This is a genomic window from Microbacterium sp. S1037, assembly GCF_048381605.1.
Taxonomy (GTDB): domain Bacteria; phylum Actinomycetota; class Actinomycetes; order Actinomycetales; family Microbacteriaceae; genus Microbacterium; species Microbacterium testaceum_B.
Window position 1 is genome coordinate 134,845 of the sequence record NZ_JBLWIG010000001.1, and the last position, 57,671, is coordinate 192,515.

The following is a 57,671-nucleotide window of genomic DNA, read 5'->3' on the forward strand; positions in this document are numbered from 1 at the left end:
CGCCCAGCGCACGGCCGCCGCGGTCGCGCTGCGCGACGACGACGTGATCCGCGTTCGGTCGACGTTCGCCGACGACGCGGTCGAGGTCCCGCTCGCCGAGCTCGACGCCCGCATCGCCGCCGGCGGCCTCGACTGGGCGGGGTACCCGCTGGGCGTGGCGTGGGCGTTGCTTCGGGAGGCCCCGGATGCCGCGCCTCGCGGCGTCGACATCGCCCTGGCGTCGGAGGTGCCGGTGGGGGCGGGCCTGTCGTCGTCCGCCGCGATCGAGGGGGCCGTGGCATCCGCCCTCAACGACGTGTGGAACGCCGGTCTCGACAAGGTCGCCCTCGCCCGCGTGGGACGCATCGCCGAGAACGACGCGGTCGGCGCCCCGACCGGGATCATGGACCAAATGGCGTCGATGCTGGGCGTCGCCGACGCGGCGACGTTCCTCGACTGCCGCACGCTCGAGACCCGCGCGGTGCCCCTCGGGTTCGCCGACGCCGGGCTGTCGATCCTCGTCACCGACACGCTCGTCGAGCACGCGCACTCCTCGGGCGGATACCGCGAACGCCGCGAGGCGTGCGAGCGCGGGGCGGCCGCCTTCGGCGTCGCCGCCCTCCGCGACCTCACCGTCGACGACCTGCCCCGCGCCCAGGAGATCCTGGACGACGTCACCTTCCGCCGCGTGCGCCACATCGTCACCGAGAACCAGCGCGTGCTCGACACCGTGGCCGCGCTCGACGCCGAGGGCCCGACGGCGATCGGCGACCTGCTGACGGCATCGCACGCGTCGATGCGCGACGACTTCGAGATCTCGGTGCCCGAGCTCGACCTCGCCGTCGAGACGACTCTCGCCGCGGGCGCCCTCGGTGCCCGCATGACCGGCGGCGGCTTCGGCGGGGCGGCGATCGCGTTGATCCCCACCGGCCTCATCCCGGCGGCGACCGAGGCGGTTCTCGCCGCGTTCGCGGCATCCGGTTTCCGCGCCCCGAACGTGTTCACCGTGACGCCGTCCGAGGGCGCGCGCCGCGACGCGTGACGGGCCGGGGCGCGGGTCGGCGTCGGCTCCCCCGGCCGGCGGCGGCGCCGCGGCGGGGGCCCGGGGCGGGGCGCGGGGGCGCGGGACGGCGCGCATAAACGCCATCCGCTCACATAAACGCGCTCTCCACGTGTTTCCGTGCGCGAACAGCGTTTATGCGTGACGCGGCAGCCGCCGCCCACGGCAACCACGCCGCCGCGAGCGCCGCGGCCCACCCGGCCCCCACGCGCCACGGACCGGTCGAGCAGGCGCACCGCCACGGCCCCGGCCCCCTCGCCATAAACGCTCTCCGCTCACATAAACGCGCTCTCCACGTGTTTTCGTGCGCGAACAGCGTTTATGCGTGACACGGCCGCCCCCCCCACCCCGGGCATCCGCCCCGCCCGACCCCAGCCACCGCACCCCGCCCGGCCCCGCGCACTCAGCCCACCCAAAACCTGTACGCACCGCGGCTACGGGCGTAACCTGCCCGGATGACCGACGACGACGTCCTCGCCTGGCTGGCCGACAGCGACCCGGCGCTGCGCTGGAAGGTCGAACGCGACCTGCTCGGCGCGCCCGAGGAGCAGTGGCGAGCGACGCGGGCAAGGGTGCCGCACGAGGGTTTCGGGGCGCGACTCCTCGCCGCTCAGGGCGAGGACGGGCTCTGGGCCGGCGGCGCGCACTTCCCCGCCGGCTTCGAGTGGGGTGATCCGCAGCCGTGGACCGCGACCTCGTGGTCGCTGATGAGCCTGCGCGAATGGGGAGTGGATGCCGAGGCCCTCCGCCCCGACACCGTCGGGCTCATCGACCGCAACGTCCGCTGGGAGTACGACGACCTGCCCTTCTGGGGCGGAGAGGTCGACGCGTGCATCAATGCCTTCACCCTCGCGAGCGGAGCGTGGTTGGGGGCGGATGTCAGCGGCATCCGGAACTGGTTCGTCGAGCATCAGCTCGGTGACGGCGGCTGGAACTGCGAGTGGGTGGACGGGTCGACGAAGTCGTCGTTCCACTCCACCCTGAACTCCGTGATCGCGATCCTCGACGACGAGTGGCGCACCGGCGGCACCCCCGAACTGCACGCGGCCCGGAAAGGCGGGGAGGAGTACCTGCTCGAGCGGAGGCTGCTGTACCGGCTGTCGACCGGAGAGCGGCACGCGTGGGCGCATCACCTGGGCTATCCGTTCCGTTTTCGCTACAGCGCGCTCCGCGCCCTCGACCACTTCCGCGCCGCGTCCGAACGCGACGGCACCGAGCCCGACCCGCGCTTGGCAGAGGCGATCGACCGGGTGCGCGCCTCGCGCGACACCGACGGCACGTGGCGTCAGGCCTCCCCGCTCGAGGGGGCGGAGTGGTTCGCCGTCGACGTCCCGGCCGGCGAGCCCTCCCGCTGGCTGACGTTCTTCGCGCTGCGGGTCCTGCGCTGGTGGGACACCGCTCGCGCGTGAGCCCGACCGGGCAGGATGGGGGAATGGATGCCACCGTGCTCGCCGTCACCTCGAAGGGAACCGTGCGAGGGTTCCGACGGGGCGGGACGGCGGTGTTCCTCGGCATCCCGTTCGCGCAGGCGCCCGTGGGGGCCCTGCGCTTCGGCGCGCCGACGCCCGTCGCCCCCTGGGACGGGGAGCGCGACGCGACCGCGTACGGGCCGACGGCACAGCGGGGTGACGCCGGCATCACCCTCATCCCCGAGCCGAGCGTGCCCGGCGACGCCACGCTGAACGTCAACGTCTTCGCCCCCGCCGATCGGGATCCGGATGCCACCCTCCCGGTGCTCGTGTGGATCCACGGCGGGGGCTACACCTCGGGGTCGCCCGCGAGCCGGTGGTACGACGGCGACGCGTTCGCACGCGACGGCGTCGTCGTGGTCGTGATCTCGTACCGGATCGGCTTCGACGGGTTCGGGCTCATCGACGGCGCACCCTCGAACCGCGGGCTTCGGGATCAGGTCGCCGCCCTCGAGTGGGTGCGCGACGAGATCGGCGCCTTCGGCGGCGACCCGGCGCGCGTCACCGTCGCAGGACAGTCGGCGGGCGGCGGGTCGGTGCTCGCGCTGATGGCGAGCCCGGCGGCATCCGGTCTCTTCCACGGCGCGATGGCGATCTCGCCCGCGATCGGGGCGGTGCCCGCCGACACCGCTCGACGCTTCGCCGCGCGCGTGGCGGAACTCGCGGGGGTGTCGGCCGACCGTGACGGGTTCGCCGGCGTGACGGAGGAACGACTGGTCGAGCTGCAGAAAGCCGCGGGGAAGCCTCCGCGCGGACGCGCGATCGCCTCGGTGACGGCGCTCCTCGACAACGGGTTGCCGCTCGGACCGGTGATCGACGGAGACGTGTTGCCGCGGCATCCGCTCGACGTGCTCGCCGAGGAGACGGGCGTGCCGCTCGTGATCGGCTCGACCGACGACGAGTTCACGATGCTCACCGCTCGCTACCGCGGCCTGCTGCGGTTCGTGCCGGTGTCGCTCGCATTGGCGGTGCTGGGTCTCGGGCGTTCGCGTCGCCGTGCGTACCTCGCGCGCACGCGGCGACAGGGAACGGCGGCGATCCTCGGTGGGTACGCGACCGACCGGGTGATCCGCGCGACGGTGTCGCGCGTCGCGCGGGCGCGGGGTGTCGCGCCCACCTGGGTCTACCGCTTCGCGTGGGCTTCACCGAGGTTCGGCGGGGCGTGTCACTGCCTCGACGTGCCGTTCTGGTTCGACCACCTCGACGCGGACGGGGTCAGCGCGATCGCCGGGGATGCGCCTCCGCGAAGCCTCGCCGCGCAGCTGCACGGGGCGGCCGTTGCATTCGCGCGCGACGGCGATCCTGGCTGGCCCGCGTGGGATGCCACGGCACGACGGGCGCGGGTGTTCGACGGCGCGGCATCCGTCCCGTTCGTCGAGACCGACGCGTACGCCGACGTGGCACCGCTCGTGTGATTACCGTCGCGTGAGGGAGCAGCTTTCGTTGCCCGGGAGCAACGGAGGCCGACCCCTCACGCGCCGGGGTCAGAGCGCCGGAATCACCTCGCGCTCGAACAGCGAGATGCCGGAGGTGTCGTAGGCCGCCTCGGGGAAGTAGTGGATCGCGTAGCCGAGGCCGTGGGCGGCACGCTCGCGCAGCCGCTCGACGATTCGCTCGGGCGTGCCGAAGCCGTCGGAGGCGCGGTAGTCGGCTTCGATGGCATCCGCCCGCTCGTCACCGACGTGGGGGCGGAGACGGGCCACGACCGCGGCGAGACGATCCTCGGCCTCGGACTCGGTCTCGGCCACGATCGTGTTGAAGTTGGTGGACTGCGTGATGTCGCTCACGTCGCGACCGAGCGCTTCGCAGTGACCGCGCAGCACCGCGGTCTTGTGCTCGAACTCCTCGATCGAGCCACCGAAGTTCGTGTACGAGGCGTACTTTGCCGCGATCTTCAGGGTCACCTTCTCGCCGCCGCCCGCGATCCACAGCGGGATGCCGCCCTCTTGGAGCGGCTTCGGCTGCACGATCGCGCCGTCGACCTCGTAATACTTCCCCGACAGGGTCGCTTCGCCCGTCGTCCAGGCCTGGTGCATGATCTCGACCCCCTCGCGCAGGCGCCCGAGGCGCTCGCCGATGGGCGGGAAGCCGTAGCCGTAGGCCTTCCACTCATGCTCGTACCAGCCGCCGCCGATGCCCATCTCGGCGCGACCGCCCGAGATGGCGTCGACCGTCGCCGCGACCTTGGCGAGGTACGCGGGGTTGCGGTACCCCATGCACGTGCACATCTGGCCCAGGCGGATGCGGTCGGTGGCGGCGGCGAAAGCGGCCATGAGGGTCCATGCCTCGTGAGTCGCCTCGGCGCTGGGGACGGGCGTCGTGTGGAAGTGGTCGTAGACCCACAGCGATTTCCACGGGCCGTCGTCGGCGCTCTGAGCGAGCGCGTTCATGACGCGCCAGTGCTCACTCGGATCGATGCCGACGAGGTCGAAGCGCCAGCCCTGGGGGACGAAGATGCCGAATTCCATGGCCTCACCCTAGGCGCGGCCGCCGACATCAGGGGCCGCACGGTCGGTTTCGGTCTGTCCGGGTCGAGGTCCGCGCGCGGGGCGGGGCGGGTCGCGGTACCGTCACGCGGAGTTCTCCGGCGACACGCCGTGCGGGGCGTGCCGTCATCGGCGTGTCGGCCCCCGACTCCGCGTGACGGTACATCCCACCGCGAAACGACACCGACCCGCGCCCGGCCGTACCGTCACGCGGAGTTTCTCGACGACACGCCGCTCCCGTCGCGCCCTGAGCGGCGTGTCCTCCCCCGACTCCGCATAACGGCACACCCCCGCCGGGCACATCCCCGACCCGTCACGCGGAGTCACCGGGCGACACGCCGCCACGGCGGCACCTCCCACGGCGTGTCTACCCCGAACTCCGTGCGACGGCACACCCCGCCCTCAGGGCAGATCCGCCCTTCGCTGCCACGGGAACGCCCGCATCATGCTGAGCACCGCGACGATCGCCAGCCCGAGCGCGGCGGCGGAGCCGAGGAGGGGCCCCACCAGAGGCGAGAGGCCACGTCGCGACTCGGGGACCAGCCCGGCCGCCTGCGGCTGTGTCGTCAGCGGCGCCGCGACCGGGAGGAACTGCTGCAGCGGCGCGGCGGCGGCGATCGTCCCCGGCGCGCGCCGCAGCGGGTTGTTCGGTGCGTCCGCAGGAGTACCTCCCGTCCCGGCCGACGGCGGCACGGCGACCGGCGCTGCCGACGAGTAGCTCACCGTGAGGGGCGACGCCGGCTTCGCGGCATCCCGGACCCCGCCCGTCGTGAGCCAGTACCCCTGCTGTCCCGTCAGGCGGTGGAAGTCGACGAAGGACTGCGGGAAGGACCCCCAGTACGCCTCGTTCGTCCCTGAGCGTGCGACCTGCCCCGCCCCCACGCTCAAGACTCCGAGGTACTGCGGGGTGACCGTGAAGCCCCCGGTGCTCGAGAGATCGGCCGCGCGGATGTCGGCCAGCACGATGGTCTGCGCAGCGATCGGGCTCCATTTCGTCATGTCGTCCATCGAGGTGCCGTAGCCACTCGCGCTCGCCGTGAGCTGGCCGTTGCCCGCCGCGTCGAGGGTGAGTCGTGGGTCCGTCACGCTCCAGTAGGTCATGCCTCCGTAGAACACGATCGTGAACGAGCCCGACCACCGGATGTCGAGCGTGCCGTCGCGGCGCGTGCCCGTGCCGCCGTCGATGACGACCTGGTTTCCGCTGGTGCTCGCGGTCGAGGCGACCGACACCGCCGCGCCCGTCGGATCCTGGCATTTGGTGGCCCACGACGCGGTCGCCCACTGGCCCCCCGCCGTCGGCTTCTCGATGCGCACCCGGCCATCCTCGGCGCGGTAGAGGCCGTCGTTCTCGCCCCAGACCCGGGCGCCCCCCGCGTCGCCGGCGACACCGGCGCTGAGGAAGTTGCATCCCCCCGCGAAGGCTCCGCCCCCAGATTCGGCGTTGAGACCCCACCGCAGTTGCGCGTCGACGATGGTGCCGTCTCCGCCCCCGGGGTCGCCCCCGGGCCCGGGCACTGTCACGATGACGTCGTCGGGACCCGCCGCAGCCGCCGGGGCCGCGCCGAACCCCAGCAGCAGGGCGGCCACGAGAGCGACCCGCAGCGCCGTGCGCGCCCTCATCGCAGCGTTCCCGTGGGCAGCAGCTCGGTCGGCGCGTCCGGAGAAGCGACGGGCTCGCCCACCGGCCCCGTGTCGTTCGCGGCAGCGGACGGCGCGGCGACGGCTGAGGCGGTGCCGACTGACGCGGCGGCGGGATGAGCGGCAACGTCCGGTGCCGGCGCGGCGGGAGGTGGTTTGGCACCGGAAGACGCGCCGCCCGGCGTGGCCGGGGTGCCCGCCGCCGCGGCATCCGTCCGCACCGTCGCGGCAGCCGCGCGCTTCCGCTTCGCACGACGCCGTGTCCGCGCGCGCACGATCGCGGTGACGATGCTCGTGATGATCAACGCGACCGACAGCGCGATGCACGCCAGGAGCAGCACGAGCACCCACGTCGGCGCGGTCGGCGCGTCGGAGACCGCTGCCACCGCGGTCCCGCCGCTGACGGCGACCTCGGTCTCGGCCACCGCGCCCGATCCTGCCCCGCGCAGGGTGACGAGGTGCGTGCCGTCGCGGATCTCGCGCGGCACCGGCAGAGCCGCGGCGACCTCGCCCTGCGCCCCGGCGGTGAGTGGACCCACGGCCGTGAGCCCGCCGTCGAGCGAGGCGACGACCTGTTCGCCCGGGGTGAAGCCCTGGCCGGTGAAGACGATCGACGTTCCCGCCGTGACCGCGGCCGACTCGACGCCGACGCGCACGGCACCCGCGGCGGCCGGCGCGCTCGCGGCGGCAGGGGCCTCGGTCGCGGAGGCCGCTGCGAACCAAACCGGCGTGAACGTCTCGTTGTTCGCGTTCTTCACCCCGTGCGCGCCGATGGTGATGATGCCGCAGGTGACGCGTCGGCAATCGACCTCGGTCACGTTGCCCTCGCGGTCCTGGCTCTCGAACACCGCCCCGGGAATCACCATCGACACCGACCACGATCCGTCGGCGCCCAACGTGCCGTTCGCGGAGCTCTCGGTCTGGCTGCCCGGGAACGCCAGGAAGCGCTGGTACCCGTTGTTGTCGGCCGATTCCGCGTCGGGCACGTACCGGTAGTCCGCCCCGACCACTCCCCCGGCGCTCGGGCGCCACGACCCGCCGCTCGGGTCGTCGACCCACCCGAACAGCACGTAGATGCCGCCGAAACCGTTCGGGATCGACTGGAAACCCGAGCCCGAGACGGTCACGTCGGTGGCGTAATCGGGGCTCGCGGATGCCGCGCCCTCGGGGCCGGCGACCGTCACGGTCCCGGCGGCCCACACGGGGGCTCCGGCGACGACGACGCCCGCAACGGTCAGGGTCAGAGCGGTCGAGAGAGCAGCGAGACGACGAGTCAGAGGGTTCATACGTGTTCTCCGGGGATGGGGGATGCCAGGGGCGAAGCGTCGGCGACGACGAGCAGTGTTCCGCGGGGCCCGTCGACGACGTCGATCGGATGCCGATACACCCGCGTGAGCAGCTCGGCATCGAGCACGTCGCGCGGCGGCCCGATCGCGACCACCCGCCCGTTCTCGAGCAGGACGACGCGGTCGGCGTACGCGGCGGCGAGCCCCAGATCGTGCAGGACGACGATGGCCGCGCCCCCGGCGTTCACACGATCGCGCGTGCGGGCGAGCACGCGGTGCTGGTGGCGAATGTCGAGGCTCGCGGTGGGTTCGTCGAGCAGCGCGATCGCGCACTCCTGCGCGTACGAGCGGGCGAACGCCGCTCGGGCGCGTTCCCCGCCCGAGAGCCCCGTGACGGCCCGGTCGGCGAACGCCTCCACCTCACCGGCGACCAACGCCTCGGCCACCGCGTCGTCGTCGCGCGCGGCGGCAGGGTGCCGGCGCCACGGCGCCCGCCCCATCCGCACGACGTCGCGGACGACGAAGGGGAACGACACCTCATTGCTCTGGGTCAGGACCGACCGGCGGCGCGCACGCTCGGCGACGGGCCACGAGTCCAGGACCGCCCCGTCGAGCTCGACGGATCCCGTCGCGGGGGTGCGGTCTCCCGCGAGCACCGACAGCAGCGTCGACTTGCCCGCGCCGTTCGGACCGACGAGCACGACCATCTCTCCCGCGGCGAGGTCGAGGTCGACGTCGTCGAGCACACGTCGACCGCCGACGTCGGCTGAGATCCCGCGCGCACGCAGCACCGGCGTCATCCCCATCCCCCCGACCGGCGGCGCGTTCGGCGCAAGAGCCAGAAGAAGAACGGCCCGCCGATGAGGGCGGTGAGCATGCCGATCGGCAGCTCCGACCCGGGTACCGCGGTGCGCGCGACGAGGTCGGCGGCGAGCAGCAGCACCGCGCCGCCGAGGGCACTCGCGGGCAGGAGCAGGCGGTGACCGGGCCCGAGCACCATGCGCATGAGGTGGGGCACGACGAGACCGACGAAGCCGATGATCCCGCAGAAGGCGACCGCGGCGCACGTGAGCAGGGCGATCACGACGATCGCGATCACGCGCAGCCGCTCCACGCGCACGCCGAGGTGCTCGGCCTGCCGCTCGCCGAGCGCGAGGAGGTCGAGGCTCCCGGCGAAGAACAGGCACGCGACGATGCCGACGATGGCGAGCGGGGCGACGACGGCAAGGTCGTCCCACCGGGTGCCGTTGAGCGAGCCGAGCTGCCAGAACACGATCTGCTCGCGCTGCTGCGTCGACCCGAGGTAGGTGAACAGCGCGATCGCGGCACCACCGATCGCGTTGACCGCGATACCGGTGAGCACGAGCGTGACGACCTCGGTGCGTCCGTCGGCACGCGCCGAGGCGTAGACGATCACGGTCGCGGCCAGCCCTCCGGCGAACGCGAGGGCGGGCAGGGTGAGCGGGCCGAGGAACGTGAGCCCGAAGACGATGGATGCCGAGGCCCCGACCGCCGCACCCGACGAGATGCCGATGACCCCGGGCTCGGCCAGCGGGTTGCGGAACACGCCCTGCATGACGACACCGGCGGTGGCGAGCGTCGCCCCCACCAGCACCGCCATGAGCAGACGCGGCATCCGGATCAGCCACAGCGTGGCCTCGCCGTTGACGTGCTCCATGACCGCGCCCGGCCCGACCGACAGCACGCCGAGTCCGATCCCGCGCACCGCCTCGTTCCAGGCGCGCGCGAAGGCGCCGACGACCTGATCGGGCGGGATCGAGAGCTGCCCGCTTCCGGCCGACACGACGACGAGCACCACGAGGGCCACGGAGAGCGAGCCGAAGACCGCCGGGACACGCGCGCCGATCCGTGCTCTCGGTGCGGCGACGGGTGCGGCCGCGACCGCCGTCATCCCGTCGCCTCAGGCGCGTAGACGGCGACGGCGAGCGCGTCGAGCACGTCGGCGGCGGCGGGCCCGAAGCTCAGCACCGTGGTGTCGGACATGTCGACGATGCGTCGGTGGCGACCGGCATCCGTCTGGGCGACCGCGGGGAGGTGCTCGGTGAGACCGTCGACGCCGCCCACCGATTCGAGGCCCTTCGTCATCATGATCAGCAGGTCGGGGTTCGCATCGACGAGGGCCTCGTCGGTGATCGGGCGCATGCCCTTCCAGCCGATCTCACCGGCGACGTCGATGCCCCCGAGGGCCTCGATCAGGCTGTCCGCTCCGGACTCCTCGCCGAACAGGTAGTAGACGCCCGACTGCCCCCGGACGTAGAGGAACATCATGCGGAGCTTCTGAGCGGGGTCACTCGGCGCGACGGCGGCGATCTGCGCGATCTTGGCGTCGACCGCGGCGGTGCTGCGCGCGGCGAGCGCCGCCGCCCGCTCGGGTACGCCGAGAGCCGCTCCGACCTGCTCGATGAGCGATCCGACCGATTCGAGCGACCGGTGCGAGTCGACCACGACGACCGGGATGCCGGCATCCCTCATCTGCAGGATGGTGTCCCACGGGCCGAGGCTCGTGTCGGTGAGGATCACCGTGGGGGCCGCGTCGAGGATCGCCTCGGCGTTGAGGTCGTGACCGTTCTCGGTGACCACGGGCAGGTGCGCCGCCTCGGGGAATCCCGTCGAGATGTCGCGCGCGACGACCTGGTCGCCGAGGCCCAGCTCGAAGACGATCCGCGAGAGCGATCCGTAGATGTCGAGGGTGAGGATGCGCGAGGTGTCGGTCACGGTGACTCCGGTGCCCTGCGAGTCGGTGACCGTCGCGGGCAGCACCTGCGCACCGTCGGTGACCGGCACGATCGGCGCGGCGGCCGCGACCGCGGTCGACGGCCCCTCCCACGACAGCGGGTCGGCGAGCGGCGTCACCTCGGCCAGTGGGGGCGTCGAGCCGGCGACGTCGCCGTGCGCGGTTCCTGCGGTGTCGCATGCGCTGAGTCCTGTGGCCATGGTCAGGGCGAGCGCGAGCGCGACGATGCCACGAGTCGTTCGACGGATCATGAACGTACCTCCAAGTAAGGTGAGCCTACCCTTAACATTGCCTGGAAGCGGACTTCATGCTTAGGTAAGCCTAACCTGCCTTCCAGCACCCCACCGGGGTGCACCCGCGCATGCCGTCGGGACCCGTCGGAAGGTGGAGAAGGGAACGAACGTGGATTCCTCCACGCACAGACGCCGGTTCGTCCGCGTGACCACCGCGAGCCTCGCTGCCGCGGCGATCGCCCTCGGCGGGGCTCTCGTCGCCGCCCCCGCGCACGCCGCCGACACCACCGTCGACGGCGCCGTCTTCCGCTGGGGCATCAACGCCGAATCCAACGCGGCCGCCTTCGCCCCCGGCACGGTCAACCTGCTGTCGGCCGGAATCGTCACGGCGACCTCGTCGGCCGACCGCGTCACCACCTCGAACTGGAAGCAGAGCGACGGCAACACGCAGATCCTGAAGAAGCAGTCCGATGGCAGCTACGCCGCAGCGACGTTCGCGGGCCTGCGCACCGACGCGAACGGCACCACCATCACCTCCGGGAACGGACTGAACTCGGGACACATCGCCGAGATCACCGGCGGCACCGGCACGGTCGACGTGGATGCCAACACCGCGACGATCCAGTGGACCGGGTCGTTCACCTCGGCGTACTACTCGGGCATGACCCGCTCATGGATCACCGACCCGAAGCTCACCGTCGCGAGCGACGGCACCGGCACGGTCACCGCGACCCTCGGCGGCTACGGCACCTCGATGGACGATCCCGACAAGTTCGAGACCCTCACCCCGGAGCCGAATGTGGTGATCGCCACGCTGACCGGCGTCGACGTGACCCCCACCGGATTCACCGTGACCCCCGACTACCTCGGTCGCACGATCACCGTCCCCGAGGGCTCGGTCGCCCAGGTCACCTCCGGTGCGAACGCCGGGGCCTTCCCGCAGTCGTTCGTCGACTTCCAGGTGAAGACCGGTCAGGGCTCGTACTGGTACTCCTCGGGCGGTTCGGCCGACGCGCGCAAGCCCGCGAGCCCGCTCTCGGTCGCCTACACGGCCGCGCCCGTGGCATCCGCTCCCACCGTCACCGTCTCGAAGAGCAGCGGTCTCACCCAGGGTGAGACGGTCACCGTCACGGGCAGCGGCTTCCTGCCGTCGGGCACCGCCACCAACGGCACGCGACCGCCCCTGGCCGGAACCTTCAGCGGAACGTACGTCGTGTTCGGCAAGTTCGCCGACGTCTGGAAGCCCTCGGCCGGCGCGGCCTCGTCGGCACGCTCGGTGATCGCGCAGAAGTGGGCGGTCCCGGCCGCCAGCATGGCGACCGTCGGCGGCGCGAACAGCGGCGCGATCGAGCTGAAGGAGGACGGCACGTTCTCGGTCGACCTCGCCCTGAGCACCACCGAGGCGCAGAACCTCGCCGCCGGGAACTTCGGCATCTACACGTACGCCGGCAGCGGCACCGTGTACGCCCCCTTCGAGACGTTCACCCCGATCGCCTTCGCCTCGTCGACCGACGTGATCGTCGAGGTCCCGGACTGGGTCGACAACCCCACCGGCTCGTTCGGGTGGGCGTTCGAGGGCACCTCGCCGGCCAGCCTCGGCACCGCCGTGCAGGACGGCGCGAACTTCACGGCATCCGGATCGCTCACGAACATCGTCGTGACCGACACGCGCGCCGGAGGCACCGCGCCGTACACGTGGAGCATCTCGGGCCAGGTCGGGAACTTCGCGTCGAGCACGGGCGGGTCGTTCTCGAGCGACCTGCTCGGTTGGAAGCCCAAGCTCGTCACGGCCGGGCAGACCGTCACCGCCGGCGCGGAGGTCGCGTCGACCCGCCTCGGCGGCACCGGGCTCGGGGCGTCGCGCGTGCTCGCGTCGTCGACCGCGGCCGCGAACGCCACCGTGGGAGCCGACCTGTCGCTCGTGATCCCCGGCACGACCCCGGCCGGCGACTACACCGCGAAACTCACCATCACCGCCCTGCAGTAATCCACCCGACGGGGACTCCGACGCGCGTCGGGGTCCCCGTCGCCCGTCCCGCAGAAAGCCCGCCCGTGTTCCGACGCCCTCTCACGTTCGCCCTCCTCGGCTCCCTTCTCCTCGCGATCGTCGCTCCGGCACCCGCGACGGCCGCCGACGGCGGTGTCGCCTGGAGCGTGCAGACCGCCGACAACGCGCAGGGCGCGGGTCGCGCGAACTTCACGTACGACGTGGTCGAACCCGGGAGCGTGATCTCCGACGCGATGACCGTGGTCAACACCGGCACCGAGCCCCTCCCCCTCGCCGTCTATGCCGCCGACGCCTTCACGGCATCCACCGGCGAGATCGACGTCCTCGTCGACGGGCAGCCGTCGCAGGGCGCCGGGACGTGGGTGTCGGTCGCCACGACATCGCTGTCGCTGGCGCCGGGCGAGTCCGCCGAAGTGCCCTTCACCGTCACGGTGCCCGCCGACGCGCGCCCAGGCGACCATGCCGCGGGCATCGTGACCTCCCTCACGAGCACCGACGCTTCGTCGACGCTGTCCGTCGACCGCCGCCTGGGCACCCGCATCAACCTCCGGGTCGCGGGCGAGCTGGTGCCGGCAGTCGCGTTGTCCGCGGTCTCGACCCGGTACGAGGCATCCTGGAACCCGTTCGACTCCGGGCGCCTCGTCGTCGAGTACGCGCTCGCCAATACCGGCAACACACGACTGACGGGGGCTGAGACGGTCGCCACCGCGGGCCTCTTCGGCACCCGCACCCCGCCGGCGCAGCTGACCGAGGTGCTCCCGGGGTCGACCGTGGAGATCGCGCGCGAGGTGCCGGCGTTCTCGCTCGGGTGGGTGTCCGGCTCCGTCGACATCGCGCCGGAATCCGTCGGCCTGGGTGCCGCACCCCTCGCGCCGGTGACGGCCGAGTTCTCGGTCGCGGCCGTGCCGTGGAGTCTGTACGCGCTCCTGGCGGTGATCCTCGCGACCGTGCTCGTCGCGGTGTTGCTCGTACGGCGTCGCCTGCGCGCGACGGCGCCGGACACGGCAGTGCCGGGTGGCGAGGCGGCGGCGTCTTAGGTCGCGCCGGAGCCCGTGGCATCCGGTCACTGCGTCCGCGACGCCGGGAGAGACTCAGGCCGACTGAGCCGCCTTCGCGCGCGCGAGGTCGACGAACAGCTCGGTGTTGAACCGGTAGGCCACCAGCACCTCCTCGATGACGCGCTCCTTCTCGTCGTCGTCCCAGGGAGCGGCATCCAACTGCTCGCGGTACACGTTCTTGAACGCGTCGGGGTCGGCGATGTCGCCGAACAGGTAGAAGCCGATGCCGTTCGTGTCGAAGCCGAAATGCCGCTGCATCAGTCGGCCGATGAACTGCCCGCCCGACAGGTCGCCGAGGTAACGGGTGTAGTGGTGGGCGACGAAGCCACCCGGCCAGGTCGCCGCGACGCGGCGGATCCGCGAGACGTACGCCTGCGTCGTCGGCAGCGGGGTGATGCGCTCGCGCCAGTCGGCTCCGATGAGGAACTCCAGGTCGGCCTCGAGAGCGGGAAGGCGCGTGAGCTTGTCACTGAGGAATACGGATGCCACGGGGTCGACGCGCATGCGCTCGGTGGCCTCTTCGAGCGCCTCGTAAATGAACCAGTGCTGCACGACGAGTGCGACGTAGTCGTCGCGCGTGCCCGACCCCTTCATGAGGTTCGTCATGAAGTCGGCGCCCTCGCTCGAGGAATGGGCAGTGCGCGAGCGCTCGCGCAGGGCGACGGAGAACGGGATGACAGCACTCATGGCGCCATCATACCGAGAAGGTTAGGCGAGCCTAACCTTCTTTCTCAGTGTGGTCGCGGCTCGACCCCGAGCCGCCGGCACGCCTCGTCGTAGAGTGCGACGATCTCGCGGCGCACCTCCCGGCGCTCGGCGATCGACCCGCCCGGCCACGGCACGCGCACCTCGGTGACGGCGCCGCCCTCATCGGTGACGACCCATTCACCCCCGTCGCCGTCGAACCCGGTCATGCGCGCCGACCCGACGGGCGTCACCGGACCGAACGCGCGGGCGATGAGCACGTTGTCGTCGCGGTGGTCGTCGTTCATGTGGGCGAGCACGGCTCGCTGGATCTCGGGGTCGAACACGTACGTCATTAGGTAAGCCTAACTTCGCGGACCGCCCGCCCGTCCGCCGTTCACTTCCGGTCCGGCATCCGATCGACGTTCCGCGCCGGGACCGAGCAACCGCGACCCGTCACGCGGAGTCGCCGGGCGACACGCCGCTCGAGCCGCGCCCTGAGCGGCGCGTCCTCCCCCGACTCCGCATAACGGCACGACCCCGCCGGGCGTAACCCCGACCCGTCGTGCGGAGTTCCCCGGCGACACGCCGCCACAGCGGCACCGCCCACGGCGTGTCCACCCCCGACTCCGCATAACGGCACACCCCACCGCGCGGCGCCGACTCCGCACGACGGCACGCCCCGCGGCGCAGCGCCGGCCCCGCACGACGACCCGCACCGGTGGCGACCGGCCCGCCCACTCAGTCCGCGAACGGCTCCAGACGCTTGTGCATCACGGCCACGGCGTCGGCGTTGTCATCGATCAGCACGGAGTGCCGGCCGAGCGGCGCGGCGACGGCGCCCAGCGTGCCGCTGCCGGCGAACATGTCGAGCACCCGGTCACCGGGGCGGCTCGAGGCCTGCACCATGCGGCGCAGCACGCCCTCGGGCTTCTGCGTCGGGTAGCCGGTCTTCTCACGTCCCGTGGTCGGGACGATCGTGTGCCACCACACGTCGGTGGGCATCTTGCCGCGCGCGGCCTTCTCGGCCGTCACGAGGCCCGGGGCCATGTACGGCTCGCGGTCCACGGCATCCGAATCGAAGAAGTACTTCGCCGGATCCTTCACGTACACGAGGATCGTCTCGTGCTTCGTGGGCCAGCGGCGCTTGGTCTTCGCGCCGTAGTCGTACGCCCAGATCAGCTCGTTGATGAAGTGGTCGCGCCCGAACAGCGCGTCGCACATGACCTTGGCGTAGTGCACCTCGCGGTAATCGAGGTGCAGGTAGAGCGTGCCGTCGTCGGCGAGCAGGCGCCACGCCTCGATGAGCCGCGGTTCAAGGAAGCCCCAGTAATCGTCGAAGCGGTCGTCGTAGGTGCGCAGGTCTCCGCGCAGGCGCGCGTACTCCCGCCCGTGGAAGCCGCGCTGCACGACGGGGGCGGGAGGCGGCTCCTCCTCGGGGAACGTCAGCATGTTCGGATCGTCGACGGATGCCGTGTCCTCGGGCTGCTCGGCATCCGGGGTCGAGGCGCCCTCCGACTCATCGGCAGCGGGCGTCCACGTCGCCGACTCGACGGCCTTCGAGCGGGTCCGCCCCGTGTTGAACGGCGGATCGAGGTAGACGAGCGCGAACGAACCGTCGGCGTAGGCCGGGGTGACGGTGAGGTTGTCGGCGTGGTGGATCTCGACGCGGCCGGGTTCGGGGGCGTCGGGGAGGACCTCGGTGCTCACGGGACGCGCTGCAGCCACGCGTCGGTGGCGAACTTCGTCTCGACCAGCGCCTCGGCCTCGGCGTACTCCTCGTCGGTGATGTGCCCCTCGGTCGCGCCGTACAGCGTCGTGAACGTCTGGATGAAGCGGTCGATGACCTGGTCGCGCGGGAGGCCGGTCTGGCTGCGCAGCGGGTCGACGCGCTTGGCGGCCGAGACGGTGCCCTTGTCGCTGAGCTTCTCGCGGCCGATGCGCAGCACCTCGGTGAGCACCTGTCCGTCCATGTCGTAGCTGAGCGTCGCGTGGTGCAGCACGCCGCCGTTGGCGAGGCGCTTCTGCGCGGCCCCGCCGATCTTGCCGTGGGGCCCGGCGATGTCGTTGAGCGGCTGGTACACCGCGTCGATGCCGAGAGAGCGCAACGCCTGGAGCACCCAGTCGTCGAGGAAGGCGTACGAGTCGGCGAAGGTCATGCCGGCGACGAGGGATGCCGGGACGTACAGCGAGTACGTCACGATCGAGTTCGCGGCCATGAGCATCGCCCCACCGCCCGAGATGCGGCGCACCACGTCGAAGCCGTGCTTCTCGGCGCCCTCGGGATCGACCTCGTTGCGCAGCGACTGGAAGGAGCCGATGACGACGGCGTTCTCGTTCCACTCCCACAGGCGCAGCGTGGGCTTGCGCAGCCCCGCACCGACGCGGCTGGTGAGCACCTCGTCGAGGGCGAGGTTCATGCGCGGGGAGACGGGACCGTCGTGCACGACCTCCCACTCGAAATCGGCCCAACCGGGAGCGGTCACCAGCGCGCGGCGGATCGCGGTCGCGACCGACTCGGGCGTGAACCCGAGCAGCTGTGCTCCCTCGGGCAGCGCCGCGCGGATCGCCGCGGCGATCGTGGGGACGTCGGACTCGATCGGCAGACCGTTGACGGCGGCGTCGATGTCGTCGAGGGCGTCGTCGGGCTCGAGGAAGAAGTCGCCCGCGAGGTGGAAGCCGTGGATGCGACCCTCGCGCTCTTCGAGGTCGACGACGACCAGCTTTCCCCCGGGGACCTTGTACTCGCCGTGCATACGTCCAGCCTACGGCGGGGGCGCGGCGGCCGCGGCGGGTCTGGAGGCGCCTGGGTTGCCGCCGTCCGCCGCCGAGACTGCGTCGAGCTGACATCTCCCCTGCAGCGTGCAGTGGAGATGTCAGCTGCGTGCAGTCTCGGCGACCCTCTCGACCGGAGCGGGAGCGGTCGCGGCGCGGTGCCGCCGCTCGATCGCCTGACCGGCGTACGACGCCGCGATGATGAGCGCTCCGCCGGCGAAACCGGGCAGACCGAGGGCCTCGCCGCCGATCACCACCCCCACGGCGAGCGCCCACACGGGCTCGGTGCCCATGAGGATGCTGGCGCGGGTCGCCGACGTCCGACGCACGGCCCACAGCTGCACGACGAACGCGAAGACCGAGCACATGAGGCCGAGGAACAGCACGTCGAACCATCCGGATGCCGTGAGCCGACCGACCGCGAGGGGAAGGTCGACGCCGGCCACCGCCGACGACGTCAGCGCGCACACGACGAGCTGTACGAAGACCACCGCGAGGGTGCTGTCGTCGCGGCCCCGCGTGAGCCGCGCGCTCGCCGTGACGTGGACCGCACGCACCACCGCGGCCGCGATCACGAGGGCGTCGCCCGCCGTCGGGAGACGGAATCCCGCGCCCGACACCAACAGCGCGACCCCCACGACGGCGGCGATCGCGGCGACGAAGTACGACCGCGGCAGCCACGAACGCGCGGCCACGCTCTCCAGAAGCGGGGTGAAGATCAGCGCGAGGCTGATGAGCAGCCCCGCGTTGGTGGCCGAGGTGAGGTGCACGCCCCACGTCTCGAGGCCGATCACCGCGGCTTGCGAGCACCCGAGGAGCGCCGCGATCGCGAGGCCGCGGCCGCGTGGCATCCGTTCCCTCCGTGCGAGGCAGATGACCCCGAGCGCGGTCGCGGCGACGAGGAAGCGTAGCGCGACGGCAGGGGCGACGCCCACCTCGTCGGTGAGCTCTTTGGCGGCGAGGAAGCTCGCGCCCCACACCGCGGCGACGGCGATGAGGAGGACGTCGACGAGGATCTCGGGAGGGCGGCGGGTCACGCATCCACCGTCGCCTCCAAAACCCGGAAGAACAATGGGCACTTGCTTCATCGTCCCGTAAGTTCGGACTTATGGATGCCACCCACCTCCGCCTGCTCCGAGAGCTCGGCGACCGCGGCAGCGTGGCAGCCGTCGCCGCGGCCCTGCACATCTCGGCGTCGGCGGTGTCGCAGCAGCTCGCGCACCTGCAGGCGCGCGTTCCCGTCCCGCTGACCGTCCGGCGCGGGCGCGTGCTGACGCTGACGGCGGCGGGCGAGGCTCTCGCGGCGGCGGGGACGCGCGTCGACGAGGCGTTGACCGCGGCGCGAGAAGCGGTCGGGGCGTTCCTCGACAGCGACGACCGGCCCGTGCGGGTGTCGGCCTTCCACAGTGCGGGACTCGCGCTGTTCGGTGCGCTGTTGCGCGAGCTCGACGGCATCCCTCCCCTGCACCTGTCCGACGCCGATGTCGCGCACAGCGACTTCCCCGGGCTCACCGCCGACAACGACCTCGTGATCGCGCACCGGCTCTCGCACGACGCGCCCTGGCCCGCCGATCGCGTGGTCTCGACACCGCTGCTGACGGAGCCGCTCGACATCGCCCTGCCCGCGGCGCACACGCTCGCCGCGCGGGACCGGATCACGGCGCGCGACCTCGCCGACGAACGGTGGGTGTCGGTGCATCCGGGGTTCCCGCTCGCCGGGGTGCTCGATCACCTCGCGGCGCACCTCGGTCGCCCGCTCGACATCGCCCACCGCATCAACGAGTTCTCGGTCACCGCCGAGGTCGTGCGTGCGGGCGCGGCGATCGCGGTGCTGCCGCGCACGACCGGGCTGCCGCCGGCCGTGGACGGACTCGTGCTGCGTCCGCTCGCGGACGTGGCGCTGGTGCGGCACGTCGACGCGCTCGCGCGGCCCGATGCCCTGGCGTACGCGTCGGTGCGGAGCGTCCTCCGCGCGCTGCGGACGGTCGCGGGGCGCGCGACGGAGGCCGCCGGCTGACGCGGGCGCGGGCTGACGCGAGCTCGGGCCGCGCGCGAAGGGGTCTCCGCCGCGCGCGAGGCGGCCCGAGCCCGGGCCACGCTCACAGTGACTTGCGGCATATGCACGCGGGGCGCGTGCTCGGGCGAGCATTCGGCGCACGTCACGGGATACGGCGCTGCCACCGGTCCCTTCGACAAGCCGGGCGGGAACTACGCCAGGCGGCGCGAGAGCTCCCGGAGGGCGATGAGCTGGTGGTGCGGTCCGCCGCCCTCGTGGCCGTTGTAGGGGTACACGCGGATGCTCTTCTCCCCCGCGTAGTGGTTGTACGCGGCGAAGACCGTGGACGGCGGGCACACGGCATCCCGAAGTCCGACCGAGAAGAGCGCGGGAACGCTCGAACGGGCGGCGAAGTTCACCCCGTCGATGTACGACAGCACGCGGAAGACCGCGTCCTCGTCGCCGCGTCGCGTCTGCAGGTAGGTGACGAGCTCGCTGTACGGAGCCGCGTCGGTGAGGGCGACCGCGCGACGGATCGCGCTGAGGAACGGGAAATCGATCGCGGCGGCGACGAGCCCCTCGGCGAGCGCCGCCGCGGCGAGCGCGATGCCGCCGCCCTGGCTGCCACCCCACACCGCGATGCGGTCAGGGTCGATCGCGGGATGCTCGCGCACGGCGTCGACGGCGCGGACCGCGTCGCAGAACACGCGGCGGTAGTACGAGTGCGCGGGGTCGTCGAGGCCGTCCGTCAGCCGACCGGAGGGGTGCGGGGCGCTCCCGACCGGGTCGGGGGTCGCGCCGGGGAGGGCGCCGCTGGTCTGTCCGCGCGTGTCCATCACGAGGACGGCGAGACCCGCGCTCGGCAGCAGCGTGTGCTGGTGCGCGAGGCCGCGACCGGAGTTGTACCCGATGTACTGCACGACGCAGGGAAGCGGACCGCTCGCCCCGCGGGGCCGGAGCAGCCACGCGCGCACGGGGTGGCCGCCGAAGCCCGCGAACTCCACGTCGTCGACCTCGACGCCGCCGACCCCGCTCTCCGCGGCCGGAACAGAGCGGAACCGCGGCTCCCAGCCTTGCCCGCGCGCCTCGGCCAGGGTGTCGGCCCAGAAGCGGTCGAAGTCGGCGGGCTCGTCGCGCGGCGGACGGAAGGTCTCGAGCTGGTCGAGCGGGAGATCGAACTGCGGCATGGGGCTCCTCAGCGGTCGAGAGAACGGGAGATGTGGTCACGGGTCGCGGCGAACGCGGCGGCGCGCACCTCGGCGAGGCCGTCGTACTCGCGGTGCCCGTACGGGAGGACGGCGAGCTCGAGCTCCGCTCCGGAGGCCGCGGCGATCGCGTTCGCGACGGCGAACTGCCCGGGCGGGGGGACGTGCCGGTCGCGCAGCGCCGCCTCGACCCGCACCGGCACGCGCGCGAAACCCGCAGCGGTCGACGCGTCGAAGAAGCGGAGCACCTCGCGCGCGGACGGGTGCTTCGCGACGTATCGCCGCACCCGCTCGCCGCTGCCGTCGCACGGCATCCGCAGCCGGAGGTCGTACTGCCCGAAGCTCGGCACGATCAGCGTCGCCCCGACGAGCCGCTCATCCCAGGGCAGCGCAAGCGCACCGATCCCTCCCCCGAAGCTCTCGCCGACGAGGTACAGGGGCAGGTCGCCGGCGAGCGCGCGCAGCGCGGAGCCCGCGTGCCACAGGTCGACCGCGCACCGGCCGAGCACGTAGTCGTCGATCGAACGGATGCCGTGCAGCACATGCCCCTCGGCGGGGGTGGGCGCGCCGATTCCGGCGTTCAGGCGCCCCTGCCCCCGTGCGAGGGCGAAGAAGACCGCCGCGTCGTCGGGGACACGGTCGAACTCCGGCTCCTCGCGCCCGCCGTAGCCGTGGCTGTGCACGATCCCGACGCGGGTGGGATGCCCGTCCACCGCGGTGGCGAACCAGCCGCCGAGACGCAGGCCGCCCGACACGACGTGCTCCACCGCGAAGAGTTCGCGTCCCTCGCGGCGTCCGAGCGGGCGCACGCGAGGGTCGGGGTCGATTGCGAGCGCCTCGTCGTGCCACGAGCGCCACCGCTCGGCGAAGCCGGGCGGTGGCGGCACCGGCGGCACGGCCCGCAGAGCCGCGAGGTCGAAGCCGTAGTCGCCGTCGCCCGGTTCGATCGTCGCGCCCGTCACGAGCGGACTGCCGTGGAAGACTGGAGGCCCGACCGAGAGGAGCGATCGTGCTCGCCGCCGAACGCCGATCCCGCCTGCTGGCGGAGGTGCGCCGTCATGGAGCCGCGGCCGTGCCGGACCTCGCCGCCGCTCTCGGCGTGAGCGAGATGACGATCCGCCGCGACCTCGACGTGCTCGCGGCCGACGGTCATGTCGACAAGGTGCGCGGTGGCGCGCGTCACCCGCGCCCCGGCGACGCTCCGGCACGAGACCTGACCGCGCAGTCGCGCCGCAACGGCGCAGAGAAGGCCGCGATCGCCCGCCACGCGGCATCGCTGGTCGAACCGGGCATGGCCGTGGGGCTCAGTGGCGGATCGACGACGTGGGCGCTCGCCCGCGAGCTGCGGGGCATCGCCGATCTCACGATCGTCACCAACTCGCTGCCCGTCGCCGACGTCTTCGCGCGTCCGGACCGTGCCGACGAACCGTACACGCAGACGGTCGTGCTGACCGGCGGCGTCCGCACGCCCGCCGACGCTCTCGTCGGCCCGGTCGCCGTGGCATCCCTCGAGCACCTGCACTGCGATGTCGTCTTCCTCGGTGTCCGCGGAATGGAGCCGACGGCGGGTCTGACCACCTCGAACCTCCTCGAGGCCGAGACGAACCGCGCGCTCGTCGCGGCCGGAGGTCGCGCTGTCGTGCTCGCCGATCACTCGAAGTGGGGCGCGGTGGGGCTCACGACCATCGTCGACCTGAACGAGGTCGACCTCGTGGTCACCGACGCGGGCATCGCGGACGACGACGCGGAGGTGCTCCGCTCGCACGTCGCCGAACTGTGGGTCGCGCCGCTCGCGTTCGCCGACGAGTAAGGAGCGCCGCCCCGCGCGATGGGGGACGGCGCCGGGTCGACACCTCACCGGGCCGTGCTCGCGCGGGCGATCACCGTGGCATCCACCACGATGTGCCGCACGGGGACGTCCGCGCCCGGAGGGGCGGCCATCTGCCGCTCGAGCTCGGTGAAAGCCGCCTCGACGATGCCCTGGTCGTCTGGCGCGACCGAGGTGAGCGCCGGTACCGAGTAGCTCGCGGCGTGCACGTTGTCGATGCCGATCACCGCGACGTCCGCCGGGACGGTGAGTCCCACCGCGTGCAGCTCGGCGAGCACGCCGAAGGCGACGGAGTCGTTGGAGCACACGATTCCGTCGAACGGGGTCCCGCTCGCGTGCAGCCTGCGGAGCGCCGCCGCGCCCTCCTCGGCAGTGAACGCGTCGACGGCGACGATCAGCGCCGCGTCCTCGGCGATACCCAGGCGGGCGACGGCGTCGCGGTACCCGGTGAAGCGCTGGTCGGCGGCATCCGAGGGTCGGGAGAGGCGCGGACCGATGAAGGCGACCCGACGGCATCCGACGGATGCCAGGTGCGAGGTCGCGAGGTCGGCCGTGCGCCGGTTGTCGATCGAGATGTGCGTGAACGGGCTCACGGCGATGTGCTCGCCGAGGAGCACAAGCGGCCCCGGCGAGGTGCGGCGCGTGAGGTCTCCGACGGTGAGCGAACGCGGGATGTGGATGAGACCGTCGGTCGCGGGAAGGCCGACACCGTTGGCGATGTCGATCTCGCGCTGGTGGTCGCCCTCGGTCTGCTGGATGAGGATCGACAGCCCCCGCGCTTCCGCTCCGCGCGCCAGGAGCGTCGTCAGCTCGGCGAAGTAGGGCTCTTCGAGGTTGGGCACCGCGAGTGCCACGATCCCGGTGCGCTCGCGTCGGCTGAGAGGGGACACCCGCCGCACCGTCGAGGGGGAATCGGTCATCGGTGAACTCCTCGCGCGCCTGGTCGGCCGATCGACTCTGGGGGATACGGTATCGCGGGGCATCTCACTCCTGGACGCGGAAGGCGACGACGCGCGCCTCGGGGGATCCATTGGTCGCCGTGACCGTCACGCGCGCCGCGGTCACCGCGCCGATCTCGGGAGCGACGGGGTGCGCCCGTCGGCGCCGGCGGTTGTCGGCGACCTCGGCCACCGTGCGCCAGTCGCCCTCGACGGACTGCACCTCGACGCGGTAGTCGCGCGCGAGCGAGGGCATCACGAGGTGCGGGTCGCGGTGGTGGTGCAGCGTGTTCAGCTCGACATCGGGATCGTCGTCGAGGACGAGCACGATCTCCCGCGGGCGCACGGGCTCATCCCAGTCGAGCCGGATCCACGCCGGCCCTTCCGACAACGGCCGCGACGCCCAGAGGTTCGGACCGCCGAAGGGGCGCTGATACCCGCCCACCGCGCGCTCGGGGGCGAGCGCCTCGGACGGAGCCGTCGAACGGAACACGATCGAGCGACCGCGCAGGGGCTTCGTCGGCCATTGCACCAGCAGTTCGTCGAGGCTGACGTGCACGTTCTGGTCGTCGGCATCCGAGGTGTGGACCAGGGTCAGGATGCCGGGGGGCAGATCATCCGTCGTGAACAGCGTCACGCCGGGCTGCGCGCGAACCACGATCACGGCGTTCGCGGGAACCTCGGGCTGCCAGCTCACGGGGGCGGTCACCCAGCGGGCCTCCCCCGCGGAGACGGGGACCGAGACACGGTGCTCGACGTGCTCGGGGACGACGTTCTGCGCGAGACCGGTCGAGAACACCTCGACCTCGAGCTCGGTGTCGGTCTCGCTCGCGACCAGGAGGTCGATGCCGTCGAGGTGCGGGTGCACCGGCACGACGATCCCAATGTCGTGCGTGAGGGGATACGGCTCGCGCGGCGCCGACTCTTGCGGGCCGAGGCCCTCGCGCACACCGGACGCCGAGACCCGCGCGGCGAGCGCGAGGTCGGACGGGTCGGCGTCGGCCACGCCGATGAGCGGAGCGTCCTGCCGGAGAAGCAGCTGACGCAGCTCGGCGCGATGGCTCTCGTACACCCCGCGCGGCGAGGTGCCGTGGGCTAGCGCGAGCGCGGCCGCGGTGCCGGCCGCCTCCCCCATCGCGGCGCACGTCGCCATCACGCGAGCCGCTCCGAAGGCGATGTGAGTGGCCGAGACGTCGCGGCCGGCCATGAGCAGGTTGTCGACATCGGCGGAGTAGAGGGAGCGGTACGGGATCTCGAAGACGCCGTTCGAGAAACGCTGCACCGCGCCGGCCCCGGTGGAGTACATCCCCTCGGTCGGGTGCAGGTCGATCGACCAGCCGCCGAAGGCGACGCCGTCGTCGAAGCGCGTCTGCTCGAGCACATCGCGCTGGTGCAGCGTGTAGTCGCCGACGAGGCGGCGGTACTCGCGCTTACCGGGCACGTTGCCGATCCACTCGAGATCGAGGGTCTCGGCGTCGAACTCGCCCGAATTCTTGATGTGGTCCCAGATTCCGAGGATCACCGAGCGCAGCTCGTCGCGGATGCGCTCGTTGTCGTGGACGATGTCGAGCTCGCCACCCCACTCGATCCACCAGTAGTGCGCCCCGCTGTCGCCGCTGCGGATGATGCGCGACGACGGGATCGGGGTGTCGAGGATCGACTTGGCGGAGTCGGGCGCGACGAAGCGGACGGGGTGGCCGACGTCCTTCGTGTAGAAGAGGAGCGTCGAACCGAGGAACGTGCGCTCCGCCTCCTCGGGCGCCCAGTCCTCGTCGAACTCGTCGCGCGCCTCCTTGCCGAGGCGGGCGCGCGCGCCGGCGAGGTGTCCGATCAGTCCGTCGCCGGTGCCGTCGAGGAACAGCGGCGCCCGGAACACCGTCTCGGTCTCGGCCCCCATCGTCCAGCCGGTCACCGACTCGATGTGACGGGAGCCCTCGGGACCGCCTGCGACGACGTCGCGCACGTCGGTGTTCAGCAGCAGCGTGATGTTCGGCTCGGCCCGCACGGCGTCGAGCACGACGTCGTCCCAGTGCACGGGGTTGCCGTCGGGGTTGCGGTACTGGTTCTCGAGGTAGAGCTCGCCGATGATGCCGTTCTCGCGGGCCCAGCGCTGGTTGCCGTGGGCGGTCGCGCCGCACACCCAGACGCGCACCTCCGAAGACGAGTTGCCGCCGAGCACCGGGCGGTTGTTGATGAGGGCGACGCGGCGACCGAGGCGCGCGGCGGCGATGGCGGCGGAGACTCCGGAGAGTCCCCCGCCGACGACGACGAGGTCGAAGTCGGCTGTGTGTGTACGCATGTCGCGTGAGTCCTTCCTGCGGACGTCCGGGGGTCCGTCCCGATGTGCGGGGGCGAGCGGGGCGCGGTCGGCTCAGGGGCGAGCCGACCGCGCTCCCCTCAACCGACCAGCTTCTGTGCGGCCTCGCCGGCCTTCTTCATGGCATCCTTCGGCGAGGCGGACCCGACCAGGACGGCCTGCACCTGATCGGCGATCGCCGACTCGATCTGCGAGTAGGCGGTGAACTTCCACAGGGGGTTCGAGCTCGCGGTCGCGGTGATGCGCTCGCTGAACGCCGCACCGAACGTGTCGGACGAGACCTCGCTCGACGCGAGCGCCTCGGTCGTTGCCGGCGGGAGCCCCCGCAGCTTGTAATCGGCGAGGATCGCGTCGAGGTCGCTCGTGGCGTACTGCGCGAAGTCCCCCGCCGTCGGCGCGCCCGCCCCGTTGACGACGGCGATCGCGCCGCCCCACACGAGGGCGCGCGGGGTGTCGCCGGCCTTCAGGACCGGTCGCGAGACCGGAGCGAGCTTCGCCGCGAGGTTCGCGTCGGGCGACTCCTTGGTCACCGCGCCGCGGCCCACGGGGGCGTCGTCGTACATCGCGGCGCGGCCCTGCGCGAACAGGCTGCGGGCGTCGAAGCGGTCGACATCGGCGGCGATGAGGCCCTGGTCGTAGAGGCCCTTGTACCAGGTCACGGCCTCGACGCTCGCGTCGTCGCCGATCGTGATCGTGTCGCCGTCGACGAGCGGGCTGCCGAAGGTCTGCATCCAGATGAGGATGTCCTTGAGCTGCGCGGCCTTGGTCGAGGCGGCGTAGGGGATGAGCCCGCCGCCGAGACCCTTGAGGGAGACCAGAGCTTTCTCGAACTCGTCGACCGTGGTCGGGAACGCGTCGGCCGACAGGCCCGCCTTGCCGAGCGTCTCGGAGTTGGCGATGAGGCCGATCGCGCCGATCGTCCACGGCAGGGCATACTGCGTGCCGTCGAAGGTCGCGGCCTGCAACGCCGACGAGGTGTACCCGCGACCGGATGCCAGCGACGAAAGGTCCTGGAGCTTGCCGGTGGCCGCGAGGCTCCCGAGCCACGCGACGTCGACGTGCGCGGCGCCCGTGAACTGCCCGCCGGTCACCTGCAGCATGAGCTGGTTGATGTACTCGTTGTACGGGAAGGCGGTGCGCTTGATGGCGACGCCCTTCGCCTTCTCGTAGCTCGTCAACGTCCCCTCGAGGGCCGGCTTGGCGGACTCCTCGGTGAGCGACCACGACGCGAACGAGAAGTCGGTCGGATCACCTCCGTCGAGACCCGCGGCACCGGCCGCGGGGCCGGCGGTGCCGCTGGGTACGCAGCCCGCGAGGACCGCGGCTCCGGCGCCGATGCCGAAGAGCTGCAGCGCGCGACGGCGGCTGATGAGGGGATTGGGCAGGGATGAAGCTGACATGGGTGTCCTCCTTGACGGTGCGAGCTTGACGGTGCGAGCGCGACGGTGTGAGCGAAGAGTGAGTGGGAGCCGGTCAGCCCTTGACCGCGCCCGCGGTCATGCCGCTGACGAGGTAGCGCTGGAGCAGCATGAAGGCGATGGCCACGGGCAGCGACACGACGAGCGAGGCCGCCATGAGCTCGGGCCACGCGGTCGCCGCCTCGCCGACGTAGGTGTTGACGAGTCCCGGCGGGAGCGTCTGCTTGTCGGGGCCGGCGAGCGTGAGGGCGAAGATGAAGTCGTTCCAGCCGCGCACGAAGGCGAAGAGGCCCGCGGCGACGAGACCGGGAGCGGCCAGCGGCAGGACGATCGAGTGGATCGTGCGCAGGCGCGAGGCACCGTCGACGCGCGCCGCCTCGATGAGCTCGTCGGGGATCGTGTCGAAGAACCCCTTCAGCATCCAGACGCACAGCGGCAGGGTGAAGGTCGTGAACGAGAGCACGAGGGCGGTGTAGGTGTTCAGCAGCCCGTAGGCGCTGAAAACGCTGTAGAGCGTCACGAGCAGAAGGGCCTGCGGGAACATCTGCGACGCGAGCACGAAGTACATCAGCTGGCGCCGTCCGCGGTACCGGAACTTCGAGAACGAGTACCCCATGTAGGCCGAGACGATGACCGAGAGTACGGCCGTGATGACCGACACGATGATGCTGTTCTGCAGGTAGGTGAACAGCTGCGGGTTCGCCACGAGACCCGCGTAGGCGTCGAACGTGATCTCGGTCGGGAAGATCTTCGGCGGGTACGAGAAGACCTGGTCGCGAGGGGTGAGCGACGTCGCGAGGAGCCAGTACACCGGCAGCAGGGCGAAGCCTCCGCACACGATGACGGCGGCCCACGCGGCGAGACGGACGCCGGGACGGTCCGAGCGGAGACCGGATGCCAGCTGCCGTCGGCGCCGGCGCGGAGTCGGGGGCACCACGGGTGGCGCGTCGGGGGTCGGGGTGACGGTGGGCAGTGCGGTGCTGGTCATCGCTTCTCGCCCCTCTCGGAGAATCGGACGTAGACGACGACGAGCGCCATGAGCAGGACCATCCACAGCAGGCCCAGGGCACCGGCGTGACCGAGGTCGAAGCCGTGGAAGGCCGTCTCGTACACCGCCGTGGCGAACGTCTCGGTGGAGCCGGCGGGGCCACCGCCGGTGAGGACGTAGATGATGTCGAAGTGCTGGAAGTTCCAGATGAACTCGAGCAGCAGGACGAGCCCGATGATCCCGCCGATCTGCGGAACAGTGATCGAGAAGAACCGGCGGACCGTGCCCGCGCCGTCCATCTCGGCGGCCTCGTGCAGTTCGCGCGGAACCGTCTGCAGGCCGGCGAGGAGCATGACCATCATCCAAGGGAAGGACTGCCATGTCTTGGCGACGATGACGGCGAACATCGCTGTGCCGGGCTGGGCGAGCCACGCCTGCGGAGCGACACCGAGCGGTTCGAGGATCGCGTTCATCACGCCGTAGTTGGCGTTGAAGATCCACATCCAGAGGAACGAGACGACGACGCCCGGGACGAGCCACGGGATGAGCATCAGGCCGCGCATGACCTTCGAGCCGCGGATCTGGGTGTTCAGGGCGAGCGCGAGCGCGAAGCCGACGATGAAGGGGGCGATCGTCGTGCCGAGGGTGAAGACGAGCGTCTGCCACAGGAGGCGGAGGAAGTCGCCCTCGAGCACGTCGACGATGTTCTGGAATCCGACGAACTCCCGGCCGGGGAGGACGAGGCTCTGGCGGAAGAACGCCGTGACGAGCGCCGAGATCAGCGGATACGCCACGACCACGGCCATGAGAGCCATGCCGGGCACGACGAGGAGCAGCGCGAACATGCCGCTGCTGAGGCGCTCGGGACGGGTTCCGGCCGTGCGACGCGATCCTTGGAGCGGATTCGATCTGTTTGCTTTTGTTTGTTTTTGTTTGAGTGTCGTTGTCACGTCCGTGTGCACTTTCCTCGGCATTGAGGGACCGAAAGGCCCGGGGGATGCGGATTTCTCCGAATCGGACCGCCCCAGCTTCGCGGCTTCCGCGGCGCTGGTCAATTCGAGGAGGTAACGCTTAGGTCACGGCGTGTTTATTGTCGTTTGATTCTGTTTCTTCCTGTTTGCGCACATCGGCGAAGTCGACCCGCCCTTCGACGAGCTCAGGGACCTCGGCCGCGCGAGAGGCCTCGGCCGTGCGAGGGGCCTCGGCCGCGCGAGGAGACCGCGCCGCGGCTTACGCCGCGGGGAGGCGGGCGTCGAGCCAGGCGAGGAGGTCGGCGCGCACCTCGGCCTGCTGCACCTCGGCGAAGATCTCGTGCCGGGCGCCGGGGTACACGAGCACCGTGACGTCGGTCAGGCCGGATCGCGAGCGATACGCGTCGGCCAGCAGGTGCACGCTGCGCGGGCCGCCGACCGTGTCGTCACGTCCGACCATCAGCAGCACGGGGACATCGCGCTCGAGGTTGCGGCGCGGGCGACCGAAGAGCTTCGCGGCCTCGATGGGACCGAACAGCTTCGCCAGCGGCACCGAGGTGGTCAGCGGATCGGCCACGAAGTCGCGACCGACCTGCTCGTCGCTCGAGAGCCACTGCATGCCCGAACCGCCGAGCTTCTTCCACGGGCCGTTCAGATCGCCGGGGTTGAGAGCCCCGGGCCACCGCAGGGCGGAACCGCTCAGGACGACCGCGTCGAAGGCATCCGGATGCCGATCGAGCAGCATCTGCGCGAGGAACGAGCCCCACGAGTGCCCGAGGAGCACGAGCGGGAGTTCGGGGTGACGCTCGCGGATGACCTGCGTGAGCGTCCAGACCGCGTCGCGAGCGGCGCCGAGGCCGCCGGGACCGAGGCGCCCGAGCTTCGCGTGATCGCCGTCCCACTGTCGAAGGCCCGTGCGTCCGTGCCCGCGGTGGTCGTCGGCGTACACGGTGTAGCCGTCGGCGACGAGCGCCTCGATGAGCGCCGCGTAGCGACCGGCATGCTCGCCGACGCCGTGCAGCAGCTGCACGACGGCGCGGGGATCCTCTGCCTCGTACACGTCGTAGACGATCGTGATGCCGTATGCGTCGACGAACTCAGGCATGCGCCGATCCTAGGGTCAACCCGGCGACCTCGGTTTATTTAGCAAAACTAATGAGCTATGCTAACGAATAGAGGAGACGGTATGCGCGCGAACGATCCAGGTCCGGACACGACCCTCACCTCGGTGGCATCCGAGCTCCGCATGGCGACGTTCCGCCTGGCGCGACGGCTCCGCGCGCAGCGCGCGGTCGACTCCATGAGCGACGGACAGTTCGCGGTACTCGCGGCCCTCACGATCCACGGCGAGCACACTCTCGGCCAGCTCGCCGAGCGCGAGCGCGTCACGGCACCCTCGATGAATCGCACGGTGTCACTCCTCGAGGACGCGGGATACGTCACGCGCACCCCGCACGAAGACGATCGGCGCAAGGTCACGATCGCCCTGACGGATGCCGGACGCACCGTCGTCGACGAGACGGTCCGGCGGCGCGACGCCTGGCTCGAAGAGGCCCTCGACGGGCTCACCCCGGCGGAGCGGCAGACCCTGGCCGCGGCGGCCGAGATCATGAGGAAGGTGGCGGAGAGATGAGCGCGATGTTCCGATCCTTCTCGGTCTTCAACTACCGCGTCTGGTTCATCGGCGCCCTGGTGTCGAACATCGGCGCGTGGATGCAGGCGACGGCGCAGAACTGGGTCGTGCTGACGCAGCTGACGGACAACGACGCGGCGGCGATGGGCGTCACCATGGCCCTGCAGTTCGCCCCTCCCCTCCTGCTCGTGAGCGTCACGGGATGGGTCGCCGACCGCTTCGACCGGCGCAAGCTCATCATGTGCACGCAGTCGGCGCTGCTTGCGCTGGCTCTGAGCCTCGGCATCCTGATCCTCACCGGCGTGATGACGCTCCCCCTGATGTACGGCTTCGCTCTCGCGCTCGGCGTGGTCACCGCCTTCGACAACCCGGCGCGGCAGACCTTCGTCTCCGACCTCGTCGAGAAGGAGAACGCCTCGAACGCCGTGGCGCTGAACGCGGCGTCGTTCAACACCGCACGACTCATCGGCCCCGCGGTGGCCGGCGTCATGATCGTGGTCGTGGGCACCGGCTGGGTGTTCCTCGTCAACGCCGTGACTTTCCTCGCCATGCTCGCGGCCCTGCTGATCATGCGGCCCCAGGAGCTGGTGGTCCACCACCGCCGCGGCGGTCCCGCGCGGCTCGCGGACGGGTTCCGCTACGTGGCGAGGCGCCCCGACCTCGTCGTGACATTCTCGATGGTGTTCCTGCTCGGGGCGTTCGGCATGAACTTCCCGATCTTCGCGTCGACCATGGCGCTGGAGTTCGGCCGCGGCGCCGACGGCTTCGGCCTGCTGAGCTCGTTCGTCGCGATCGGTTCGCTCGCCGGCGCCCTGCTCGCCGCGCGTCGCGAGCGCGCTCGGATGCGCGTCGTGATCCTCGGCGCGGGCGGGTTCGCGGTGGCATCCACTCTGTCCGTTCTCGCGCCGAGCTACGGCGCCTATGCCGCGACGCTCGTGCTCACAGGCTTCTGCGTGGTGACGACGCTGACCACCGCGAACGGCTACGTCCAGACCACGACCGATCCCGCACTGCGCGGACGGGTGCTCGCTCTGTACATGGCGATCCTGCTCGGCGGCACACCCGTGGGCGCGCCGATCGTGGGCTGGGTCGCGAGCGAGTTCGGCCCGCGCGTGGCCATCGGCCTCGCCGCCGTCGCCGCGATCGTCGCGTGCGGGATCGGCGTCGCGTGGACGCTGTCGTCGGGACGCGTGCACCGGCACGAGAGCAAGCGCTTCCGCCTCACTCTCGACGAGACGCGGCCCCTGGCGGTCGTCTCCCCGGAGCCCGAGGACTTCAGCGACGAGGTGGCGGGAACGACGCCGATCCCTCTCGCCACCGGCGAGCGCGCGCCCCGACCCGGGGTGCATCGCCCCGCCTCGCATCACCCCTGAGCCTTCCGGTCAAGGGATAGCCGCCACCCAATGTAGCTAGATAAGCTAGCTACATGAACGAACGCATGGCCGGGCGCCGCTGGGCGGGGCTCGTCTTCATCAGCATCGCCGTCTCGCTGATCATCGTCGACTCGACGATCGTCAACGTGGCCGTCCCCTCGATCGTCGAGGATCTCGGGATCTCGTCGACCGAGGTGCAGTGGGTCCAAGAGGCCTACACCCTCGTGTTCGCCTCGTTCCTTCTCGTCTTCGGCAGCCTCGCCGACCGGTTCGGCCGACGACGCCTCATGCTCATCGGCGTCGTCGTGTTCGCCCTCGCCTCGATCGCGGCATCCCTCGCCCCCACCGGCGGAGCCCTCATCGCGGCCCGACTCGTGCAGGGCGTCGGCGGGTCGATGATCCTGCCGACCACCCTGTCGCTGATCAACGCGACCTTCCGCGGGAAGGAACGCGGGATCGCCTTCGCCGTGTGGGGCTCGACGATCGGCGGTATGGCGGCCGTCGGGCCCCTGCTCGGCGGGTGGCTGACGACCGCCTTGTCGTGGCGGTGGGCGTTCGGCATCAACATCCCGCTCGGCATCCTGATCCTGATCGGTGTGCTGCTGACGGTCGCCGAGTCGCGCAGCGAGCAGCGCGCGGCGATCGACGGCGTCGGCGCCCTGCTCTCGGTGCTCACGATGGCCCCGCTCGTGTTCGCTCTCATCGAGGGGCGCACGTACGGCTGGTGGACGGTCGACACCGTCCCGACGATCGGTTCGTGGGCCTGGCCCCTCGAGCTCTCGCCCGTCCCGATCGCTTTTGCGGTCGCGGCGATCGCCCTGGTGGCCTTCATCGCGTGGGGCGTCGGGCGCCAGCGGCGGGGCCTGTCGACCCTGCTGGCGTTCGACCTGTTCCGCATCGGGTCGTTCCGCAACGGCAACATCGCGGCGGCGGTGGTGTCGCTCGGCGAGTTCGGCATCATCCTCGCGCTGCCGCTGTGGCTGCAGTTCGTCGTCGGCTTCGACGCCCTGCAGACGGGGCTCCTCCTCCTCTCGCTCGCGATCGGCTCGTTCGTCGCGAGCGGGGTCGCGGGAGCCCTCAGCGGCAAGGTCGCCCCGGTGTGGGTGGTGCGCGGCGGCCTGCTCGCCGAGATCGTGGGCGTCGCCGGCGTCGCCCTGACGATCGGACCGGATGCCACCTGGGGACCGCTCATCCCCTTCCTCTTCGTCTACGGTCTCGGTGTCGGGCTCGCCACCGCGCAGCTCACCGGCGTGGTCCTCGCCGACGTCCCGCCCGCGGCGAGCGGTCAGGCATCGGGCACGCAGTCGACCTCGCGGCAGCTCGGCGCGGCCCTCGGCGTCGCGATCCTCGGCACTGTCCTGTTCTCGACCACCGCGGGCGTGCTCGCGGGCTCGCTCGACGGTCGCGGCCTCCCCGCCGCCCAGCGCGACCAGGTCGTCTCGCAGGTGGTCGACAGCGCTGGCGCGGCGATCGCGGGCCTCGGTCAGTCCCCCGCGACCCAGGACATCGCGGCGGACGCGCGCGCGGCGTTCAGCGACGGGACGCGGGCCGCGGCGTTCACGGCCGCGGGCTTCCTGACGCTGGGGCTGGTGTCGACGGTGGCGCTGGGGAGGCGGAGAGAGGGGCGCTAGGAGCCCGCGCGCACCGTCGCCCGCGCCTCGGGGTACCCCGGCGCCGTGACCCGCACCGTGACATCCCCGACCCCGGTGGGGCGCACGATCGCGAGAGCGCGGCCGTCGTAGGTCGTCACCGAGGCCGCCGACAACGGCTCCTCGGTGCGCGCCCGGCCCGTGCCAAGCCCCGCGAGCACGCCGGGGCCATCGACGCTGACGCTGACCACGACGTCGCGGTCGCAGGGCACGACGCCGGCCGCGTCTTCGAGGGCGATCCGCACGAAGGCGAGGTCGTCGAGACCGGCCCCGATGACGGGGGCCTCGGCCCGCGCGACGAGCGTGGGGTCGCCGACGGTCGAGCGGAGCGTCGTGCGACCCACCTCGACGCCGTCGCGGCGCGCGATCGCGGTGAGCTCGCCCGGCACGTAGACCGTGTCGAAGCGCGCCGTGTATTCGCGCGCCTCTCCGACCGGGGCGACACCGACCGTCACACCGTCGCGCTGCAGCTCGACCTCGTCCGCGTCCGCGTAGACGTCGACCACGACGGGCGAGCCCGCGGGGACGTCCCACGTCCAGCTCGCCACGGTGTCGTCCCACGACCACGGGGTCACCGCCGTCGCGCGGCCGTAGTGCTGCGGGCGGTGCACGGCGAGGAACGGCTCGGTGCGCAGACCGTAGACGATCTCGCGGAAGAACGAGACCGTGCGGCGGTGGCCCGTGGCATCCAGGTCTCCGGACTCCGCGAACAGGTACGGGTAGGGACCGGCCGTGTCGGTCGGGGCGTCCGAGACGGCATCGACGTGATCGACCCGTCCGATCCCGGCTTCGCCGAGGTAATCCCACCCGGTCCAGGTGAAGTCGCCGATCACGTGCGGGAGCGACGAGACGAGCGGCCACAGGGCGCCGATGCGCTCGGGGAAGGTCTCGGACCCGACGATCACGCGATTCGGGAACAGCTCCGCGTCGAGGGCGTACCGCGAGTCGGCGTAGTTGAAGCCCACGACGTCGAGCACCGCCGCGGACTCCTCGATCGTGCCGGTGACGAGCTCCGAGGCGTTCATCGCGGCCATCTGCGCCCCGAGGCCGGCCATGAGCGTGTTGGGGTCGGATGCCGCGAGCTCGGCGCGCGCCTCGGCGATGCGCTCGAGGTTCGCGATGATCCCGTTGATGCCGTTCGTGACGAAGCGGGTGTCGTCGAGAGCGCGCACGGCCTCGGCGAGGCGACGGCTCCACGCCGCGCCGTGGGGACTCGCGACCTCAAGGATCTCGTTGCCGATCGAGTACATGATCACGCTCGGGTGGTTCGCGTCCTTGGCCACGAGGGCCTCGACGTCGGCCCGCCAGTCGTCGGCGAACCGAACGGAGTGGTCGAACGCCGTCTTGGCGCGCGTCCACACGTCGCCGAGCTCGTCCATCACGACCATGCCGTGGCGGTCGCAGGCATCGAGCAGCGCGCGGCCGGCCGGATTGTGCGAGCTGCGGATGGCGGTGAACCCCGCCTCTTTCAGCAGCCGCACGCGGCGGTCCTCGGCGGCCGCGATCGAGACGGCACCGAGGGGGCCGTTGTCGTGGTGCACGCAGGCGCCCCGCAGCGTCACGCTCTCGCCGTTGATGCGGAGACCGTGCGCGGGGTCGAGCTGGAGCGACCGGATGCCGAACACCGTGCGATCCGTGTCGAGGGGCGCCGCGTCGGCCTCGTCGGCGAGCGCGGTGTGCAGCTCGTAGAGCGCCGGGGTGTCGATGCTCCAGAGCTGCGGGCGCTCGACGGTCAGGCGGGCGCGGGCGACCGCGTCCTCCCCCGGCAGGACGGTGACCGGCGAGGACCCCGTCGCGACCGAGCGCCCCGCGGGGCCTCGCACCTCCCACGTCACGCGCGTCGTCCGCGTGTGGCGGGTCGTGTTGCGCACGCTCGTGGCGACGGCGACGATCGCCCGCTCGTCGTCGATGTCGGGCGTCGTCACGCGCGTGCCGTCGAGCGGCAGGTGCACGGGATCGGCCACGACGAGGTGCACGGGACGATGGATGCCGGCCCCGGTGTACCAGCGGGAGTCCTTGTGCACGCGGGCCTCGACGCTGACACGGTTCGTCTCGCCGAAGCGGAGGAACGCGTCGGCCTCGACCGTGAAGGCCGCGTAGCCGCTGCCCTCGTGGGCCGCGCGCTCACCGTTCACGAAGACGACGGCGTCGCGGTAGACGCCCTCGAACTCGAGAACGACGGTCTTGTCGCGCCACGACTCCGGGACCTCGAACTCGCGGACGTACTCGAAGACCCCGCCCGGGTAGTAGCCGGACGTCACCCCCTGCGGACTGTCGGGCGAGCGCGGCAGATCGCGGAGGGCGTCGTGCGGAAGCGTGACGTGCGTCAGGGTCGCGGCATCCTGTGCTTCGAAGGCACCGCGCTTCGGACCGACCGTCCATCCCTCGAGGAAGGGCTCGCGGATCATCGGGGGTCGCCCGCCTGCAGGTCGAGGACGTCCTCGAGGGCCTGCAGGTCGAAACCGCGGACCAGCAGCCGGAAGTGGGCAGCGAGGTCGTGGGCCATGTCGGTCGAGGAGGGGTCGAGGAGCCACTGCACCTGCAGGCCGTCCATGAGCGCGGTCGTCGCGACGGCCGCACGGGCGGGATCGACCCCCTCGACGAGGCGCCCGGCCACCCGAAGACGCTCGAAGGCATCCGTGAGCCGGGTGCGGACGTAGATGTACCGGTTCTGGAAGTACTCGTGCGCGGGGTGCGTGGGAGACGTCGCCTCGGCGGAGAGGGTGCAGAAGAGCTCGACGACGCCCGGCATCGAGGCGTTGATCTCGGCGAGCTCCACGAGGCCCTGGAGGGTGGCGGCGCCGTCGGTGAGGTCGAAGTCGACCACGGCTCGCGCCGCATCGTCGCGGTGGTCGAGCACCGCGAGCAGCAGGGCGCTCTTTCGCGGGAAATGGTGCAGGAGCCCCGCCTCGCTCATGCCGACGCGCTGGGCGATCTCGCGGAGAGAACCGGCTCGGAAGCCGGACTCGGCGAACACCTCCAGCGCGGCGTCGAGGATCGCCTGTCGGGTCGCCTCGCTCTTGGCGTACTCCCCGCGCGGCTTGCGCGGCGTGCGCGTCGTCTCGGTCATTGAGCCACCGTATCCGTTCGCTCAGTGCCCCATCGGCTGAGCGAACGACCTTCCCGTGAACCGTTTTATAACGAATTCCTAGCGACCGCTAGTTTTTAACGCCAAAAATCTAGCGGGCGCTCGGAATTGCTGTTACCGTCTCGGCGCAGGGCGATCCACTGGGGTTTCGCCACGATGAAGGGACCAACGATGTTCCGATGGAAGGCCACAGCAGCCCTCGCCGTCGCCGCAGCTCTCGTGCTGACGGGATGCTCCGGCGGAGGGTCGGGGAGCGAAGGCTCCGGCAGCGCTGATCGACTCACGCTGACCGCGATCGCCTCGCCCACGAGCTACGACATCGCCGCCGGCGCCGAGTACGGCAACCGGAGCCCGTTCTTCCAGGCGGTGTTCGACACGCTCCTGCAGAAGGACTCCAAGGGTGAGATCCAGCCGTGGCTGGCCACCGCCTGGGAGTACAACGACGACAAGACCGTCCTGACGCTGACCCTGAAGGACGGCGTGAAATTCACGGATGGCACGCCCGTCGACGCCGAGGCGGTCGTCGCGAGCATGGAGCGCTTCCGCGACGGCACCTCGCCCCAGGCGGCGACGCTCGCGGGCAAGGAATTCGCCGCGGTCGACGCCACCACGGTGACCATCACGCAGGCCGCTCCCGACCCGTCGCTGATCAACCTGCTCTCGATCGCCCCCGGCCTCATCGAGGCGCCGTCGTCGTTCGGCAACGCCGACGTCGCGACGAACCCGATCGGCTCGGGCCCCTACATCCTCGACACCGCCTCGTCGGTCACGGGCACCACGTACAACTACACCGCGAACCCGGACTACTGGAACAAGGACGCGGTGAAGTACCAGAACCTCACCATCAACGTCCTCGAGGACCCGACCGCGACCCTCAACGCCATCCGCGCCGGTGAGGCGAACGGCGCGAAGATCGCCGACAACAACACCATCTCCGAGGTCGAGGGCGCCGGCTGGACGATCGAGTCCAACGAGCTCGACTTCCAGGGCCTGCTCCTGCTCGACCGCGCCGGGACCATGGCGCCCGAGCTCGCCGACGTGAAGGTGCGACAGGCCATCAACATGGCCTTCGACCGCGAGGCGCTGCTGCAGTCGCTGCAGAGCGGCTACGGCACCGTCACCGAGCAGGTCTTCCCGAAGACCTCGGTCGCTTACGACGAGTCGCTCGACAGCACGTACCCGTACGACCCGGCCGCCGCCAAGAAGCTCCTCGCCGACGCGGGGTACCCCAACGGCTTCACGCTGAACATGATGTCGACGCCCGCCTTCCAGCAGACGTTCGACCTCGTCGCCCAGCAGCTGTCGGACATCGGCATCACGGTCAACTACACCGACCCCGGTACCGGCAACTTCATCACCGACATGCTCGCCCCGAAGTACCCGGCGACGTGGATGGCGCTGGAGCAGAACCCCGACTGGCAGCTGATCAACTTCATGATCGCTCCGGACGCGACGTTCAACCCCTTCAAGTACGAGGACCCGAAGGTCGACGCGCTCATCTCGACGATCCAGACCGGATCGCAGGCCGAGTCGGACACCGCCGTCAAGGAGCTGAACAAGTACATGGTCGACCAGGCCTGGTTCGCCCCGTTCTTCCGTGTCCAGGGCACGTTCGCGACCGACGCGAACACGAACCTGGAGTTCTGGCCCACCAACGCCTACCCGTCGATCTTCGACTTCTCGCCGAAGAACTGATCCGTCCGTCGGTCCGTCCGCGCCCCGGCGCGGGCGGGCCGACCCGGGCCCCAGGGACCACACATGCTCGCATTCATCGTGCGCCGGCTCCTCTCCGGAGTCGTGCTCATCGCCGTCATCTCCTTCCTCGCGTTCACCCTCCTCTACGCCGCCGGCGGCGATATCGCCCGTCGCATCCTCGGAGAGAACGCCACCGCCGAGACCGTCGCCAAGAAGACCGCCGAGCTGGGCCTGAACCGCCCCCTCCTCGTGCAGTACGGCGACTGGCTCTCCTCCGCCGTCACGGGCAACCTCGGCCGCAGCTGGTTCAACGGCGAGCTGGTGTCGGTGAGCGTCTCGGGCCGCCTGTCCGTCACCCTCTCGATCGTCATCGGCGCGACCCTCGTGTCGGCGATCCTCTCCGTCCTCCTCGGCGTCCTCGCCGCTCGCCGCGGTGGTGCGATCGACGCCGGCGTCCAGTTCCTCTCGCTCGTCGGCTTCGCCGTCCCGGGCTTCCTCATCGCACTGGTGCTCGTGCTCGTGTTCGCGGTGAACCTCGGATGGTTCAAGGCCACCGGGTACACCCCCATCACCACCTCGTTCGGCGGGTGGGTGGCATCCGTGGTCCTCCCCATCGTGGCGCTCTCGATCGGCGCGATCGCCACGGTCGCGCAGCAGGTGCGCGGCTCGGTGATCGACGCCACCTCGCGCGACTACGTCCGCACCCTCCGGGCCCGCGGCCTCAGCGAGAACTCCGTCATCTACCGCCACGTGCTGCGCAACGCCGGCGGCCCCGCCCTCGCGGTGCTCGCCGTGCAGTTCGTCGGCCTCCTTGGCGGAGCGGTCATCGTCGAGCAGATCTTCGCCATCCCCGGCATGGGTCAGCTCAGCGTCCGCGCCACCACGCAGGGCGACATCCCCGTCGTCATGGGCCTGGTGATCGCCTTCGCGATCATCGTCGTGGTGGTCAACCTCCTCATCGACCTGGCTCAGGCCGCTCTCAACCCGAAGGTGCGACTGTCATGACCGCCATCGACGTTCCCCCCACCGTTCCGGTCGCCCCGGTCCGCGTGGCACTGTTCCGCCGCCTGCTGCGGCGGCCCATCGGCCTCATCTCGCTCGGCTTCCTGGCGCTCGTCGCGGTGCTGGCCGTCATCGGCCCGCTCATCGCCCCGCAGGACCCGAACTTCGCCGACATCCGCGCGATCCTCGCGAGCCCCTCGGGCGCCCACATCCTGGGCACCGACGGCAGCGGCCGCGACGTGCTGTCGCGCCTGCTCGCCGCCACCCAGACGAGCATCGCCGCCGCCCTCATCGCCCTCGTCGTCGCCGTCGTGCTCGGCGTGGTCAGCGGCTTGATCGCCGGCTACTACCAGGGCTGGTTCAACACCGCGGCGACCTGGGTCACCGAGCTGAATATGGCCCTCCCCGGCATCGTCGTGCTGCTCGCGGCGCGCGCCGTGCTCGGCCCCTCGGTCTGGCTGTCGATGGTGATCTTCGGCATCCTGCTCGCCCCCGCCTACTTCCGCCTCGTCTACGCCTCGGTCACCGCCGTGCGCAACGAGCTGTACGTCGACGCGGCACGCGTGTCGGGTCTGAGCGACCTGCGCATCATCGGACGCCACGTCTTCTCGGTCGTGCGGGCGCCCATCATCATCCAGTCGGCGATCATCGCCGGCATCGCCATCGCGATCCAGTCGGGCCTGGAGTTCCTCGGCCTCGGCGACGTCAACGTCCCCACCTGGGGATCGATGCTCACCGACGGCTTCAAGAACATCTACAAGAACCCGGTGCTGCTCGTCTGGCCCTCGCTCGCGATCGCCCTGACCTGCATCGCCCTGACGCTGCTGGCCAACGTGCTGCGCGACGAGCTCGAGCGCACGGTGACCGTGCGTCGCCGCCGCCGTCGTGCGGTGCTCACCGCGACCGGCTCGATCGCGACCGCGACCACCTCGGTGGCGCTCGGCGGAGGCGACCTCACCGACCCCGATGAGATCCCCGAGGTCGCCGACGGCGACGTGATCGTGCATCGCGAGGACGCGCGCAGCAAGTCCACCGAGACGGTGCTGCGCGTGCGCGACCTGCACGTCGGGTACGACCAGTCGGACGGCTCGCACATCGAGGTCGTCCACGGCGTCTCGCTCGACATCCGCAAGGGAGAGGTGCACGGCCTCATCGGCGAGTCCGGTTCGGGCAAGACCCAGACCGCGTTCGGCGTCCTGGGGCTCCTGCCCCGCGGCGGCTCGGTCACGGGCGGCACGATCTCGTTCGACGGCGTCGACCTGGCCGACGCCTCGGAGCGCGTGTACGCGGGCGTGCGCGGCAAGCGCATCGGGTACATCCCCCAGGAGCCGATGAGCAACCTCGACCCCGCCTTCACCATCGGCAGTCAGTTGGTGGAGCCGCTGCGCAAGCACCTGCACCTGTCGCCCAAGGACGCGCGGGAGCGGTCGCTCGATCTGCTCGCCCGCGTGGGCATCCCCGAGCCGAAGCGCACGTTCGACGCGTACCCGTTCGAGGTCTCGGGCGGTATGGCGCAGCGCGTGCTCATCGCCGGGGCCATCTCGACCGACCCCGAGCTGATCATCGCCGACGAGCCCACCACCGCTCTCGACGTGACGGTGCAGGCCGAGGTTCTCGAGCTGCTGCGCGACCTGCAGCAGGAGCGCCAGATGGCGATGCTGCTGGTGACGCACAACTTCGGCGTCGTCGCCGACCTCTGCGACCGGGTCACCGTGATGCAGAACGGTCGCTTCGTCGAGCAGGGTCCCGTGCGGGCCATCTTCAACGACGCGCAGCACCCGTACACGCGGGCGCTGCTGGACGCGATCCTCGACGAGGGTCCCGCGCGGCCGCCGCTCGGCGCCGAGAACGGAGTGGTGGCATGAGCACCCCGCTGCTGACCATCGACGACCTCGTCGTCGAGTACCCCGGGAAGGGCTTCCGCGCGAAGCCGTTCCGGGCTCTCAAGGGCGTCTCCCTCGACATCCTCCCCGGCGAGACCGTGGGCCTCGTCGGCGAATCGGGGTCGGGCAAGACCACGCTCGGCCGCGCGGCCCTCGGCCTCGCGCCGGTGAGCGGCGGGAAGATCACATACGACGGGCGCGACATCTCGCACCTCGGCCGCGCCGAGCGCCGCGCCCTGAGCTCGGAGATCCAGGTCGTCTTCCAGGACCCGTACTCGTCGCTGAACCCCTCGATGACGATCGAGCAGATCCTCATCGAGCCGCTCACGGTGGCCGGGGTCTCGGCATCCGATGCCAAGAAGCGCGTCCGCGACCTGCTCGACCAGGTCGGGCTCCCCGGTGATGCCCGCAACCGTCTGCCGCGCGAGTTCTCGGGCGGCCAGCGTCAGCGCGTCGCGATCGCGCGGGCGCTCGCTCTGCAGCCGCGGCTCATCGTGTGCGACGAGCCGGTGTCGGCTCTCGACCTGTCGACCCAGGCGCGCGTGCTCGATCTCTTCATCGAGATCCAGAACCGCACGGGAGTGGCGTACCTGTTCGTCACGCACGACCTCGCCGTCGTCCGCCACATCAGCCACCGCGTGGCCGTGATGTACAAGGGCGAGATCGTCGAGACCGGTGACGCCGACCGCGTCACCTCGGCGCCCGAGCACCCGTACACGCAGCGCCTGTTCATGGCGGCTCCCGTGCCCGACCCCGACCGCCAGGAAGAGCGTCGCGCCGCGCGCCGCGCCCTGCTCTCGGCATCCTGACCCTCCCCACCGGAAAGACCACCGTGACCGCTACGCCTGCCACCGACCACCTCGTCCCGCTGCTCTCGGCGCTGACCCTCGAGCAGAAGGCGGCCCTCGTGCAGGGCGCCGACTTCTGGACCACCGTCCCCCTCCCCGAGATCGGGCTGCGGGCGATGACCCTCTCGGACGGCCCCGCCGGCGTCCGCGGTCCCCGGTGGGACGAGCGCGAGCCCTCGCTCAACATGCCGTCGGGGTCGGCGCTGGCCGCCTCGTGGGACGTGGATCTCGCCTACCGCTACGGGGCCGCCGCGGCATCCGAGGCCCGTCGCAAGGGCGTCGACGTCGTGCTCGGACCGACGATCAACCTCCACCGCTCTCCGCTCGGCGGTCGCCACTTCGAGTGCCTGAGCGAGGACCCCGAGCTCACCGCTGAACTGGGTGCGGCGTACGTGCGCGGCCTGCAGGACAACGGCGTCGCCGCGACCCCGAAGCACTTCGTCGCGAACGACTCCGAGACCGACCGCTTCACGGTCGACGTGCAGGTCGACGAGCGGGCGCTGCGCGAGCTGTACCTCGCCCCGTTCGAGCGCACGGTCGACGCCGGCGCGTGGTCGATCATGAGCTCGTACAACGCCGTCGACGGCGTGACGATGACCGAGAACGACCTGCTCGAGACGCCGCTGAACTCGGAGTGGGGCTTCGACGGCGTGGTCATCAGCGACTGGACCGCCGTCCGCTCTCTCGACGCCGTCGCCGCGGCGCAAGACCTCGCGATGCCGGGGCCTGCTCCCGCGTGGGCCGACCTCGTCGACGCCGTCCGCGACGGCCGCGTGCGGGAGGCCGACCTCGACCGCAAGGTCCTGCGTCTGCTGCTGCTCGCCGAGCGGGTCGGCGCCCTCGAGGGCAGCACCGCGATCGAGCCCACCCCGGTGGATGCCACCGAGTTCGCGCGCGAGTCGGCGATCGCCGGCACGGTGCTCCTGAGCAACGACGGCATCCTCCCACTCGACGCCGGGGCCGTGGCATCCGTCGCCGTCATCGGACAGAACGCGCGCGACGCGCGCACCCAGGGCGGGGGCAGCGCGACCGTCATCCCCGCGCACATCGTCTCTCCGCTCGCGGGCCTGCGCGACGCGTTCGGCGACGACCGGATCACGTACGAGCTCGGCGCCGTGACGCAGGAGGGCGTGGCCGAACTGCCCCTCTCGCAGATGCGCAACCCCGCCACGGGCGAGCCCGGACTGCGCGTCCGGTTCCTGGATGCCGCGGGCACCGAGCTGTTCGCCGAGGACCGCCGCGCGTCGGCCCTGGTCTGGTTCGGCGGCGACGCCCCGATCGAGGCCAGCCGCACCGTCGTGTTCGAGACCGTCTACACGCCCGAGCAGTCGGGCGCGATCGAGCTCGGTTTCGCCGGCGCCAACCCCGCGCGAGTGTTCGTCGACGACGAGCTCGTGCTCGACGACAGCCCCGTCCTCGAGGGCACCGACCTGGGAGCCGCCTTCCTCAACCCGCCGTCGATCACCGCCACCGTGCAGGTCGAGGCCGGGCGCGAGATCGCGGTGCGCGCGGAGTTCTCGCGCGACGGTTCCGGGACGCTGTCGGGTGCGATGAGTGCGACCCTCGGCATCGCGCCCGAGCGGACCGACCCCGACGAGCTCATCGCCCGCGCGGTCGCGGCCGCCGAGGCCGCCGAGGTGGCCGTCGTCGTCGTCGGCACGAACTCGAAGGTCGAGTCCGAGGGGTACGACCGCACCTCACTGGATCTGCCGGGGCGTCAAGACGACCTCGTGCGCGCCGTCGCCCGCGCCAACCCGCGCACCATCGTGATCGTCAACGCCGGATCTCCCGTGGTGCTGCCGTGGGCGAGCGACGTCGCCGCCGTCGTGCAGGGCTACTTCGGTGGCCAGGAGTTCGGCACCGCCCTCGCGGCCGTCCTCACCGGGGCTGCCGAGCCCGGCGGGCGCCTCCCCACCACGTGGCCGGCGAGCATGGCCGACGTGCCGGTGCTCGAGGTCACCCCGACCGATGGCGTGCTGCGCTACGACGAGGGCATTCACGTCGGCTACCGCGCGTGGCTGCGCACCGACACCGCCCCCGCCTTCCCCTTCGGCCACGGCCTCGGATACACGAGCTGGTCCTGGGATGCCGCGGAGCGCGACGGGGACGACCTCGTGGTCCGACTGACCAACACGGGCGAGCGCGACGGCCGTCAGGTCGTGCAGGTCTACGCCGAGCGCGCCGAGTCGAGCGTCGAGCGCCCCTCGCGCTGGCTCGTCGGATTCGCCGCCGTCACCGCCGCCCCCGGCGAGAGCGTCGAAGCACGGGTCTCGATTCCCGCGCGGCGCCTCGCGCACTGGGACGGCGCGTGGGTCACCGAGCCCGGCGACTTCACGCTGCTCGCGGGGGCGTCCGTCGTCGAGACGCCGTTGCACACGGTCTGGTCGGTGTCGGAATGAGCCCCCTCGAGACCGCGCACCTGCACGGGCGCGCCGACGACCGGGTCGCCGACGCCGTCGCGCGGCTGGACGCCGCCCTCGCGGGCGACCCCGAGCTGTCGTTCCAGGCCGCGGCGTTCCATCGCGGCGAGCCGGTGCTCGACGTCTGGGGCGGACGTCACCTCGGCGAGGACTCGGTTCTCGTGCCGTTCTCGGTGACGAAGAACACCATCGGCATCACGATCGGTCTCCTGGTGGAGCGCGGACTCCTCGATCTCGACGACCTCGTCGCCGATCACTGGCCCGAGTTCGCGGCAGCGGGCAAGCAGCGCGTCACCGTGCGCCAGCTCCTGTCGCACCAGGCGGGCCTTGCGCAGACCGATCCTCCGCTCGACCGCTTCGACGCGCTCGACCAGCCCGTCGCGGCCGCGCGACTCGCCGCGACCCGGCCCCTCTGGCATCCGGGAAGCGCCTTCGGGTATCACGGGGTGACGATCGGCAATCTCGGTGCCGAGCTGATCCACCGGGTGACCGGACGGACGATGCACGCGTTCTACGAGGAGGAGATCCGCGCCCCGCACGGCATCGACTTCTACCTCGGACTCCCCGCCGACCAGGAGCACCGCCGCGTCGACCTCCAGCCGATGACCCCGCCCGCCGCGGGCGTCGGTGACCGGCAGCCCACCGCGCTCGGCGTCCGCGTCTTCGGCAGTGCTCCGCCGACGCCCGGGTTCGCGAACGACCCGCGCAGCTGGCGCTACGGCCACCCGGCGACCTCGGGCACGGGCAGCGCGCGCGGCATCGCGCGCCTGCTCGCGGCCGCGGTCACCGGGGTCGAGGGCGCCGCGCCCTTCCTCTCGGCCGACACGGTCGCGCAGATCGGGCAGCAGCAGGTGCACGGCTACGACGAGGTGCTCGGTCAGCACGACCGGGCGCACGCGATCGTGTTCCAGAAGCCCACGCCGGCGATGCCGTTCGGCGGCGTGAATGCCTTCGGGCACGACGGCGCCGCGGGCGGCCTCGCGTGCGTCGATCCCGAGACGGGGGTCGCGTTCGCGTGGACGATCGCGCGCGGCGCGTGGCCGGGCGGCGGAGACCCGCGCGCGGTCGCCCTCGCCGCCGAGCTCGGCCGCCTGTTCGCCGCCTGACCCGACGCCCCTCCGCCGCCGCCCGCCTCCCCGGCCGGGCGGCGGCGCACCACACTCCCGAGGACCATGACCCCGACCACCGCACTCCCCAACCCGCTCATCGCGGGCTTCCACCCCGACCCCTCGGTCGTCCGCGTCGGCGACACGTGGTACCTCGCGACCTCGACGTTCGAGTACCTTCCCGGCATCCCGATCCACCGCTCCACCGACTTCGTCGAGTGGGAGCTCATCGGCCACGTCGCCACCCGGCCCGGTCAGCTCGACGTCGAGAACGTCCCGACGGCGGGCGGCGCGTGGGCACCGACGCTGCGGTACCGCGACGGGGTCTTCCACGTCGTGGTGACCGACGCGATGGGCCGCGGCATGCTGCACTTCACCGCGACGGACCCGGCGGGACCGTGGAGCGACGGCGACCTGCTCACGGTCCCCGACGGCTCGCGCTCGCTCGACGGCATCGACCCCGACATCGCGTGGGATGCCGAGGGCACGGCGTACATCACCTACTCGGGGCTCATCCTCGGCGGTCCGGACGCGGGCACGCACACCGGCATCCAGCAGGCCCGCGTCGACCTCGGAACGCACCGCGCGCTCGAGGAGCCGCGATCGCTGTGGTCGGGCGTCGGCGGGATGTTCCCCGAGGCGCCGCACCTCTACGAGATCGAGGGGCGCTGGTACCTGCTCATCGCCGAGGGCGGCACCGAGCGCGGTCACGGCGTCTCGCTCGCTCGCGCCGATTCCCCCGAGGGCCCCTTCGAGGCGGCCCCGAACAACCCGCTCGTCTCGGCCCGATCCACGACCCGGCCGGTGCAGAACACCGGTCACGGCGACCTCGTCACCGGTCCCGACGGCGAGTGGGTGTGCGTGCTGCTGGGCGTCCGGCCGCGCGGCATGACCCGCGCCTTCTCGGCGCTCGGGCGCGAGACGTTCGTCACGCGCGTCACCTGGCAGCCCGACGGGTGGCCCACGATCGAGCCCGTTCCGCTGAACCCCCGCCCCGGCAGGCGTGTCGAGGTCGCGTTCTCGCCCGAGACGGTGCTCGACGGCGAGTGGATCGCGGTCCGCTCGCTGCCCACCGACCACGCCGACGTCACCTCGCGGCCGGGATGGATGCGTCTGGATGCCGATGGCTCGACGCTCGGCGATCCCCGTCCGGTGTTCGTCGGCCGCCGTCAGGTGCACCTCGCCCAGCGCACGTCGGTCACGCTCGACGTGTCCGCGGGGATCGGCGGTCTCGCCGTCCGCTACGACGAGCGCTTCCACGTCGAAGTGGAGGCGGGAGTAGGTGAGATCGTCGCGCGCGCCGTGGTCGGCGACCTGGTGCAGGAGTGGCGCGAGCCCCTCTCGGCCCCTGTGCTCACGCTGCATATCGACTGCGCGCCCGGCAGCTCCGCGGTGAGCTTCGCACCCGCGATCCACGCGCTGCACCTCGCCGCCACCGTCGAGGGAGAGCGCGTCCCGCTCGCCGAGGTCGACGGACGCTTCTTGTCGTCCGAGGTGACGGAGTCGTTCACCGGACGTGTGATCGGCGTGTACGCCCGAGAGGGCATGATCGACGCGACCGCCTGGGTCGCCGAGGGAGACGACGAATGACCACCGACACCCGTGTCGCCGCGGTGAAAGCCGAGCTGCGCATCGACTCGCCGTTCGTCGCGACGCCCACGCCGCGTCTCACCTGGCGCACCGAGACGGCGACTCCGTCGTGGCGTCAGGCCGCCGCCGAGGTCACCGACGGCGAGAGCACCGTGACGCTCGAGGGCGCGGATTCCGCCCTCGTCGACTGGCCGTTCCCTCCGCTGGCCCCCGGCGAGCGCCGCGAGGTGCGGGTGCGGGTGACCGGCGTCGACGGCGCCGTCAGCGCGTGGAGCGCGCCCCACGCCGTCGAGGCCGGCTTCCTCGCCCCCGACGAGTGGATCGCCGAGCCGATCGGCCTGGCTGATCCGGAGCGTGAGGCCCAGCCCGCGCTCGTGCGGACGGCGTTCCGCCTGGATCGGCCGGTCCGTCGCGCCCTGCTGCTGTGGACCGCCCTCGGCAGCGCCGAGCCCGAGATCAACGGCCGTGCCGTCTCCGACGACGTCCTCGCCCCGGGCTGGAGCGCGACCCGCGACCGCCTCGTGCACGAGAGCGTCGACGTCACCGACCTGCTCGTCGAGGGCGACAACGTCGTGGGCGCGACCCTCGCCGGCGCCTGGTACACCGAGCGCTACGGCTTCTTCACGTTCACCGACCGCGTCTACGGCGACCAACCCGCCTTCCTCGCGCAACTCCGCGTGACCTTCGCCGACGGCACGGTCGAGACGGTCGCCCCGACCGGTGCGAGCTGGACCGCGACGGGCGACACCGAGATCGTCACGAGCGGCATCTACGCGGGCGAGCATCAGGACCTCCGCCTCCGCGCCCCCTGGTCGACTCCGGATGCCGCGACCTCCGGCGATGACCGAGGCTGGGCGCCCGCGCGAGTCGGCGTCGTCGCCCGACCCGGCTACGAGAGAGTCCCCCGCCCCGAGGCGCGCATCGCCGAGCCCGTCCGTCGGCATGAGAGCCTCCCCGTCATCGCGCGCCTGACCACGCCGTCCGGTGGAGAGGTCCTCGACTTCGGGCAGAACCTCGTCGGCCGCCTGCGCCTGCGCGTGCGCGGCGAGGCGGGGACGACGGTCACGATCCGCCACGCCGAGGTGCTCGACGCGGGCGAGCTGGCGCTCCGCCCCTTGCGCAACGCGAAAGCCACGGCATCCTTCGTCCTGTCCGGCGGCGACGACGTGCTCGAGAGCCGCTTCTCGTTCTACGGCTTCCGCTACGCCCAGATCACCGGCATCGACGTCGCCGACGAGCAAGTCGAGGCCGTCGTCCTGCACAGCGCCATGGAGCGGACCGGCTGGTTCACCTCGTCGCACGCGCTCGTGAACCGGCTGCACGAGAACGTGGTGTGGGGCATGCGCGGCAACTTCCTCGCCCTCCCCACAGACTGCCCGCAGCGCGACGAACGACTGGGCTGGACCGGCGACCTCCAGGTGTTCGCCCCGACGGCGTCGTTCCTCTACGACTGCGACGGGTTCCTCACCTCGTGGCTGCGCGACCTCGCCCTCGAGCAGGAGCGCGCCGGCGGGGTCGTTCCGCTGGTGATCCCGGCCGCCCTCCCCTCGTTCGCGGGCGGCGGTCCCGTCGCGGCGTGGGGCGACGCCGCCGCGGTCACCCCGACCGTTCTGCACGAGCGGTTCGGCGACCGCGAGGTGCTCGCGGCGCAGTACCCGAGCATGCGCGCGTGGGTCGAGGCGGTGCGGACGGATGCCGGGGACTCGGGCCTCTGGGCCGGACGCATGCAGCTCGGCGACTGGCTCGACCCGAGCGCGCCGCCCGACCAGCCCGGCAAGGCGAAGGTCGACGGCGACATCGTCGCGACGGCGTACTTCGCGCGGTCTCTCCGCCAGGTCGCCGAGGCGGCGGCGCTGCTGGGGAACACTTCGGATGCCGAGACCTACGGTGCTCTCGCCGAGCGCAGCCGTCGCGCGTTCGTGACGGAGTACGTCACCCCCGCCGGCCGCATGATGAGCGACGCCCCCACCGCGTACGCTCTCGCCCTCGCGTTCGACCTCGTGCAGGACGCCCCGACGCGCGCGGCCCTCGCCGACCGGCTCGCAGCGCTCGTCCGCGAGAGTGGGTACCGCATCTCGACCGGCTTCGTCGGCACGCCGATCATTGCGGACGCGCTCAGCGACGGGGGTCACCACGACGCGGCCGAGCGCCTGCTGCTGCAGACGCAGTGCCCCTCGTGGCTCTACCCGGTGACCCAGGGGGCGACGACGGTGTGGGAGCGGTGGGACAGCCTGCTCCCCGACGGCTCGGTGAACCCGGGCGAGATGACCTCGTTCAACCACTACGCTCTGGGCGCTGTCGCCGACTGGCTGCACCGCACGGTCGCGGGGCTCGCCCCCGCCGCCCCCGGTTACCGACGCCTGCGGATCGCCCCGCGCCCGCTCACGGCGTTCGACCACGCCTCGGCGCGGCACCTCACCGCCTACGGCCCCGCCGAGGTGTCGTGGGAGCGCGAGCCCGGCACCGACACCGTGCGGGTACGCGCGGTCGTGCCACCCAACACCACGGCCGAGGTCGCCCTCCCGGGTGCCCTCGCCGACGGATCCGAAGCCCCCGCCGAGGTCGGCTCCGGCGCGCACGAGTGGCGCGTCACGCTCCCCGCCGCTCCCGTGCGTCCGCCCGTGCCGGGTCTCGACGCGATGCTCGCCCACGTCATCGACGACCCGCGCGCGTACGACGCGCTGATCGGCGCCCTCGAAGAGGCGGCTCCCGAGCGGGTCGACGGCGTGCGCTCCGGCACCGTGTGGGGTGCGGGCCGGCCCCTGGCATCCGCCCTCATGTTCACCCCGCCGGACGTGCTCGAGCGGGTCGACCGCGCGGTGCGCGACGCCACCGCCTGACGCACGGCATCCGCCCCGCCCGCAGCCCGCCCCGCCCGATACCCCCTGCCCCGAGGAGTTCCCATGTTCGACCGCCGCTCCACCTTCGGCGAAGCCCTCGACCACCCCGGCGCCCGCGCGGTGCTCGAGCGCCTGATGCCCGGCTTCGCGGCCTCGCCGATGGCGGCGCAGTTCCGCGGCGGTCGGCTGGGTTCGCTCATCGCCCTCGTCCCGTCGCTCGAGTCGCCCGAGGCGCGCGCGCAGCTGTGGGCCGAGCTCGCCGAGATCGGCGACGCGGCAGAACGTCCGGCGTACTCCCCCGCGATCGCGCCGAACCCCGCTTACGAGGGCGACGATGCCGAGCGCGCCTCCGCCGTCGTCCGCCCGGTCGCCGAGGCGAGCCGGTGGGGCGTGCTCGAGGTGCGCATCGACGGCCCCTCGCACGGCAACCCCTTCGTCGACGTCGACCTTCACGCGGACTTCACGCGCCCCGACGGCTCGACCGTGCGGGTCGGCGGTTTCTACGACGGCGACGGCGAGTGGGTCGTGCGCGTGCTCGCCGACCAGGAGGGCCGCTGGACGTTCTCGACCACCGCGACCGCGCGCTCGCTCGACGGCCTGACCGGGGAGGCTCACGTGGGGACGGCGCTCGACGGGGCGCACGGTCCGGTCCGCGTCGACGGCTTCCACTTCGCGCACGCCGACGGCACGCGCCACCGCCCGCTCGGCACCACGGCCTACGCGTGGACCCACCAGCCCGACGCGCTGCAGGAGCAGACGCTCGAGACGCTCACCGACGGACCGTTCCGCAAGATCCGCATGTGCCTGTTCCCGAAGTCGTACCTCTTCAACGCCAACGAGCCCGACGACTTCGTCTTCCCGGGCTCTCTCGCCGACGGCTTCGACCTCGAGCGTTTCGACCCCGCGCACTTCCGCCGTCTCGAGAAGCGCATCGCCCAGCTCGGCGAACGCGGGATCGAGGCCGACCTGATCCTGTTCCACGCGTACGACCGCTGGGGCTTCGCCGACCTGGGGCCAGCCGTCGACGACCGCTACGTCCGGTACGTCGTGCGCCGCCTCGCCGCGTTCTCGAACGTGTGGTGGTCGATGGCGAACGAGTACGACCTCGTCTGGGCGAAGGACGAGGACGACTGGGAGCGCCTCGCGGCGATCGTCGGCGAGGAGGACCACGCCGACCACCTCAACTCGATCCACAACTGCCGTCCGTTCTACGACTACTCGCGTCCGTGGATCACGCACGTCAGCATCCAGCGCGTCGACGTGTACCGCACCGCCGAGAACACCGACGAGTGGCGCGAGCGCTGGGGGAAGCCCGTCGTCATCGACGAGTGCGCGTACGAGGGCGACATCGACCAGGGCTGGGGCAACATCACCGGCGAAGAAATGACGCGCCGCTTCTGGGAGGGCGCCGTTCGCGGCGGCTACGTCGGCCACGGCGAGACCTATCTCCCCGCCCCGGTGGGCGAGGTGCAGGTCCCGGATGCCGCCGGCCCCGACCGCGAAGTCCTCTGGTGGGCGAAGGGCGGCGTGCTGCACGGCTCCTCGCCCGCGCGCATCGGCTTCCTCGAGCGCGTGCTCGCCGAGGTGCCGGGCGGCGTACTCGACCCTGCCCCCTCCGACTGGGACGTGCCGTGGGCGCAGTCGAGCGACGGCTCGGTCCGCGTCGCCTACTTCGGCTTCAACCGCCCGCGCTTCCGCAACGTCGTTCTCGGCGAGGGCGACTGGGCCATCGACGTCATCGACACCTGGAACATGACGATCGACCGGGTCGACGGCATCCATTCCGGGACCGCGCGGGTGGAGCTTCCGGGTCGGCAGTTCGTGGCGGTGCGGCTGTCGCGCGTGTGAGGGAGGCGCGCCCTCGCCCGTTCCGCTCGTTTGCCGCAGATGGTCGATGCCGCGGTCGCGACGCGACAATACGAGGCAAACGACGCACCGCCAGGAACGCTCACTTGCCGCAGATGGTCGATGCCGCCCACCCCCGGCGGCAACACGAGGCAAACGACGCACCGCCAGGAACGCTCACTCGCCGCAGAACGCTCACTTGCCGCACATGGTCAGCGCCGCACTCGCGAAGCGACAACACGAGGCAAACGACGCACCGGCAGGAACGTTCACTTGCCGCACAGGGTCGACGCCGCCTACCTCAGGCGACAACGTGAGGCAAATGACGCGAGAGCGCGCGCCCGCTGCGGCGTCGCCCGCCGTCACTCACCCACGAGACGAGCCGACGCCGTCGCCATGTGCACGGCCATCGCGGATGCCGCGGCATCGGCGTCCCGCGCCTGGATCGCGCGGTGCACGGCGTCGTGCTCGGCGATGGCCCGGGTCGCGTCGTCGGCGCTCTGGACCGCGCGATCGGCGTAGACCTGCAGGAGCGAGCGGACGACGTTGAGCTGGTCGACGAGGAGCGCGTTCCCGGCGGCGAGGCCGAGGGCGTCGTGGAAGGCACGGTCAGCGCGGGCGAACGCGGAGAGGTCGCCCTGCGAGCGCGTCATGTCGGCGAGCGTGGCGGCGAGGCGCTCGTTCGCGACGGCGTCGGCGCGCTCGGCGGCCAGACGGGCGACGTAGATCTCGAGTCCGGCGCGGAAGTCGAGCAACTCGCCGGTGTCGGTCTCACCGAGAAGCAGTCCCCAGCGGAGCGTCTGCGGCAGCAGGGCGCTCGCGGTGCCGCGCAGGTAGGTACCCGACCCGGGACGGACGTCGACGATGCCGAGGATCTCGAGGGCCGCGAGCGCTTCGCGCACCGCGGAACGACCGACGCCGAGCGTCGTGGAGAGCGCGCGTTCGGCGGGAAGGCGCGTCCCCGGCGCGATCGAGCCGGTCGTGAACAGGTCGAGCAGGCGACGCGCGACCTCGCTGACCGGCGACCCCGCGGGGAGGGCCTCGAGAGCGGCCGCGATCTCGTGACTGCGGTCGGCGGGATACGCGGGCATTCCCTCAACCTAGCGCGCGACGGTCGACGCGCGCTTGCAATTGGTCAACCGGTTGGCCAAAATGAGAAAGCGCATCGATGCGCCTTGGATCGAACGGAGTCATCGTGGACACCTCCACCCCTCGCCCGACGGAGCTCGAGATCGCGCGCCGCACCTTCCGCAAGGCCGCCCCGATGTCCTCCGACGTCGAGGAGCCCGCACGATGACCCGCCTCTGGAACGAGCCCGCGGCCTTCGCGGACGAGATGATCGACGGCTTCGTCGCGGCGAACGGACGCTACGTCCGCCGCATCCCGGGAGGGGTCGCCCGCGCGACCACCTCGCCGGCTGGCCAGGTCGCGGTCGTGGTGGGGGGTGGCTCCGGCCACTACCCCGCCTTCGGCGGCCTGGTCGGCCCGGGCCTGGCGCACGCCGCGGCGATGGGCAACCTCTTCGCCTCGCCCTCGACGCAGCAGGTGTACGGCGCGGCGAAGGCCGCCGACAACGGCGGCGGCGTCTTCTTCACCTACGGCAACTACGCCGGCGACGTCCTCAACTTCGACGCGGCCGAGCAGCGCCTGCGCGACGAGGGCATCGACGCGCGGACCGTCACCGTCACCGACGACATCTCCTCGGCACCTCCCGAGGAGCGCCGCCGCCGGCGGGGCATCGCGGGCGACCTCACGGTCTTCCGCGCGGCCGCGGCCGCGGCCGAACGCGGCGACGACCTCGACGGCGTGGCCCGCGTCGCCGCGCTCGCGAACGAACGCACCCGCTCCTTCGGCGTCGCGTTCACCGGCTGCACCCTCCCCGGCGCCGAGGACCCGCTGTTCACCGTCGCCGAGGGCCGCATGGCGGTGGGGCTCGGCATCCACGGCGAACAGGGAATCGACGAGACCGACATCCCGACCGCCGACGGGCTCGCCGAGATGCTCGTCGCGGCCCTGCTCGACCCCGCCGAAGTGCCCGAGGGCGTGGCATCCGTGTCCGGCGCACGCGTGGTCCCCGTGCTGAACGGACTCGGCTCGCTCAAGCACGAGGAGATGTTCGTCGTCTACCGGCGCATCGCGCAGCTCCTCGAAGAAGCCGGGATCGAGATCGTCGATCCGCACGTGGGCGAGTACTGCACCTCGTTCGACATGGCCGGCACGTCGCTGACGCTGTACTGGCTCGACGACGAGCTCGCGGCGCTGTGGGAGCACCCCGTCGACACGCCCGCTTACCGCCGCGGAGCCGTCACCGCGACCGAGCGCGTGTCGGCATCCGCGATCGAGGCCGAGGCCACCGATGAGATCCCGGATGCCGATGACTCCTCGCGCGCGACGGCACATACCGTGCGTCTCGCGGTGACGGCGATCGCCGAGACGATCGACACGCACGTCGACGAGCTGGGGCGCCTGGATGCCGTCGCCGGCGACGGAGATCACGGCATCGGGATGCAGCGCGGGTCCCACGCGGCGCGGGCGGCGGCGGACGCCGCCGCCGACGCGGGCGCCGGGGCCGCCACGACGCTGCAGCGCGCGGCCGACGCCTGGGCCGATCGCGCGGGCGGAACCTCGGGGGCGCTGTGGGGAGTGATGCTCGCGGCGATCGCCCGCACGCTCGGCGACACCGGAACCCCGACCGCAGCCGACGTGGCGGCCGGCGTCTCCGCCGCTTCGCGCGCGGTCACCGACTACGGCAAGGCCGAGCTGGGCGACAAGACGCTCGTCGATGCGCTCGTGCCGTTCGCCACGACCCTCGCGCACGGGGTCGACGGCGGTGCCTCGCTCTCGGCCGCCTGGCGCTCCGCCGCCGTCGCGGCCGACCGCGCCGCCACCGCGACCGCCGACCTGCTGCCCCGCAAGGGCCGCGCCCGCACCCACGGCGAACACGCCGTGGGTACCCCCGACCCGGGCGCCGTCTCACTCGCACTCATCACCGCCGCGGTCGCCGACGTCCTGGCGTCCGCCTCCGAGAAGGGAACCCCCTCATGACCTCTCCCCTGCGCATCGTGATCGGCTCCGACGACGCCGGCTTCGACTACAAAGAGATCCTCAAACGCGACCTCGAGGCGAACGACGGCGTCGTGTCGGTCATCGACGTGGGAGTGGATGCCGAGGGCCACACGCCCTACCCGACCGTCGCGATCGAAGCGGCCTCCCGCGTCGCGAACGGTGAGGCCGACCGGGCCCTGCTGATCTGCGGCACGGGCCTGGGTGTGGCGATCGCGGCCAACAAGGTGCCCGGGATCCGCGCGGTCACGGCACACGATTCGTTCTCCGTCGAGCGCGGGGTGCTGTCCAACAACGCGCAGGTGCTGACGATGGGACAGCGGGTCGTCGGCATCGAGCTCGCCCGGCGCCTCGTGCGCGAGTGGCTCACCTACCGCTTCGACGACTCCTCGGCGAGCGCCGAGAAGGTCGCTGTCCTCACCGCGTACGAGAACACCGGATCCTGCTGATGACCGCGCCGGTGTGGGTGGGGGTGAGCCTGAAGACGTACTTCGGGCACGCCCGCGCTCTCGCGTGGATGGACGAGGTCGCCGCGGTCGTCCGCGAGACACCGGCCATCGCCTCGGGCGCCGTGCGGCTCGTCGTCGTTCCCACCTACGTGCAGATCCCCGCGGCGCTCGAGGCCTTCGCCGGAACGGGCGTGGTGATCGGCGCGCAGGACGTCTCGGCGCACCCGGCCGGGGCCTTCACGGGTGAGATCGCGGCGTCGGAGCTCGCGGAGATCGGCGTCTCGTACGCCGAGATCGGCCATGCCGAGCGCCGGCGCCTGTTCGGCGAGACCGACGCCGACACGGCGGCGAAAGCCACGGCGGCGTTGGCGGCGGGTCTGACTCCTCTGCTGTGTCTGGGCGAGACCGAGAGAGGCGACTCCGACGCCGCTGCCGCGACCGTCGTGGCGCAGCTGCACGCGGATCTCGAGGGCGCCCCCGCGGGTGCGGTCACCGTCGCCTACGAGCCGGTGTGGGCGATCGGCGCGGAGTCTCCGGCATCCATTCCGCACATCGTGCGCGTCACCCGGGCGCTACGCGAAGCTCTCGACGCGCTCCCCGCGCGCGCGGGCAGCGCGGTCGTCTACGGCGGTTCGGCGGGACCGGGCCTGCTCACCGTCCTGGACGGCGCGGTCGACGGCCTGTTCCTCGGGCGCTTCGCCCACGATCCCGCGCAGCTCCGACGTGTCCTCGACGAGGCCGCTACCCGCGCGGAGGTACGAGCATGATCGGCCTCGGGACCTACGCGTTCTTCTGGCAGCACTCGGCCATGGCCCCCGAGCCCCTCACGCTGCGCGGGGCGTTCGAGTCCACCCGCGCGCTCGACGTCGACCTCTTCCAGATCTGCGACTTCGCGCCCTTCGAGCACATGGGCGATCGCGAGCTGTCCGAGGCCGCGGCCGCCGCCCGCGACCTCGGGCTCACCGTGCAGCTCGGCACCAAGGGCCTCACGCCCGAACGGCTCCATCGCTTCCTGCGTCTCGCCGAGGTCTTCGACGCGCGGCTGATCCGCTCGATGCTCAGCGGGCCGGAGGGCACGCCGTCCCTCGGCCAGGCCGAACTCTGGCTCGCCGACACCCTGCCGTCCTTCGAGGATGCGGGGGTGACCCTGGCCCTCGAGACCTACGAACAGGTCGCCACGGCCGATCTCGTCGACCTGGTGTGGTCGCTGTCGAGCGAGAGCCTGGGCATCTGCCTCGACCCCGCGAACGTGGTGGCACGCCTGGAGCAGCCCACCACCTGCGTCGAGACGTGCGCCGAACTCGTCGCCAACGTGCACGTCAAGGACTTCGCCTTCCAGCGCCGCGACGGCTGGGTCGGCTTCGAGTACACCGGCGCGCCGATGGGCTCCGGGCTGCACGACTACCCCCACCTGCTCGAAACCGTCCGACCGCGCGAACGCGGAATCGACGAGATCGTCGAGCACTGGCTCCCCTGGCAGGGGGATGCCGAGACCACCCTTCGCCGCGAGCGGGAATGGACCCGCACCACCATCGACTACCTGAGGAGCACCCGATGACCGAGACCACCACCGACCTCCACTCGATCGCCGTCATCGGCGCGGGCGGGAAGATGGGGATGCGCGTGTCGAACAACCTCGCGCGCACCGCCCACCCCGTGGCCTACGTCGAGAACTCCCCCGCGGGCCGCGAGCGCACGATCGCCGCGGGCCGCGAGCTCACCGATGCGCCCGTCGCGGTCGCGGACGCCGACATCGTGGTGCTCGCCGTCCCCGACCTCGCCCTCGGTGCGGTCACGGCCGAGCTCGTCCCGCAGCTGAAGGCCGGCGCGATCGTGCTGACGCTCGACCCCGCCGCCGCCTACGCGGGCCTGCTCACCACGCGCGACGACGTGATCCAGGCGGTCGCCCACCCCTGCCATCCCTCGGTCTTCCTCGAGCGCACGACGAAGGCGGAGTGGGCCGACACGTTCGGCGGCATCGCCGCCCCGCAGGACGCGATCGCCGCGATCGAGTCCGACGATCCCGAGAAGAAGGCGATCGTCGAGGCCACCGTCCGCGCGATCTACGCCCCGGTCATCGACGTGCACTGGGTGA

Annotated in this window: 46 protein-coding genes (1 of these 46 running past the window's edge); 24 read left to right on the forward strand and 22 right to left on the reverse strand. The window is 71.8% G+C overall.

What is annotated here, in order from left to right; genetic code table 11:
* The 3 genes from galK to ACMW4R_RS00580 form a co-directional block, all read left to right on the forward strand.
* The coding region (galK, locus tag ACMW4R_RS00570) for a galactokinase (protein ID WP_418298831.1) at positions 1–1,021 on the forward strand (1,021 nt) is incomplete at its 5' end.
* A gap of 473 nt (positions 1,022–1,494) precedes the next feature.
* Positions 1,495–2,448, forward strand: coding sequence for a squalene cyclase (locus ACMW4R_RS00575; protein ID WP_418298832.1), 954 nt, complete (start codon positions 1,495–1,497; stop codon positions 2,446–2,448).
* Positions 2,449–2,471: 23 nt separating this feature from the next.
* Positions 2,472–3,923, forward strand: a complete 1,452-nt coding sequence (locus tag ACMW4R_RS00580; RefSeq protein ID WP_418298833.1) for a carboxylesterase/lipase family protein — start codon at positions 2,472–2,474, stop codon at positions 3,921–3,923.
* Between the two features lie 69 nt (positions 3,924–3,992).
* On the opposite strand, the gene ACMW4R_RS00585 is transcribed toward ACMW4R_RS00580, so the two are convergent.
* From ACMW4R_RS00585 to ACMW4R_RS00610, 6 genes are all read right to left on the reverse strand, one after another.
* Positions 3,993–4,976 (reverse strand): LLM class F420-dependent oxidoreductase, encoded by a 984-nt coding sequence (locus tag ACMW4R_RS00585; protein WP_058597667.1) that lies wholly within the window; start codon positions 4,974–4,976, stop codon positions 3,993–3,995.
* A 420-nt stretch (positions 4,977–5,396) separates the two neighbouring features.
* Complete coding sequence (locus tag ACMW4R_RS00590) at positions 5,397–6,614, reverse strand: hypothetical protein (protein ID WP_418298834.1); 1,218 nt, start codon at positions 6,612–6,614, stop codon at positions 5,397–5,399.
* A complete protein-coding gene (locus tag ACMW4R_RS00595) occupies positions 6,611–7,918 on the reverse strand; it encodes a hypothetical protein (RefSeq protein ID WP_418298835.1) in 1,308 nt (435 codons plus the stop codon). Before ACMW4R_RS00595 ends, ACMW4R_RS00590 begins: the two co-directional genes overlap by 4 nt.
* Positions 7,915–8,718, reverse strand: a complete 804-nt coding sequence (locus ACMW4R_RS00600; RefSeq protein ID WP_418298836.1) for a heme ABC transporter ATP-binding protein — start codon at positions 8,716–8,718, stop codon at positions 7,915–7,917. The genes ACMW4R_RS00595 and ACMW4R_RS00600 overlap by 4 nt, the downstream gene beginning before the upstream one ends.
* Positions 8,715–9,830, reverse strand: coding sequence for a FecCD family ABC transporter permease (locus ACMW4R_RS00605; RefSeq protein ID WP_058597663.1), 1,116 nt, complete (start codon positions 9,828–9,830; stop codon positions 8,715–8,717). The genes ACMW4R_RS00600 and ACMW4R_RS00605 overlap by 4 nt, the downstream gene beginning before the upstream one ends.
* The gene (locus ACMW4R_RS00610) at positions 9,827–10,924 is read right to left on the reverse strand and encodes a heme/hemin ABC transporter substrate-binding protein (RefSeq protein ID WP_058597662.1); all 1,098 of its coding nucleotides are present in this window, start codon (positions 10,922–10,924) and stop codon (positions 9,827–9,829) included. Before ACMW4R_RS00610 ends, ACMW4R_RS00605 begins: the two co-directional genes overlap by 4 nt.
* 151 nt (positions 10,925–11,075) lie before the next feature.
* Here ACMW4R_RS00610 and ACMW4R_RS00615 point away from each other — a divergent pair, with 151 nt between their 5' ends.
* Together ACMW4R_RS00615 and ACMW4R_RS00620 are read left to right on the forward strand one after the other, a co-directional pair.
* Positions 11,076–12,893: a hypothetical protein gene (locus tag ACMW4R_RS00615; protein WP_418298837.1), complete on the forward strand. Its 1,818-nt coding sequence runs from the start codon at positions 11,076–11,078 to the stop codon at positions 12,891–12,893.
* A 65-nt stretch (positions 12,894–12,958) separates the two neighbouring features.
* Positions 12,959–13,951, forward strand: coding sequence for a DUF916 domain-containing protein (locus ACMW4R_RS00620; protein WP_418298838.1), 993 nt, complete (start codon positions 12,959–12,961; stop codon positions 13,949–13,951).
* 54 nt (positions 13,952–14,005) lie between these two features.
* Here ACMW4R_RS00620 and ACMW4R_RS00625 read toward each other — a convergent pair whose 3' ends face one another.
* The 5 genes from ACMW4R_RS00625 to ACMW4R_RS00645 all read right to left on the reverse strand — a co-directional run bounded on the left by ACMW4R_RS00625 (position 14,006) and on the right by ACMW4R_RS00645 (position 18,468).
* A complete protein-coding gene (locus ACMW4R_RS00625; protein WP_058597659.1) occupies positions 14,006–14,659 on the reverse strand; it encodes a heme oxygenase (biliverdin-producing) in 654 nt (217 codons plus the stop codon).
* A 44-nt stretch (positions 14,660–14,703) separates the two neighbouring features.
* On the reverse strand, positions 14,704–15,012 hold the full coding sequence (locus ACMW4R_RS00630; protein WP_418298839.1) for a DUF2470 domain-containing protein: 309 nt from the start codon (positions 15,010–15,012) through the stop codon (positions 14,704–14,706).
* A gap of 385 nt (positions 15,013–15,397) precedes the next feature.
* On the reverse strand, positions 15,398–16,366 hold the full coding sequence (locus tag ACMW4R_RS00635) for a DNA-methyltransferase (RefSeq protein WP_418298840.1): 969 nt from the start codon (positions 16,364–16,366) through the stop codon (positions 15,398–15,400).
* Entirely contained in the window at positions 16,363–17,412 is a 1,050-nt protein-coding gene (locus ACMW4R_RS00640; RefSeq protein ID WP_418298841.1) for a lipoate--protein ligase family protein, read from the reverse strand. Before ACMW4R_RS00640 ends, ACMW4R_RS00635 begins: the two co-directional genes overlap by 4 nt.
* A gap of 120 nt (positions 17,413–17,532) precedes the next feature.
* Positions 17,533–18,468 (reverse strand): DMT family transporter, encoded by a 936-nt coding sequence (locus tag ACMW4R_RS00645; RefSeq protein WP_418298842.1) that lies wholly within the window; start codon positions 18,466–18,468, stop codon positions 17,533–17,535.
* A 71-nt stretch (positions 18,469–18,539) separates the two neighbouring features.
* On the opposite strand from ACMW4R_RS00645, the gene ACMW4R_RS00650 reads away from it, so the two are divergent.
* Positions 18,540–19,448, forward strand: a complete 909-nt coding sequence (locus tag ACMW4R_RS00650) for a LysR family transcriptional regulator (RefSeq protein WP_418298843.1) — start codon at positions 18,540–18,542, stop codon at positions 19,446–19,448.
* Between the two features lie 191 nt (positions 19,449–19,639).
* Here the strand turns inward: ACMW4R_RS00650 and ACMW4R_RS00655 are convergent, their stop codons facing one another.
* Both ACMW4R_RS00655 and ACMW4R_RS00660 read right to left on the reverse strand, forming a co-directional pair.
* Positions 19,640–20,614 (reverse strand): acetylxylan esterase, encoded by a 975-nt coding sequence (locus ACMW4R_RS00655; protein ID WP_418298844.1) that lies wholly within the window; start codon positions 20,612–20,614, stop codon positions 19,640–19,642.
* A gap of 8 nt (positions 20,615–20,622) precedes the next feature.
* On the reverse strand, positions 20,623–21,594 hold the full coding sequence (locus ACMW4R_RS00660) for an acetylxylan esterase (RefSeq protein ID WP_418298845.1): 972 nt from the start codon (positions 21,592–21,594) through the stop codon (positions 20,623–20,625).
* 47 nt (positions 21,595–21,641) lie between these two features.
* On the opposite strand from ACMW4R_RS00660, the gene ACMW4R_RS00665 reads away from it, so the two are divergent.
* Positions 21,642–22,442: a DeoR/GlpR family DNA-binding transcription regulator gene (locus ACMW4R_RS00665; protein WP_418298846.1), complete on the forward strand. Its 801-nt coding sequence runs from the start codon at positions 21,642–21,644 to the stop codon at positions 22,440–22,442.
* Between the two features lie 44 nt (positions 22,443–22,486).
* On the opposite strand, the gene ACMW4R_RS00670 is transcribed toward ACMW4R_RS00665, so the two are convergent.
* From ACMW4R_RS00670 to ACMW4R_RS00695, 6 genes are all read right to left on the reverse strand, one after another.
* The gene (locus ACMW4R_RS00670; protein WP_058597651.1) at positions 22,487–23,380 is read right to left on the reverse strand and encodes a LacI family DNA-binding transcriptional regulator; all 894 of its coding nucleotides are present in this window, start codon (positions 23,378–23,380) and stop codon (positions 22,487–22,489) included.
* Positions 23,381–23,444: 64 nt separating this feature from the next.
* Positions 23,445–25,697: an FAD-dependent oxidoreductase gene (locus ACMW4R_RS00675; protein WP_418298847.1), complete on the reverse strand. Its 2,253-nt coding sequence runs from the start codon at positions 25,695–25,697 to the stop codon at positions 23,445–23,447.
* A 98-nt stretch (positions 25,698–25,795) separates the two neighbouring features.
* Entirely contained in the window at positions 25,796–27,115 is a 1,320-nt protein-coding gene (locus tag ACMW4R_RS00680; RefSeq protein WP_058597648.1) for a sugar ABC transporter substrate-binding protein, read from the reverse strand.
* Positions 27,116–27,188: 73 nt separating this feature from the next.
* Positions 27,189–28,121 (reverse strand): carbohydrate ABC transporter permease, encoded by a 933-nt coding sequence (locus ACMW4R_RS00685; RefSeq protein WP_058597647.1) that lies wholly within the window; start codon positions 28,119–28,121, stop codon positions 27,189–27,191.
* A complete protein-coding gene (locus ACMW4R_RS00690) occupies positions 28,118–28,966 on the reverse strand; it encodes a carbohydrate ABC transporter permease (protein ID WP_418298848.1) in 849 nt (282 codons plus the stop codon). The genes ACMW4R_RS00685 and ACMW4R_RS00690 overlap by 4 nt, the downstream gene beginning before the upstream one ends.
* Before the next feature lie 385 nt (positions 28,967–29,351).
* The gene (locus tag ACMW4R_RS00695; RefSeq protein WP_418298849.1) at positions 29,352–30,197 is read right to left on the reverse strand and encodes an alpha/beta fold hydrolase; all 846 of its coding nucleotides are present in this window, start codon (positions 30,195–30,197) and stop codon (positions 29,352–29,354) included.
* 81 nt (positions 30,198–30,278) lie between these two features.
* Between ACMW4R_RS00695 and ACMW4R_RS00700 the strand changes: the two genes are divergently transcribed.
* The 3 genes from ACMW4R_RS00700 to ACMW4R_RS00710 are packed head-to-tail and all read left to right on the forward strand — an operon-like array spanning position 30,279 to position 33,729.
* On the forward strand, positions 30,279–30,725 hold the full coding sequence (locus ACMW4R_RS00700) for a MarR family winged helix-turn-helix transcriptional regulator (protein WP_418298850.1): 447 nt from the start codon (positions 30,279–30,281) through the stop codon (positions 30,723–30,725).
* A complete protein-coding gene (locus ACMW4R_RS00705) occupies positions 30,722–32,098 on the forward strand; it encodes an MFS transporter (protein ID WP_418298851.1) in 1,377 nt (458 codons plus the stop codon). Before ACMW4R_RS00700 ends, ACMW4R_RS00705 begins: the two co-directional genes overlap by 4 nt.
* Positions 32,099–32,151: 53 nt before the next feature.
* On the forward strand, positions 32,152–33,729 hold the full coding sequence (locus tag ACMW4R_RS00710; RefSeq protein ID WP_418298852.1) for a DHA2 family efflux MFS transporter permease subunit: 1,578 nt from the start codon (positions 32,152–32,154) through the stop codon (positions 33,727–33,729).
* Here the strand turns inward: ACMW4R_RS00710 and ACMW4R_RS00715 are convergent.
* Complete coding sequence (locus ACMW4R_RS00715) at positions 33,726–36,155, reverse strand: glycoside hydrolase family 2 TIM barrel-domain containing protein (RefSeq protein WP_418298853.1); 2,430 nt, start codon at positions 36,153–36,155, stop codon at positions 33,726–33,728. The genes ACMW4R_RS00710 and ACMW4R_RS00715 overlap by 4 nt on opposite strands.
* Positions 36,152–36,817 carry a TetR/AcrR family transcriptional regulator gene (locus ACMW4R_RS00720; RefSeq protein WP_418298854.1) on the reverse strand — a complete coding sequence of 222 codons (666 nt, stop codon included), beginning with the start codon at positions 36,815–36,817 and terminating at the stop codon, positions 36,152–36,154. Before ACMW4R_RS00720 ends, ACMW4R_RS00715 begins: the two co-directional genes overlap by 4 nt.
* Positions 36,818–37,006: 189 nt before the next feature.
* Between ACMW4R_RS00720 and ACMW4R_RS00725 the strand changes: the two genes are divergently transcribed.
* From ACMW4R_RS00725 to ACMW4R_RS00765, 9 genes are all read left to right on the forward strand, one after another.
* Positions 37,007–38,530, forward strand: a complete 1,524-nt coding sequence (locus ACMW4R_RS00725; RefSeq protein WP_058597639.1) for an ABC transporter substrate-binding protein — start codon at positions 37,007–37,009, stop codon at positions 38,528–38,530.
* Between the two features lie 63 nt (positions 38,531–38,593).
* Positions 38,594–39,535, forward strand: coding sequence for an ABC transporter permease (locus ACMW4R_RS00730; protein ID WP_058597638.1), 942 nt, complete (start codon positions 38,594–38,596; stop codon positions 39,533–39,535).
* Positions 39,532–41,397 (forward strand): dipeptide/oligopeptide/nickel ABC transporter permease/ATP-binding protein, encoded by a 1,866-nt coding sequence (locus ACMW4R_RS00735; protein WP_058613818.1) that lies wholly within the window; start codon positions 39,532–39,534, stop codon positions 41,395–41,397. Before ACMW4R_RS00730 ends, ACMW4R_RS00735 begins: the two co-directional genes overlap by 4 nt.
* The gene (locus ACMW4R_RS00740; protein ID WP_058597636.1) at positions 41,394–42,224 is read left to right on the forward strand and encodes an ATP-binding cassette domain-containing protein; all 831 of its coding nucleotides are present in this window, start codon (positions 41,394–41,396) and stop codon (positions 42,222–42,224) included. The genes ACMW4R_RS00735 and ACMW4R_RS00740 overlap by 4 nt, the downstream gene beginning before the upstream one ends.
* A gap of 155 nt (positions 42,225–42,379) precedes the next feature.
* Positions 42,380–44,662, forward strand: a complete 2,283-nt coding sequence (locus tag ACMW4R_RS00745) for a glycoside hydrolase family 3 protein (RefSeq protein WP_418299878.1) — start codon at positions 42,380–42,382, stop codon at positions 44,660–44,662.
* Complete coding sequence (locus ACMW4R_RS00750; RefSeq protein WP_418298855.1) at positions 44,659–45,789, forward strand: serine hydrolase domain-containing protein; 1,131 nt, start codon at positions 44,659–44,661, stop codon at positions 45,787–45,789. The genes ACMW4R_RS00745 and ACMW4R_RS00750 overlap by 4 nt, the downstream gene beginning before the upstream one ends.
* 66 nt (positions 45,790–45,855) lie before the next feature.
* A complete protein-coding gene (locus ACMW4R_RS00755; protein ID WP_418298856.1) occupies positions 45,856–47,379 on the forward strand; it encodes a family 43 glycosylhydrolase in 1,524 nt (507 codons plus the stop codon).
* Positions 47,376–50,219: a family 78 glycoside hydrolase catalytic domain gene (locus ACMW4R_RS00760; protein ID WP_418298857.1), complete on the forward strand. Its 2,844-nt coding sequence runs from the start codon at positions 47,376–47,378 to the stop codon at positions 50,217–50,219. The genes ACMW4R_RS00755 and ACMW4R_RS00760 overlap by 4 nt, the downstream gene beginning before the upstream one ends.
* Before the next feature lie 63 nt (positions 50,220–50,282).
* Complete coding sequence (locus ACMW4R_RS00765) at positions 50,283–52,067, forward strand: DUF5605 domain-containing protein (protein ID WP_418298858.1); 1,785 nt, start codon at positions 50,283–50,285, stop codon at positions 52,065–52,067.
* 359 nt (positions 52,068–52,426) lie between these two features.
* On the opposite strand, the gene ACMW4R_RS00770 is transcribed toward ACMW4R_RS00765, so the two are convergent.
* On the reverse strand, positions 52,427–53,155 hold the full coding sequence (locus ACMW4R_RS00770) for a FadR/GntR family transcriptional regulator (protein WP_418298859.1): 729 nt from the start codon (positions 53,153–53,155) through the stop codon (positions 52,427–52,429).
* Positions 53,156–53,357: 202 nt separating this feature from the next.
* Between ACMW4R_RS00770 and ACMW4R_RS00775 the strand changes: the two genes are divergently transcribed.
* The 5 genes in view from ACMW4R_RS00775 to ACMW4R_RS00795 are tightly spaced (each overlapping or abutting the next) and all read left to right on the forward strand, a layout consistent with a single transcriptional unit that may run on beyond the window.
* A complete protein-coding gene (locus ACMW4R_RS00775; protein ID WP_418298860.1) occupies positions 53,358–55,109 on the forward strand; it encodes a dihydroxyacetone kinase family protein in 1,752 nt (583 codons plus the stop codon).
* Positions 55,106–55,576: a ribose-5-phosphate isomerase gene (locus tag ACMW4R_RS00780; protein ID WP_058629713.1), complete on the forward strand. Its 471-nt coding sequence runs from the start codon at positions 55,106–55,108 to the stop codon at positions 55,574–55,576. The genes ACMW4R_RS00775 and ACMW4R_RS00780 overlap by 4 nt, the downstream gene beginning before the upstream one ends.
* Positions 55,576–56,343: a triose-phosphate isomerase family protein gene (locus ACMW4R_RS00785; protein ID WP_058615196.1), complete on the forward strand. Its 768-nt coding sequence runs from the start codon at positions 55,576–55,578 to the stop codon at positions 56,341–56,343. The genes ACMW4R_RS00780 and ACMW4R_RS00785 overlap by 1 nt, the downstream gene beginning before the upstream one ends.
* Positions 56,340–57,134, forward strand: coding sequence for a sugar phosphate isomerase/epimerase family protein (locus ACMW4R_RS00790; protein ID WP_418298861.1), 795 nt, complete (start codon positions 56,340–56,342; stop codon positions 57,132–57,134). The genes ACMW4R_RS00785 and ACMW4R_RS00790 overlap by 4 nt, the downstream gene beginning before the upstream one ends.
* A protein-coding gene (locus ACMW4R_RS00795; RefSeq protein WP_418298862.1) for a phosphogluconate dehydrogenase C-terminal domain-containing protein crosses the window boundary here: on the forward strand, positions 57,131–57,671 show its 5' portion. It continues 326 nt past the right edge of the window; 541 of the gene's 867 nt are visible here — the first part of the coding sequence; the start codon lies at positions 57,131–57,133; the stop codon falls past the right edge of the window. The genes ACMW4R_RS00790 and ACMW4R_RS00795 overlap by 4 nt, the downstream gene beginning before the upstream one ends.

Coding starts and splice junctions, on each gene's coding strand:
- ACMW4R_RS00610 (WP_058597662.1), bottom strand. CDS start 10,924: ATGATCCGTCGAACGACTCGTGGCATCGTCGCGCTCGCGCTCGCCCTG.
- ACMW4R_RS00710 (WP_418298852.1), top strand. CDS start 32,152: ATGAACGAACGCATGGCCGGGCGCCGCTGGGCGGGGCTCGTCTTCATC.
- ACMW4R_RS00765 (WP_418298858.1), top strand. CDS start 50,283: ATGTTCGACCGCCGCTCCACCTTCGGCGAAGCCCTCGACCACCCCGGC.
- ACMW4R_RS00750 (WP_418298855.1), top strand. CDS start 44,659: ATGAGCCCCCTCGAGACCGCGCACCTGCACGGGCGCGCCGACGACCGG.
- ACMW4R_RS00630 (WP_418298839.1), bottom strand. CDS start 15,012: ATGACGTACGTGTTCGACCCCGAGATCCAGCGAGCCGTGCTCGCCCAC.
- ACMW4R_RS00695 (WP_418298849.1), bottom strand. CDS start 30,197: ATGCCTGAGTTCGTCGACGCATACGGCATCACGATCGTCTACGACGTG.
- ACMW4R_RS00625 (WP_058597659.1), bottom strand. CDS start 14,659: ATGAGTGCTGTCATCCCGTTCTCCGTCGCCCTGCGCGAGCGCTCGCGC.
- ACMW4R_RS00605 (WP_058597663.1), bottom strand. CDS start 9,830: ATGACGGCGGTCGCGGCCGCACCCGTCGCCGCACCGAGAGCACGGATC.
- ACMW4R_RS00600 (WP_418298836.1), bottom strand. CDS start 8,718: ATGACGCCGGTGCTGCGTGCGCGCGGGATCTCAGCCGACGTCGGCGGT.
- ACMW4R_RS00575 (WP_418298832.1), top strand. CDS start 1,495: ATGACCGACGACGACGTCCTCGCCTGGCTGGCCGACAGCGACCCGGCG.
- ACMW4R_RS00775 (WP_418298860.1), top strand. CDS start 53,358: ATGACCCGCCTCTGGAACGAGCCCGCGGCCTTCGCGGACGAGATGATC.
- ACMW4R_RS00740 (WP_058597636.1), top strand. CDS start 41,394: ATGAGCACCCCGCTGCTGACCATCGACGACCTCGTCGTCGAGTACCCC.
- ACMW4R_RS00585 (WP_058597667.1), bottom strand. CDS start 4,976: ATGGAATTCGGCATCTTCGTCCCCCAGGGCTGGCGCTTCGACCTCGTC.
- ACMW4R_RS00735 (WP_058613818.1), top strand. CDS start 39,532: ATGACCGCCATCGACGTTCCCCCCACCGTTCCGGTCGCCCCGGTCCGC.
- ACMW4R_RS00580 (WP_418298833.1), top strand. CDS start 2,472: ATGGATGCCACCGTGCTCGCCGTCACCTCGAAGGGAACCGTGCGAGGG.
- ACMW4R_RS00680 (WP_058597648.1), bottom strand. CDS start 27,115: ATGTCAGCTTCATCCCTGCCCAATCCCCTCATCAGCCGCCGTCGCGCG.
- ACMW4R_RS00705 (WP_418298851.1), top strand. CDS start 30,722: ATGAGCGCGATGTTCCGATCCTTCTCGGTCTTCAACTACCGCGTCTGG.
- ACMW4R_RS00685 (WP_058597647.1), bottom strand. CDS start 28,121: ATGACCAGCACCGCACTGCCCACCGTCACCCCGACCCCCGACGCGCCA.
- ACMW4R_RS00670 (WP_058597651.1), bottom strand. CDS start 23,380: ATGACCGATTCCCCCTCGACGGTGCGGCGGGTGTCCCCTCTCAGCCGA.
- ACMW4R_RS00720 (WP_418298854.1), bottom strand. CDS start 36,817: ATGACCGAGACGACGCGCACGCCGCGCAAGCCGCGCGGGGAGTACGCC.
- ACMW4R_RS00595 (WP_418298835.1), bottom strand. CDS start 7,918: ATGAACCCTCTGACTCGTCGTCTCGCTGCTCTCTCGACCGCTCTGACC.
- ACMW4R_RS00725 (WP_058597639.1), top strand. CDS start 37,007: ATGTTCCGATGGAAGGCCACAGCAGCCCTCGCCGTCGCCGCAGCTCTC.
- ACMW4R_RS00590 (WP_418298834.1), bottom strand. CDS start 6,614: ATGAGGGCGCGCACGGCGCTGCGGGTCGCTCTCGTGGCCGCCCTGCTG.
- ACMW4R_RS00790 (WP_418298861.1), top strand. CDS start 56,340: ATGATCGGCCTCGGGACCTACGCGTTCTTCTGGCAGCACTCGGCCATG.
- ACMW4R_RS00785 (WP_058615196.1), top strand. CDS start 55,576: ATGACCGCGCCGGTGTGGGTGGGGGTGAGCCTGAAGACGTACTTCGGG.
- ACMW4R_RS00715 (WP_418298853.1), bottom strand. CDS start 36,155: ATGATCCGCGAGCCCTTCCTCGAGGGATGGACGGTCGGTCCGAAGCGC.
- ACMW4R_RS00745 (WP_418299878.1), top strand. CDS start 42,380: ATGACCCTCTCGGACGGCCCCGCCGGCGTCCGCGGTCCCCGGTGGGAC.
- ACMW4R_RS00770 (WP_418298859.1), bottom strand. CDS start 53,155: ATGCCCGCGTATCCCGCCGACCGCAGTCACGAGATCGCGGCCGCTCTC.
- ACMW4R_RS00650 (WP_418298843.1), top strand. CDS start 18,540: ATGGATGCCACCCACCTCCGCCTGCTCCGAGAGCTCGGCGACCGCGGC.
- ACMW4R_RS00640 (WP_418298841.1), bottom strand. CDS start 17,412: ATGCACGGCGAGTACAAGGTCCCCGGGGGAAAGCTGGTCGTCGTCGAC.
- ACMW4R_RS00675 (WP_418298847.1), bottom strand. CDS start 25,697: ATGCGTACACACACAGCCGACTTCGACCTCGTCGTCGTCGGCGGGGGA.
- ACMW4R_RS00760 (WP_418298857.1), top strand. CDS start 47,376: ATGACCACCGACACCCGTGTCGCCGCGGTGAAAGCCGAGCTGCGCATC.
- ACMW4R_RS00755 (WP_418298856.1), top strand. CDS start 45,856: ATGACCCCGACCACCGCACTCCCCAACCCGCTCATCGCGGGCTTCCAC.
- ACMW4R_RS00655 (WP_418298844.1), bottom strand. CDS start 20,614: ATGCCGCAGTTCGATCTCCCGCTCGACCAGCTCGAGACCTTCCGTCCG.
- ACMW4R_RS00700 (WP_418298850.1), top strand. CDS start 30,279: ATGCGCGCGAACGATCCAGGTCCGGACACGACCCTCACCTCGGTGGCA.
- ACMW4R_RS00780 (WP_058629713.1), top strand. CDS start 55,106: ATGACCTCTCCCCTGCGCATCGTGATCGGCTCCGACGACGCCGGCTTC.
- ACMW4R_RS00690 (WP_418298848.1), bottom strand. CDS start 28,966: ATGTTCGCGCTGCTCCTCGTCGTGCCCGGCATGGCTCTCATGGCCGTG.
- ACMW4R_RS00730 (WP_058597638.1), top strand. CDS start 38,594: ATGCTCGCATTCATCGTGCGCCGGCTCCTCTCCGGAGTCGTGCTCATC.